This is a genomic window from Providencia sp. PROV197, assembly GCF_028479625.1.
Taxonomy (GTDB): Bacteria; Pseudomonadota; Gammaproteobacteria; order Enterobacterales; family Enterobacteriaceae; genus Providencia; species Providencia vermicola.
Genome location: NZ_JAMPNZ010000017.1, coordinates 1 through 47,372, shown reverse-complemented (window position 1 = coordinate 47,372; position 47,372 = coordinate 1). Strand labels below are relative to the sequence as shown.

The 47,372-nt window shown below is 42.0% G+C and carries 39 protein-coding genes and 6 tRNA genes; 11 read left to right on the top strand and 34 right to left on the bottom strand.

Features of this window, described 5'->3' with window-relative positions:
- Positions 1-9 precede the first annotated feature (9 nt).
- The 4 genes from PR808_RS09865 to PR808_RS09850 form a co-directional block, all read right to left on the bottom strand.
- Positions 10-85 (bottom strand) — tRNA-Lys (locus PR808_RS09865).
- 42 nt (positions 86-127) lie between these two features.
- Positions 128-203: transfer RNA gene (locus PR808_RS09860), tRNA-Val, on the bottom strand.
- Between the two features lie 31 nt (positions 204-234).
- Positions 235-310: transfer RNA gene (locus PR808_RS09855), tRNA-Val, on the bottom strand.
- A 26-nt stretch (positions 311-336) separates the two neighbouring features.
- A tRNA-Val gene (locus PR808_RS09850) sits at positions 337-412 on the bottom strand.
- 437 nt (positions 413-849) lie between these two features.
- Between PR808_RS09850 and gltX the strand changes: the two genes are divergently transcribed.
- The 3 genes from gltX to PR808_RS09835 all read left to right on the top strand — a co-directional run bounded on the left by gltX (position 850) and on the right by PR808_RS09835 (position 2,641).
- On the top strand, positions 850-2,271 hold the full coding sequence (gene gltX, locus PR808_RS09845) for a glutamate--tRNA ligase (RefSeq protein ID WP_272539205.1): 1,422 nt from the start codon (positions 850-852) through the stop codon (positions 2,269-2,271).
- 172 nt (positions 2,272-2,443) lie between these two features.
- Positions 2,444-2,519 (top strand) — tRNA-Ala (locus tag PR808_RS09840).
- Between the two features lie 46 nt (positions 2,520-2,565).
- Positions 2,566-2,641 (top strand) — tRNA-Ala (locus tag PR808_RS09835).
- A 138-nt stretch (positions 2,642-2,779) separates the two neighbouring features.
- On the opposite strand, the gene PR808_RS09830 is transcribed toward PR808_RS09835, so the two are convergent.
- On the bottom strand, positions 2,780-3,532 hold the full coding sequence (locus tag PR808_RS09830; protein WP_206082426.1) for an SDR family NAD(P)-dependent oxidoreductase: 753 nt from the start codon (positions 3,530-3,532) through the stop codon (positions 2,780-2,782).
- A gap of 121 nt (positions 3,533-3,653) precedes the next feature.
- On the opposite strand from PR808_RS09830, the gene PR808_RS09825 reads away from it, so the two are divergent.
- Positions 3,654-4,070 (top strand): MarR family transcriptional regulator, encoded by a 417-nt coding sequence (locus tag PR808_RS09825; RefSeq protein ID WP_272539204.1) that lies wholly within the window; start codon positions 3,654-3,656, stop codon positions 4,068-4,070.
- A 5-nt stretch (positions 4,071-4,075) separates the two neighbouring features.
- Here the strand turns inward: PR808_RS09825 and PR808_RS09820 are convergent, their stop codons facing one another.
- The 4 genes from PR808_RS09820 to zipA all read right to left on the bottom strand — a co-directional run bounded on the left by PR808_RS09820 (position 4,076) and on the right by zipA (position 8,883).
- Positions 4,076-4,294, bottom strand: a complete 219-nt coding sequence (locus PR808_RS09820) for a DUF3820 family protein (RefSeq protein WP_206082428.1) — start codon at positions 4,292-4,294, stop codon at positions 4,076-4,078.
- A 65-nt stretch (positions 4,295-4,359) separates the two neighbouring features.
- Positions 4,360-5,544 (bottom strand): NupC/NupG family nucleoside CNT transporter, encoded by a 1,185-nt coding sequence (locus PR808_RS09815; RefSeq protein WP_206082429.1) that lies wholly within the window; start codon positions 5,542-5,544, stop codon positions 4,360-4,362.
- Between the two features lie 271 nt (positions 5,545-5,815).
- Positions 5,816-7,834 carry an NAD-dependent DNA ligase LigA gene (gene ligA / locus PR808_RS09810; protein WP_206082430.1) on the bottom strand — a complete coding sequence of 673 codons (2,019 nt, stop codon included), beginning with the start codon at positions 7,832-7,834 and terminating at the stop codon, positions 5,816-5,818.
- A gap of 56 nt (positions 7,835-7,890) precedes the next feature.
- Positions 7,891-8,883, bottom strand: coding sequence for a cell division protein ZipA (zipA, locus tag PR808_RS09805; protein WP_272539203.1), 993 nt, complete (start codon positions 8,881-8,883; stop codon positions 7,891-7,893).
- Positions 8,884-9,101: 218 nt separating this feature from the next.
- On the opposite strand from zipA, the gene cysZ reads away from it, so the two are divergent.
- The 5 genes from cysZ to crr all read left to right on the top strand — a co-directional run bounded on the left by cysZ (position 9,102) and on the right by crr (position 14,090).
- Positions 9,102-9,866, top strand: coding sequence for a sulfate transporter CysZ (gene cysZ, locus PR808_RS09800; protein WP_206082432.1), 765 nt, complete (start codon positions 9,102-9,104; stop codon positions 9,864-9,866).
- Positions 9,867-10,095: 229 nt separating this feature from the next.
- The gene (gene cysK, locus PR808_RS09795) at positions 10,096-11,049 is read left to right on the top strand and encodes a cysteine synthase A (protein ID WP_206082433.1); all 954 of its coding nucleotides are present in this window, start codon (positions 10,096-10,098) and stop codon (positions 11,047-11,049) included.
- A gap of 353 nt (positions 11,050-11,402) precedes the next feature.
- Positions 11,403-11,660 carry a phosphocarrier protein Hpr gene (gene ptsH / locus PR808_RS09790; protein WP_047756382.1) on the top strand — a complete coding sequence of 86 codons (258 nt, stop codon included), beginning with the start codon at positions 11,403-11,405 and terminating at the stop codon, positions 11,658-11,660.
- A 144-nt stretch (positions 11,661-11,804) separates the two neighbouring features.
- Complete coding sequence (gene ptsI, locus PR808_RS09785; RefSeq protein WP_206082434.1) at positions 11,805-13,532, top strand: phosphoenolpyruvate-protein phosphotransferase PtsI; 1,728 nt, start codon at positions 11,805-11,807, stop codon at positions 13,530-13,532.
- A 48-nt stretch (positions 13,533-13,580) separates the two neighbouring features.
- The gene (crr, locus tag PR808_RS09780) at positions 13,581-14,090 is read left to right on the top strand and encodes a PTS glucose transporter subunit IIA (RefSeq protein ID WP_206082435.1); all 510 of its coding nucleotides are present in this window, start codon (positions 13,581-13,583) and stop codon (positions 14,088-14,090) included.
- Between the two features lie 104 nt (positions 14,091-14,194).
- Here the strand turns inward: crr and cysM are convergent, their stop codons facing one another.
- The 8 genes from cysM to PR808_RS09740 all read right to left on the bottom strand — a co-directional run bounded on the left by cysM (position 14,195) and on the right by PR808_RS09740 (position 21,772).
- Positions 14,195-15,079 carry a cysteine synthase CysM gene (gene cysM / locus PR808_RS09775; RefSeq protein ID WP_272539202.1) on the bottom strand — a complete coding sequence of 295 codons (885 nt, stop codon included), beginning with the start codon at positions 15,077-15,079 and terminating at the stop codon, positions 14,195-14,197.
- A 375-nt stretch (positions 15,080-15,454) separates the two neighbouring features.
- Entirely contained in the window at positions 15,455-16,543 is a 1,089-nt protein-coding gene (gene cysA, locus PR808_RS09770; protein WP_272539201.1) for a sulfate/thiosulfate ABC transporter ATP-binding protein CysA, read from the bottom strand.
- 2 nt (positions 16,544-16,545) lie between these two features.
- A complete protein-coding gene (gene cysW / locus PR808_RS09765; RefSeq protein WP_206082438.1) occupies positions 16,546-17,406 on the bottom strand; it encodes a sulfate/thiosulfate ABC transporter permease CysW in 861 nt (286 codons plus the stop codon).
- Entirely contained in the window at positions 17,406-18,236 is an 831-nt protein-coding gene (gene cysT / locus PR808_RS09760; RefSeq protein ID WP_206082439.1) for a sulfate/thiosulfate ABC transporter permease CysT, read from the bottom strand. The genes cysW and cysT overlap by 1 nt, the downstream gene beginning before the upstream one ends.
- Complete coding sequence (locus PR808_RS09755; RefSeq protein WP_206082440.1) at positions 18,236-19,258, bottom strand: sulfate ABC transporter substrate-binding protein; 1,023 nt, start codon at positions 19,256-19,258, stop codon at positions 18,236-18,238. Before PR808_RS09755 ends, cysT begins: the two co-directional genes overlap by 1 nt.
- 238 nt (positions 19,259-19,496) lie before the next feature.
- Positions 19,497-20,396, bottom strand: coding sequence for a Dyp-type peroxidase (locus PR808_RS09750; protein ID WP_206082441.1), 900 nt, complete (start codon positions 20,394-20,396; stop codon positions 19,497-19,499).
- 248 nt (positions 20,397-20,644) lie between these two features.
- Positions 20,645-21,250, bottom strand: coding sequence for an RpoE-regulated lipoprotein (locus tag PR808_RS09745; RefSeq protein WP_272539200.1), 606 nt, complete (start codon positions 21,248-21,250; stop codon positions 20,645-20,647).
- A 90-nt stretch (positions 21,251-21,340) separates the two neighbouring features.
- On the bottom strand, positions 21,341-21,772 hold the full coding sequence (locus PR808_RS09740) for a GNAT family acetyltransferase (protein ID WP_206082443.1): 432 nt from the start codon (positions 21,770-21,772) through the stop codon (positions 21,341-21,343).
- Positions 21,773-21,908: 136 nt separating this feature from the next.
- Here PR808_RS09740 and hemF point away from each other — a divergent pair, with 136 nt between their 5' ends.
- The gene (gene hemF, locus PR808_RS09735; protein WP_206082444.1) at positions 21,909-22,826 is read left to right on the top strand and encodes an oxygen-dependent coproporphyrinogen oxidase; all 918 of its coding nucleotides are present in this window, start codon (positions 21,909-21,911) and stop codon (positions 22,824-22,826) included.
- Positions 22,827-22,984: 158 nt separating this feature from the next.
- The gene (locus tag PR808_RS09730; RefSeq protein ID WP_206082445.1) at positions 22,985-24,139 is read left to right on the top strand and encodes a M4 family metallopeptidase; all 1,155 of its coding nucleotides are present in this window, start codon (positions 22,985-22,987) and stop codon (positions 24,137-24,139) included.
- Between the two features lie 126 nt (positions 24,140-24,265).
- On the opposite strand, the gene rluF is transcribed toward PR808_RS09730, so the two are convergent.
- The 17 genes from rluF to PR808_RS20645 form a co-directional block, all read right to left on the bottom strand.
- Entirely contained in the window at positions 24,266-25,141 is an 876-nt protein-coding gene (gene rluF, locus PR808_RS09725; RefSeq protein WP_206082446.1) for a 23S rRNA pseudouridine(2604) synthase RluF, read from the bottom strand.
- Between the two features lie 171 nt (positions 25,142-25,312).
- Positions 25,313-26,791: a ribosome biogenesis GTPase Der gene (gene der, locus PR808_RS09720; RefSeq protein ID WP_047756428.1), complete on the bottom strand. Its 1,479-nt coding sequence runs from the start codon at positions 26,789-26,791 to the stop codon at positions 25,313-25,315.
- Positions 26,792-26,920: 129 nt separating this feature from the next.
- On the bottom strand, positions 26,921-28,093 hold the full coding sequence (gene bamB / locus PR808_RS09715) for an outer membrane protein assembly factor BamB (RefSeq protein ID WP_206082447.1): 1,173 nt from the start codon (positions 28,091-28,093) through the stop codon (positions 26,921-26,923).
- Positions 28,094-28,113: 20 nt separating this feature from the next.
- A complete protein-coding gene (locus tag PR808_RS09710; protein ID WP_225819008.1) occupies positions 28,114-28,737 on the bottom strand; it encodes a YfgM family protein in 624 nt (207 codons plus the stop codon).
- 10 nt (positions 28,738-28,747) lie between these two features.
- Positions 28,748-30,025 (bottom strand): histidine--tRNA ligase, encoded by a 1,278-nt coding sequence (gene hisS / locus PR808_RS09705; protein ID WP_206082449.1) that lies wholly within the window; start codon positions 30,023-30,025, stop codon positions 28,748-28,750.
- A 223-nt stretch (positions 30,026-30,248) separates the two neighbouring features.
- Positions 30,249-31,367, bottom strand: coding sequence for a flavodoxin-dependent (E)-4-hydroxy-3-methylbut-2-enyl-diphosphate synthase (ispG, locus tag PR808_RS09700; RefSeq protein ID WP_206082450.1), 1,119 nt, complete (start codon positions 31,365-31,367; stop codon positions 30,249-30,251).
- A 155-nt stretch (positions 31,368-31,522) separates the two neighbouring features.
- The gene (gene rodZ / locus PR808_RS09695; RefSeq protein ID WP_206082451.1) at positions 31,523-32,470 is read right to left on the bottom strand and encodes a cytoskeleton protein RodZ; all 948 of its coding nucleotides are present in this window, start codon (positions 32,468-32,470) and stop codon (positions 31,523-31,525) included.
- A 199-nt stretch (positions 32,471-32,669) separates the two neighbouring features.
- Positions 32,670-33,851, bottom strand: coding sequence for a bifunctional tRNA (adenosine(37)-C2)-methyltransferase TrmG/ribosomal RNA large subunit methyltransferase RlmN (locus PR808_RS09690; RefSeq protein WP_206082452.1), 1,182 nt, complete (start codon positions 33,849-33,851; stop codon positions 32,670-32,672).
- A gap of 148 nt (positions 33,852-33,999) precedes the next feature.
- The gene (gene ndk, locus PR808_RS09685) at positions 34,000-34,425 is read right to left on the bottom strand and encodes a nucleoside-diphosphate kinase (RefSeq protein WP_206082453.1); all 426 of its coding nucleotides are present in this window, start codon (positions 34,423-34,425) and stop codon (positions 34,000-34,002) included.
- A gap of 279 nt (positions 34,426-34,704) precedes the next feature.
- The gene (pbpC, locus tag PR808_RS09680; RefSeq protein ID WP_272539199.1) at positions 34,705-37,026 is read right to left on the bottom strand and encodes a peptidoglycan glycosyltransferase PbpC; all 2,322 of its coding nucleotides are present in this window, start codon (positions 37,024-37,026) and stop codon (positions 34,705-34,707) included.
- Between the two features lie 70 nt (positions 37,027-37,096).
- On the bottom strand, positions 37,097-42,136 hold the full coding sequence (locus tag PR808_RS09675) for an alpha-2-macroglobulin family protein (protein ID WP_272539198.1): 5,040 nt from the start codon (positions 42,134-42,136) through the stop codon (positions 37,097-37,099).
- 316 nt (positions 42,137-42,452) lie between these two features.
- The gene (locus PR808_RS09670) at positions 42,453-42,905 is read right to left on the bottom strand and encodes an enhanced serine sensitivity protein SseB C-terminal domain-containing protein (protein WP_225819013.1); all 453 of its coding nucleotides are present in this window, start codon (positions 42,903-42,905) and stop codon (positions 42,453-42,455) included.
- A gap of 126 nt (positions 42,906-43,031) precedes the next feature.
- Positions 43,032-44,327 carry an aminopeptidase PepB gene (pepB, locus tag PR808_RS09665; RefSeq protein WP_206082457.1) on the bottom strand — a complete coding sequence of 432 codons (1,296 nt, stop codon included), beginning with the start codon at positions 44,325-44,327 and terminating at the stop codon, positions 43,032-43,034.
- A gap of 172 nt (positions 44,328-44,499) precedes the next feature.
- Entirely contained in the window at positions 44,500-44,700 is a 201-nt protein-coding gene (gene iscX / locus PR808_RS09660) for a Fe-S cluster assembly protein IscX (RefSeq protein ID WP_004912658.1), read from the bottom strand.
- A 67-nt stretch (positions 44,701-44,767) separates the two neighbouring features.
- On the bottom strand, positions 44,768-45,571 hold the full coding sequence (locus tag PR808_RS09655) for a helix-turn-helix transcriptional regulator (RefSeq protein WP_206082458.1): 804 nt from the start codon (positions 45,569-45,571) through the stop codon (positions 44,768-44,770).
- A gap of 40 nt (positions 45,572-45,611) precedes the next feature.
- Positions 45,612-45,986 carry a hypothetical protein gene (locus tag PR808_RS20650; protein ID WP_336298569.1) on the bottom strand — a complete coding sequence of 125 codons (375 nt, stop codon included), beginning with the start codon at positions 45,984-45,986 and terminating at the stop codon, positions 45,612-45,614.
- Between the two features lie 48 nt (positions 45,987-46,034).
- Positions 46,035-46,778: an MFS transporter gene (locus PR808_RS20645; protein ID WP_336298568.1), complete on the bottom strand. Its 744-nt coding sequence runs from the start codon at positions 46,776-46,778 to the stop codon at positions 46,035-46,037.
- Positions 46,779-47,372 lie beyond the last annotated feature (594 nt).

Sequence of the window (47,372 nt, the reverse complement as noted above, 5' to 3'; positions counted from 1 at the left end):
GACTTAAGATGGTGGGTCGTGCAGGATTCGAACCTGCGACCAATTGATTAAAAGTCAACTGCTCTACCGACTGAGCTAACGACCCATCTAGATTTGATTTGTGTTTTAATGTGAGTAGTTAATGAAGTGGTGGGCGATAGCGGGCTCGAACCACTGACCCCCTCCTTGTAAGGGAGGTGCTCTACCAACTGAGCTAATCGCCCACTTCATAACTTGTACCACATTATAAATGATTGGTGGGCGATAGCGGGCTCGAACCACTGACCCCCTCCTTGTAAGGGAGGTGCTCTACCAACTGAGCTAATCGCCCAATCATTTATTTTTCATCGTCAACGGTGGTGGGCGATAGCGGGCTCGAACCACTGACCCCCTCCTTGTAAGGGAGGTGCTCTACCAACTGAGCTAATCGCCCCGTCGTCGATGGAGGTGCATTATAGGGATACGGAGTTCAGAGTCAACGCTTTTTCGATAGATTTTTTTCGTTCGTTGCAAAATTAATCAAGATGTTTCAATATTCGCCAGAAAAGCTGCCTTTTTAATCAATTACCTATATAATTTAGCGTTTATATTCTTTCATAAACAGAAAATAAATTTTCACTTCAGCTTCAATTTCATTTTTTGCCTCACTTTTCCATTTTCTTTTCTTGTATCTTCATAACTTGATTGAGGAATCACCACAGGATGATAGAATAGAGGCACATTTTAGCAATGCTGACAGACTTCACGCGTTTAAAGCTTCATACGGCACTATTATCTATTGTAATGTGTTGCATACATTAGCCTTCTATTTATTCAGCCGTGAACTCTTAAGCACTTCAAAAACAATGTTTTGCAATTAAGGCAATCTCGATGAGTAAAATCAAAACCCGTTTTGCACCAAGCCCAACTGGCTATTTACACGTTGGTGGTGCGCGTACCGCTCTTTATTCCTGGTTATTTAGTCGCCACAACCAGGGCGAATTTGTCCTGCGCATTGAAGATACCGACTTAGAACGTTCAACTCAGGAAGCTATCGATGCCATTATGGACGGTATGAACTGGTTGAATTTAAATTGGGATGAAGGCCCTTATTATCAGACCAAGCGTTTTGATCGTTATAACGCAGTGATTGACCAAATGTTAGAAGCTGGCACCGCTTATCGTTGTTTCTGCTCAAAAGAACGTTTGGAAGCTCTGCGTGAAGAGCAAATGGCGAACAATGAAAAACCTCGCTATGACGGTTGCTGCCGCGACCATGCGCATAACCACACCGCTGATGAACCGCATGTTGTTCGTTTCCGTAACCCGCAAGACGGTTCTGTGATTTTTGACGATAAAATCCGCGGCCCAATTGAATTTAGTAACCAAGAGTTAGACGATTTAATTATTCGTCGCACTGATGGCTCACCAACTTATAACTTCTGTGTTGTTATTGATGACTGGGATATGGAAATTACTCACGTTATCCGCGGTGAAGACCATATCAACAATACACCTCGTCAAATCAACATTCTAAAAGCACTAGGCGCACCAGTACCTGTGTATGCACACGTTTCCATGATTTTAGGTGATGACGGTAAAAAACTGTCTAAACGCCATGGTGCTGTAAGTGTCATGCAATACCGTGATGATGGTTATTTGCCACAAGCGCTACTGAACTATTTAGTCCGTCTAGGTTGGTCTCACGGTGACCAAGAAATTTTCACCGTTGACGAAATGAAAGAATTTTTCAGCCTTGATGCAATCAGCAAATCAGCAAGTGCATTTAACACTGAAAAACTGCAATGGCTAAATCACCATTATATCAATGCATTGCCTGCTGAAGAAGTGGCTGTGTACCTTGCATGGCATATTGAGCAACAACATATTGATACCCGCAATGGCCCTCAATTAGTTGAGCTAATTAAGTTACTTGGCGAACGTTGTAAGACACTGAAAGAAATGGCTGAATCTTGTCATTATTTCTATCAAGACTTTGAAGAGTTCGATGCAGACGCAGCGAAAAAACACCTGCGCCCTGTTGCTCGCCAACCATTAGAAGTGGTTAAAGAAAAATTAACCGCAATCACCGATTGGACCGCAGAAAATGTCCACCAAGCAATTGAAGCCACTGCCGCTGAATTAGACGTGGGAATGGGTAAAGTGGGTATGCCGTTACGTGTTGCTGTGACGGGTGCTGGCCAGTCCCCAGGCCTCGATGTGACCGTCCACGCCATTGGTCAAGCACGTTCTATTGCACGCATTGAAAAAGCCTTAGCATTTATTGCTGAACGCGAAGCTTCTGCACAATAATTTATGCCATTTCTGCCCTCATTTCTTGGGGGCAGTTTTTTCTCTCTTATTTCTATCCTTGCGTTGATTGCAAAATGCTCTATATTTCAGCAATTAAACGGAAAAGCCGATTATTTTATTGACACTCCTACCGAGCTTGAATATGATGCCTCCCGTCCAAAAGATTTTGATTGGGGCTATAGCTCAGCTGGGAGAGCGCTTGCATGGCATGCAAGAGGTCAGCGGTTCGATCCCGCTTAGCTCCACCATCTAATTCCCTGTTAGATGGCTCTAAATAACAAAGTCTATCGATTTGGGGCTATAGCTCAGCTGGGAGAGCGCTTGCATGGCATGCAAGAGGTCAGCGGTTCGATCCCGCTTAGCTCCACCATAATTTCCTTCTGCTTTATCTTTCATAAATCTAATAATTTCGAGCCTCAAAATACCCCTATTGTACTCAGCAGTATTCGGCGTATCCAACCTCAAACACTTCATAAGGAAAGCCTGTAAGCTCACGTTTTATCATCTATTACTGTGCTGTATAGCCACCATCAATAGGAATAAACGCCCCCGTTATAAAACTGCTGTCTGTTGATAATAAAAAAGCCACCACATTGGCGATTTCCTCTGTTTTTGCCATCCTCCCCATCGGGTGCGTTGATGCCATCCAATTTTGAGTATCCTGCGGTAACATCGCAATATTCGGTGTTTCAACATAGCCTGGCCCTACAGCATTAATCCGTATGCCTTTTTGGGCATTCTCTAATGCCGCTGAACGAGTGAGGCCTAACACCGCGTGTTTCGCTGCGGTATAAGGGGCTATCCCTGCTATCCCTGTTACACCATTGCAAGCGGATAAGTTTACTATTGCCCCACCGCCACTGCGATGAATTGCAGGTATGGCATATTTCAAGCCATGAAATGCCCCTGTAATATCCGTTTCAATCACGTCATGCCATGCTTCTAATGGATAATCTTCGATATTCACACCATGTGGACCTGTCACCCCCGCGTTGTTGACTAAGAAATGCAGTGCACCATATTTCATTTCTACCTGCTCAATCGTTGATTGAAAATCCTTTGCGCTTGCCACATCCATTTTTATTACACTAATACGCTCCCCTGTTGGTGTAATTTCCTGGGCTGCCTGCGTTAGTGCATCTTCATGACGTCCTGTCATTACGACTGTCGCACCCAATGAGTGTAGTTTTTGTGCAATTCCAAAACCGACACCTGTAGATGCCCCTGTTACCAATGCGATTTGATTTGTGAATTGTTGCATAGCCGCCTCAATTATAATTAACTTTAGTTAACTATAATTGATTAACTTTGGTTAATCAATGCCTCGTTTTCTGCCTAGCGCCAAGGTATACTTCAACTGTTGAATAATAAGGAAGAATTTTATGCCTAGTACCCTTGAAGACGCATTATCATTATTGCAATGCACACTTGTTGCTCGCCGTGTCAGTTTCACACCTGAGCAAATTACATGGGGACAATACGATGTACTGGAGATATTGAGGCTTAAAGGTGACTTAACACCAAGCCAGCTAAGTCAATCACTGGGAATTTCACGGCAAAATTTATCGAAGTTTTTGCGGGTATTAAAATCTTTTGAGTTTGTCGAACAATATCAGTCTGAAGAAGATAAGCGGGAATTGATCACCCACTTAACAGAAAAAGGGGCTCATTTTTTACAGCGTGCAGCAACAGGGCGAGCAGAAAATGCATTAAAAGTTAAAGCCGTATTAACGCAGCAAGAACAAGATATCTTTATTCAATTGAGCAAAAAAATTACTGCCGCTTTAGGGCATGAGTGATCTGATCACTTAGCCCGTTTTAATGGCTTTACAAGCCCTTCTAGCCCTTCAATTTTTAACCCAAGGGCCATTTCCATTAATTGGCCAAGACGCCCTGGTGGGAACTCTCCTTTCTTATAAAACCAAAGAAGGTATTCCTCAGGCAAATCAATCAAGATACAGCCTTTATATTTACCAAATGGCATATAGGTATTTGCCATATCGATAAGATCTTGCTTTTCCATTCTTGCTCCCATAAAAAAACGGCGTCCTAATGAACGCCGCTCTTAATTTAACACTTTTTTGCGAATTACAATACTAATCCGACAACCGCAGCGGATAAGAAGCTGACTAAAGTTGAACCGTACAGTAATTTCAGGCCGAAACGTGCTACTGTGTTACCTTGTTTTTCATCTAACCCTTTGATAGCACCAGCGATGATACCAATTGAAGAGAAGTTAGCAAATGACACTAAGAACACAGATAAGATACCGACAGAACGCTCAGATAAACCACTTGCAATAGCTTGTAAGCCATCCATTGCAACGAATTCATTCGTTACCATTTTAACTGCCATGATCCCACCCACTTGTAGGGCTTCATCCGCTGGGATACCTAAGATCCAAGCAAATGGATAAAATACATAGCCCAACATAGTTTGGAAATCGATACCGAAAATCGCAGAGAAAATACCGTTAATCATGGCAATCAGAGCGATAAAACCAATCAGCATGGCAGAAACAATAATCGCAACTTTAAACCCTGCAAGAATATATTCACCTAACATTTCAAAGAAGCTTTGGCCTTCATGCAGGTTGCTCATTTGAATGTCTTCTTCACCTTCTGGTGGGTACGGGTTGATTAAAGACAGCACCACGAAAGTACCAAACATATTCAGAACTAATGCTGCAACCACAAAACGCGGTTCCAACATCGTCATATATGCTCCCACGATTGACATGGAAACAGTCGACATAGCTGTCGCTGCCATGGTGTACATTCTGCGATCAGACATGCGGTTAAGCTGGTCTTTATAAGCGATAAAGTTTTCAGACTGACCTAGCAGCAATGAACTTACTGCGTTGAATGATTCCAGTTTACCCATTCCGTTAACTTTAGATAACACCGTACCGATGATACGAATAACGATCGGTAGAATTTTAACGTGCTGTAAAATACCAATTAACGCAGAAATAAAGATGATTGGGCACAGAACTTGTAAGAAGAAGAACGCTAAATTCCCTTCAATCATGCCACCAAAGATAAATTTTGTCCCTTCTGCTGCGTAACCGAGTAAGTGAGTAAACACCCCCGCCACACCGAGAACAAAAGATTCACCGATATTCGATTTTAAGAACAGATATGCTAATGCAATTTGGATAACAAGTAGTTGAACAACATAACGAGGACGGATCCCCTTACGGTTACTACTTGCTAAAATAGCAAGAGCGGCGATTACTACTAAAGATAAAACGAAATGCAGGATCGAGGTCATATGCGACTCCAACAAATTTAAGAATCAGTCTATGTGCATATTCTATGTAATAGACAACATTTAAATGAGACGGGCATCACATTAATATGAAAACAGAGTGGGTGTATTTTGCAGAAAGAAGAAGAGGATCACGTTTTAAATAGCAGAAAAGAGACAGATGACCTTTTCTGCATAGAAATTAAATTCAAAATTTAATTTAGGTCTAACAACCTATCAGTGACTTAGTCACCTCACCTAAGTGAAATAACTAAGCCAAATAGAATATAGTTCACTATTTAGTATTCAGCAAACGAATCAACTCATCCTCATCAATAACTGGAATACCTAACTCATTCGCTTTTGCTAATTTCGAACCCGCAGCTTCACCCGCAATCACCATATCGGTTTTCTTCGAAACACTACCTGCGACTTTTGCCCCCAGAGCCACCAGCTTATCTTTCGCCTCATCACGGGTTAAAATACTCATCGAACCTGTTAAAACCACAGTTTTACCTGCAAATGGGCTATCAATTTCTGCACTATTAATCACTTTGACTTCTGGCCAATGAATATTCGCTTTCGTGATTAAATCGTTAATAACTGCCTGGTTATGCGCTTCGTGGAAAAAATTCACCACATGTTTCGCAACCACATGGCCGATATCTTGCACCGTTTTTAAAGACTCTTCATCCGCAGCCATGACCGCATCTAGCGTTGCATAATGTGCCGCTAAATTAGCCGCGGTCGCCTCCCCAACTTCACGGATCCCTAATGCATAAATAAAGCGCGCTAACGTAGTTTGTTTAGACTTTTCGAGCGCATCAATCAGCTTTTGCGCAGATTTTGGCCCCATTCTATCCAAACCCGTCAATTTACCTGCGCTTAATTGATAAAGATCGGCTGGCGTTTTCACATATTCTTTTTCGACAAGTTGATCGATAATTTTATCGCCCATGCCATCAACATCCATTGCACGGCGAGACACAAAGTGTTTGAGTGCTTCTTTACGCTGCGCCCCACAAATTAACCCACCAGTACAACGGGCAACGGCTTCACCTTCAATACGTTCAATGTCTGAACCACAAACAGGGCACTGGGTTGGAAAGACAATTTCACGACTATCCGCAGGACGTTTATCCGCCACCACACTGACAATCTGCGGGATGACATCCCCAGCACGACGAATAATCACTGTATCGCCAATATGCACGCCAAGACGCTCGATTTCATCTGCATTATGCAATGTCGCATTACTGACCATAACCCCCGCCACTTGGACAGGCTCAAGACGTGCTACGGGGGTAATCGCCCCTGTTCGCCCAACTTGGAACTCAACGTCTTTCAATAAAGTAATTTGCTCTTGTGCTGGGAATTTGAAGGCTGTAGCCCAGCGCGGTGCGCGGGAAACGAAACCTAATTCCTCTTGAATCGCAATTGAATTCACCTTGATCACCACCCCATCGATATCAAACCCTAATTCTGGACGAATTTGTTCGATTTGGTGATAAAAATCCAGTACAGCTTGGTGGCCTTGGCGCAGTTGTACATAGTCACTGACAGGGAGTCCCCACGCTTTAAACAGCTGTAAACGTTCATAATGTGTATCTGGCAATGTACCGCCTTCAACTAGCCCAACGCCATAACAATAGAATGTCAGTGGCCTTTTAGCGGTAATACGCGGGTCAAGCTGTCGCAAAGAGCCCGCAGCAGCGTTACGTGGGTTAGCAAAAACTTTACCGTCGGTTCTACGCGCTTCTTCATTTAGTGCTTCAAACCCTTTTTGTGGCATAAACACTTCGCCACGAATTTCCACACGAGCAGGAATATTATCCCCCATTAAACGCAGTGGAATTGCACGAATAGTACGTACATTTGCGGTAATATTTTCCCCCACCGTTCCATCACCACGAGTAGCAGCTTGCACAAATTCACCATTCTCATACAACAAACTAACCGCCAAACCATCAAGCTTCAATTCACAGCAAAATGTGAGTTCATTATGGTTTTTTAAGCGATCTCTAACCCGCTTATCAAAAGCCAAGTAACTTTCTTCATCAAAAACGTTATCCAAAGACAGCATCGGAATTTCATGGCGCACCGTTTCAAATGCTGACAAAGGTGCAGCACCGACACGCTGAGTGGGGGAATCGCTGGTGATAAGCTCTGGGTTCATTTCTTCCAGTGCCTTCAAGCGTTGCATTAATTTGTCATATTCCGCATCAGGAATTTCTGGGGCGTCCAATACATGGTATTGATATTCGTGATGACGCAGCTGTTTTTTTAATTGGTCGATTTCGTTTTTGGTAGTCATGATCCACTCGTAAAGATAAAAAACCCCCAATCAAGGGGGCTTTGTAAAACGCTTGTTTAATTTAGTGTGTTTCTGATCCGCGCATGATACACCTCTATTTTTTGCGGTGTCAGCATCTTACGCTCATCATCTAGCACCACCCCGCCTGCATCGGATGCAATGCGCTGCGCCGCTTGTAACATCAGTTTAAAGTTTTGGCTCGCATCACCGTAGGATGGCACCATCATAAACATGGAAATACCTGGTGTAGAGAAATCAGCCATGGTTTCAGGGTCAAAAGAACCTGGTTTTACCATATTCGCTAAACTAAACAGCACAGGCCCAGTACCTGACGGGTTCACGTGACGGTGGAATATTTTCATTTCACCGAATTGGAATCCCGCTTGAAGAATACTTTGTAGCAAGAGCTCACCTTGTAATTCTTGCCCCTGATGCGCCGCTACATGAAGTACCAGGACTGTCTCCTTGCTATTTGTTGTAGCAGAATTTTTCTGTGGCTCAGTTTTCGTCTCAGTGTGCGGCGGTGTCTGTTCATGATGTATCGGTTGTGTCTCTTCTTGTAGATTGTGGGTGTCAATATGGGGCTCCGATGCATTATGGTGCACGGGTTGAGTATGTATTTCAGGCTCAGCCACAATATCATCATTCATGTTGATGGTGAGCTGCTCTGGCACATGCGGCTCTTGAATACGCAGAACAACAGGCTCATCATGAACAGGCTGCTCTGACGTAGCACTCATTTTAATTTCAGGTTCAACCGACGGTAATGGCTGTATATTAGGTTCAACTTGAGACTCATTTTTTACCGGATATACAGGCTCAGTCGCAGCGGGTTGAACAGGTACCTGCTGAGTTGATTGATTTTCAGTAAATAATGCAGAATCATCATAATTCGATGAATTCTCCTGCGTATCATTTTTTCTACGTTTTACAGGTCTATCGCGAAATAACTTTGAGCGCTCTTTACGGCTGGCCCATAAACCATGCAGTAATAAAGCGACAATCGCTATCGCACCTACGACCACTAATATTAGACGCAAATCCTGCATCGCTGCTATCTCTAGTTGATGAATGAAAGTGCCATCACGGCGGAAACTACCTTAAGATTATTTCTCAATTGCTCTAAGTGCAACCCTCAGAACGATTTTCTTACAAGAAAGAGAATATTCCGCTTTCGTTTGCTGCTTTTTTAAGCAAATAATGGCTAGTCAGCCTAAATTCATATCTATATGATACAAGGTCAACCGAAAAGGAGAGAACAAGAAGTATGACCCAATCGACATTTTCGCCACAAAAAGACCACTCTGGTTTTTATTATTTTACACAAGGGTGGCGACTCGTTACACGTCCTGGCATTAAACGTTTTGTGATTTTGCCCCTATTAGCAAACATTCTTTTCTTAGGAGGCGCATTTTGGTGGTTATACAGTAAGCTTGGTGGCTGGATTGACCAAGTGATGAGCTATGTTCCTGATTGGTTACAATGGCTTAATTATCTTATTTGGCCTGTTGCTTTGATTTCTATTTTATTGGTATTCACCTATTTTTTTAGCACCATTGCCAATATCATTGCAGCACCATTTAATGGTTGGTTATCCGAAAAACTCGAGGCAGAACTTACGGGGAAACCCGCGCCAGACACTGGTATGGCTGAGTTATTAAAAGATGTTCCGCGGATGATCAAACGTGAGTTTGTGCGTATTGGTTACTATTTACCACGGGCAATTGGCTTATTAATTTTATTTTTAATACCTGGTATTGGCCAAACTGTTGCCCCCATCTTATGGTTCCTATTTGGTGCATGGATGATGTCAATCCAGTACTGCGACTACCCTTTTGATAACCACCGTGTTGGTTTTAGTGAAATGAAGCAAGCTCTTGCTAAAGATCGCATAAAAAACATTCAATTCGGAGGTGTGGTCAGCTTGCTGATGATGGTGCCGTTTATCAACTTAGTCATCATGCCTGTTGCCGTTTGTGGCGCAACATTAATGTGGGTTGACCGCTATCGTAGCCGCTACGCACGTTATTAATCTCTCTTTGCGCAGGTTTAATCGCCTGCGCAGTTACCTATTTTCTTACGCTATTCTGCCTTGTTGCCCATTCTTTAGAACTATTGGATCTAAAATAGCCTTTTGTTATAAGCTTAGACCTAAATCATATTTGCATTAATCTGTTCTTCACGTATGTTGAATCCATACCCTATTTTATAGTGAACGCCAAATACTGTTTACTGGCTAACCGATTTTAAAAGGATACCCCATGAGCAAAATTTATGAAGATAATTCGTTGACCATTGGCCACACCCCACTTGTTCGTTTAAAACATTTTGGTAATGGCAATATTTTGGCAAAAGTGGAATCTCGTAACCCAAGTTTCAGCGTTAAGTGCCGTATCGGGGCAAACATGATTTGGGATGCAGAGAAAAAAGGTATCCTGAATAAAGACAAAGAGCTAGTAGAGCCAACCAGTGGTAACACGGGGATTGCTCTCGCTTATGTTGCAGCAGCGAGAGGTTACAAATTAACCTTAACGATGCCTGAAACAATGAGTATAGAGCGCCGTAAGCTATTAAAAGCATTAGGCGCTAACCTCGTGCTAACCGAGGGCGCTAAAGGGATGAAAGGGGCGATTGCTAAAGCAGAAGAAATCGTCAATAGCAATCCCAAAAAATATCTTCTGTTACAACAATTTAATAACCCTGCCAACCCTGAGATCCATGAAAAAACCACGGGTCCAGAAATTTGGGAAGACACGGATGGCAATGTCGATGTCATCATCGCAGGCGTTGGTACAGGCGGTACGATTACAGGGATTGCGCGTTACCTGAAAAAGACCAAAGGTAAAGATGTGACCATCGTTGCCGTTGAACCTGAAACTTCTCCAGTGATTACTCAAGCATTAGCAGGTGAAGAAATCAAACCAGGTCCACACAAAATTCAAGGTATCGGCGCAGGTTTTATCCCTGGTAACTTAGACCTCACACTGCTAGATAAAGTGATTCAAATCAGCGATGATGAAGCAATTAAAACTGCACGTGAGTTAATGGAAAAAGAAGGTATTCTCGCAGGGATTTCTTCAGGTGCAGCGATTGCAGCAGCAACAAAAATTGCCGCAGACCCTGCTTACACAAACAAGAATATTGTCGTGATTTTACCGTCTTCTGGTGAGCGTTATCTCTCCACTGTCTTGTTCGCGGATATCTCTGCCGAGTAGCATACTTTCGTTACACAATCGTTAAAAAAGCACCTCAAAGGTGCTTTTTTTGTGGCACGGATCAAAGTTTAGCACGGATAGGGATGATTTCTAATCTGGGGTTTAGTATTAAACATAGTAATTATTTCGCACCTCAAAATTAATCAAATTTTAGTCAAATGAACGTGCCTATTTAGATGTTTTTCGACTAACCTAATCATCGTTATTTTGAGGATGAAAAGTAAAAAGGATTGATACCGCACAAAGTAGGAAACCTTTTTACAAGTTAATAATCTAACTTATACGCAAACCTAGTCTATTTCATCTACAATTGGCTGGGTAATTAAAAAAACTAAAGTTATTGAGGAAATACTATGTTCCAGCAAGAAGTCACTATTACAGCACCAAACGGTTTACATACTCGTCCTGCCGCGCAATTTGTGAAAGAAGCAAAAGCATTCACTTCTGATATTTCTTTGATTTCTGGCGGTAAATCTGCGAGTGCAAAAAGCCTGTTCAAATTACAAACCTTAGGTTTAACGCAAGGTACTGTTGTGACCATCTCCGCAGAAGGCGAAGATGAAAAAGAAGCGGTTGAATATTTAGTTAAACTGATGGGCGAACTGGAATAATTTCGCACGCAAGAGAACGCGTTTCATCGATCTCATTCGCTGTCCCTGAATGATTTCATTCGGGGATATTTGCATAATCAATAAAACGCGCCGCAGTCTCTACAACATCAGAACTCCCAGCACTAACAGCAGTAAGGTAATATTATGATTTCAGGAATTTTAGTATCCCCAGGTTTTGCTTTTGGTCAGGCTTTGATCCTCAAAGAAGACCCTATCGTTGTTAGCACAAAAAAAATCGCAGACGATCAGGTCGAAAAAGAAATTCAACGCTTCATTGAGGGGCGTAATAAATCCGCCGAACAACTTAGTCTCATTAAAGAAAAAGCCGAAAAAAATCTAGGAGCCGAAAAAGCTGAGATTTTTGAAGGTCATATCATGCTGCTGGAAGATGAAGAACTTGAGCAAGAAATTGTCTCTTTAATCAAAGGCGATAAAAAAACAGCGGATGCCGCAGCCTATTCTGTGATTGAAGACCAAGCTCAAGCGCTTGAATCTCTTGATGACGAATACCTTAAAGAGCGCGCGGCTGACGTACGTGACATCGGCAAACGCTTATTAAAGAATATCTTAAATATTCCTATTGTTGATTTAAGCGCTATCAACCAAGAAGTTATTTTAGTTGCCGCTGACTTAACCCCGTCAGAAACCGCGCAATTAAACTTAGATAAAGTCTTAGGCTTTATTACCGATTTAGGTGGCCGTACCTCCCATACTTCCATTATGGCTCGCTCATTGGAGTTACCTGCAATTGTAGGGACTAGCGATGCCACCAGCAAAATTAAAAATGGTGATTTTATTGTCTTAGATGGCGTGAATAATACCATTCACCTGAACCCATCTGATGCAGAAATTGATAAACTCAAAGCATTCCGTGATGACTATCTGCAAGAAAAAGAAGAACTGGCTAAATTAAAAGATTTACCTGCTGTGACTCTCGATGGTCATCAAGTTGAAGTTTGTGCCAATATCGGAACTGTGCGTGATGTCGCAGGTGCTGAACGTAATGGCGCTGAAGGGGTCGGTCTCTATCGTACCGAGTTTTTATTTATGGATAGAGATGCCTTCCCTACCGAAGAAGAGCAATTCCAAGCTTACAAAGCGGTTGCCGAAGCAATGGGCAGCCAAGCCGTTATCGTCCGTACCATGGATATCGGTGGCGATAAAGACCTGCCTTATATGAATTTACCGAAAGAAGAGAACCCATTCCTCGGTTGGCGTGCTATTCGTATTTGTCTTGATCGCAAAGAAATCTTACACTCACAATTAAGGGCTATTTTAAGAGCGTCAAATTTTGGTAAACTGCGTATTATGTTCCCAATGGTTATTTCCGTTGAAGAAGTTCGTGAACTAAAAGCAGAGCTAGAAATGCTAAAAGCTCAGTTACGTGAAGAAGGTAAAGCCTTTGACGAAACAATCGAAGTCGGTGTGATGGTAGAAACCCCAGCTGCCGCTGTGATTGCGCGCCATTTGGCGAAAGAAGTTGATTTCTTTAGTATTGGGACGAACGATCTCACTCAATACACTTTAGCGGTTGACCGTGGTAATGAACTGATTTCTCACCTTTATAACCCAATGTCACCTGCTGTTCTAAACCTTATCAAACAAGTGATCGATGCATCACATGCGGAAGGGAAATGGACAGGCATGTGTGGCGAGTTAGCGGGTGATGAACGTGCAACCTTATTGCTACTAGGCATGGGGCTGGATGAATTTAGTATGAGCGCAATCTCAATTCCGCGTATCAAAAAATTAATTCGCAATGCGAACTTTGCTGATACTCAGGCCTTGGCTGAACAAGCACTTGCTCAACCAACCGCAGATGAATTGATGAAACTTGTAGATACCTTTATCCAAGAAAAAACGTTATGCTAAGAACAGCACATTAGTTCGGTCCCATACAAAACGATTAGGAGAAGGTCCATGGGTCTGTTTGACAAACTGAAATCACTAGTTTCGGAAGACAAAAGTAGCAGTGGCAGTATTGAAATTATCGCCCCATTATCAGGCGAAATCGTCAATATTGAAGATGTTCCAGACGTTGTGTTTGCAGAGAAAATTGTCGGTGACGGTATCGCCATCAAACCTGCTGGCAATAAAATTGTTGCTCCAGTAGACGGTACAATCGGTAAAATATTTGAAACCAACCATGCGTTTTCTATTGAGTCAGACGATGGTATTGAACTGTTTGTTCACTTCGGTATTGATACCGTTGAGCTCAAAGGTGAAGGTTTCAAACGTATCGCTGAAGAAGGCCAAGCTGTCAAAAAAGGCGATTTAGTCATTGAATTTGATTTAGCTTTGTTAGAAGAAAAAGCAAAATCCGTTCTGACCCCCGTTGTGATTTCGAACATGGACGAAATCAAAGAGTTAAATAAACTAACAGGGTCAGTGACAGTGGGTGAAACTGTCATTATGCGTATCAAGAAATAATTACTACGCATAATAACTGAAAAACCATCAGGTTGATAACCTGATGGTTTAATTCATTCTATTGTTTCCTTGTGATAGCCTGACTGCCACCTAAAAACAACGTGTTAAGAACCAAAAACCCCCGTTGATAAATAACGGTCGCCTCTGTCGCAAATAATAGCAACGATCACCGCTCCTGGGTTTTCTTTCGCCACGCGTAAAGCCCCCGATACCGCACCGCCTGAGCTCACTCCACAGAAAATACCTTCAAACCTTGCTAGCGCTCTCATCGTCTCTTCTGCATCTTGCTGATTAACATCCAGTACGCTATCCACTAATTCGCCATCAAAAATCCCAGGAAGATAACCAGGTGACCAGCGGCGAATACCTGGTATTTGGCTTTTTTCGGCAGGCTGTAAGCCGACAATATGTACGTCTTTTGATTGTGATTTCAAATAGCGGCTTACACCTGTAATCGTACCCGTTGTCCCCATACTTGACACAAAATGAGTAATTTTACCGTGCGTTTGTTGCCAAATTTCAGGGCCTGTTGTTTTAAAATGAGCAAGTGGGTTATCTGGGTTATTAAATTGGTCTAATACCTTCCCTTCCCCGTTTTTTTCCATCTCTTTCGCAAGATCTCGCGCCCCTTCCATTCCAATGGTGGTGCTGACCAAAATTAACTCCGCGCCGTAAGCTTGCATCGATGCTTGGCGCTCTTTACTCATATTTTCAGGCATTAACAGCTTTAATTTGTATCCCTTTACCGCAGCAATCATTGCCAGTGCAATACCTGTATTGCCACTTGTGGCTTCAATTAATGTATCACCTGGCTTAATTTCACCACGTTTTTCAGCTTCGCTGATCATGGAAAAAGCCGCTCTGTCTTTTACGGAGCCAGCAGGGTTGTTGCCTTCGAGTTTTACCCAAATTTCAGTATCAATCCCTTGCGTCAAACGCTGAAGTTTTACTAATGGGGTGTGGCCAATAAATTGTTCCAGAGTTGACACTTTCGCATCCTTATAATTTTTATTTATCACTTAGAATTAATAGAAATAAGATATTACCCCAATAAGCCTATGAGTGAACATGAATTCTCTTCATATTATTATTAGAAAAATAGATTATCTTTATTACCCATAATGATATAGCTAATTGATATATTATATTACAATAAGTTTATAGAATTGTCAGCTATATCTCTTATTTTAATGATAAATAAAATACTTATATATCAATTAATTAAAATTAAAATACGACAGGTGAAACCCATTGCCAATAATCAAAGAATGGGCTAGTGGAGGGCGATATACATGGCAAAAATAATAGAAAATAACACCAATAATGTTTAACTTATTGGCGTTATAAATAATGGAAAGCTATATTCACGCGCTTTGTGCTAATTGTGGAAAAACTAATTCAGTATCACCTTGATATATTTTCGCTTCTTGGCTGCCAAGAAAATAGTGTTCACCACGCTTAGGAATTGTCGAATTGGATTGCCAAATCACAGATAATGGGCCATTCCCCCACCCTATCGGTTGTACCGTCAATTGCCAAAAGTGCCCTCTTGGACCTGATTCGGTCACCCTAACTGGCAAACGATGCTGTACATCCACTTCAGGTCTCAATGAAACATCCCATGGGCGTAAAAAGACATCCACCTCACCTTGATGGGCGCTAGTATGATTTAACGAAAATTCGTAACCATCAATCGCTAAGACCGAGCCTTTTATCTGTGCAGAAATCTGATTAACTTCCCCCATAAACTCCAGTACAAAGCGGGTTTCTGGGCGCTGCCAAATATCATTTGGTGTGCCGACCTGCTCAATGTGCCCTTGACTCATGACCACAATTCTATCCGCAACTTCCATAGCTTCTTCTTGGTCATGCGTTACAAACACACTGGTAAATTTAAGCTCATCATGTAATTGACGTAACCAGCGGCGCAGTTCAATACGCACCTGTGCATCTAACGCGCCAAAAGGCTCGTCTAATAGTAAAATTTGCGGGTCAACCGCTAATGCACGCGCTAACGCAACACGCTGTTTTTGCCCACCAGAAAGTTGCGCAGGATAACGCGAAGATAGATGGGCTAATTGCACCATCTCCAGTAATTGCATCACCTTTTGCTTAATCGCTTGGGATGAGGGTCTTTGCTTGCGTGGCAACACCGTTAAACCAAATGCCACATTATCGAATACGGTCATATGGCGAAATAACGCGTAGTGTTGAAAAACAAAACCAACATGTCTGTCTTTCGCATGAATTTGACTCACATCTTGCCCGTGAAAACGTAGTACGCCCCCACTTTGCTGCTCAAGCCCAGCAATAATTCGCAGTAAGGTGGTTTTTCCTGAACCTGAAGGGCCTAATAAGGCCACCATTTCACCCGATGCAATATCCAGTGAAATATCGTTGAGTACTTGGGTTTTCCCAAAGAACTTGCCGATTTTTTCAATTTCAATACTCATGTTTAATGGACTCCTGATTCAGACTGCTGACGACTTAAATGCCACTGCAATGCGCTTTTAAGAATTAGCGTAATAATGGCCATGAGCGCAAGAATAGCCGCAGCAGTAAATGCACCGACCGTGTTATAGTCCTGATGCAATAATTCAACTTGTAACGGTAACGTATAAGTTTCACCGCGAATAGCACCTGAAACGACGGATACCGCACCAAACTCACCAATCGCCCTCGCGTTGGTTAACACAACACCGTATAACAGCGCCCAGCGAATATTTGGTAATGTGACGCGCCAAAACATTTTCCAGCCTGATGCACCAAGCAATACCGCAGCTTCATCTTCTTGGCTGCCTTGGCTTAGCATCAATGGAACCAACTCTCTCACCACAAATGGACAAGTCACAAATATGGTGACTAATGCCATACCTGGCCATGAAAACATCACTTGAATATCAAAACCTTCAAGCCATCCACCAAGCCAACTGTTTGAACCATAAAACAGTAGATATAATAGCCCCGCTACCACAGGTGAAACCGCAAAAGGGATATCCACTAGTGTGAGTAATAATTGCCGCCCTGGGAATTGAAAGCGTGTCACCAACCACGCCATCATCGTGCCAAAAATCAAATTAACAGGAACCGTGATCAACGCAATTAATACAGTTAATCCAATCGCATGAAGCATATCTGGGTTAGATAAATTAAGTAGAACTTCACCAACCCCTTTTTGAAACGCCGTAATAAAAATCCAAATAATGGGGATCACCAGCAATAAGATGGCAAAGAAAACACCTGCAGCGATGAGAAACCATTTACCCCAATTAACGGGTGACCGTTGGGCGGTTTGTAGCGGAGTGATTTGCGCCATTATTTCCCCCCCAGTCGCTTACCAAAACGACTTTGTACTAAATTAACGCTGAATAACAAGAGTAGTGAAACCGCTAAAATAACCGATGCAACCGCACTTGCCGCAGGGTAATCAAATTGCTGTAATTGACTGAAAATCATTAAAGAAACCACTTCTGTTTGCCAAGCAATATTTCCTGCGATAAAGATAATTGCACCAAATTCACCTAGGCTACGTGTGAATGACAAAACGGTTCCTGCAAGCAATGCAGGGGAAAGCTCTGGCATGATCACACGACGGAAAGTTTGCCAGCGACTGGCTCCCAGTGTTTGTGCCGCCTCTTCATATTCTGGCCCCAGTTCTTCCAATACAGGCTGAACGGTACGCACAACAAAAGGGATACTGGTAAATGCCATAGCAACAGCAATCCCCAGCCAAGTATTCACGACTTTGATATCAAACTGGTGGAGATATTGGCCATACCAACCTGATGTCGCAAACAAGGTAGCCAATGTTAACCCTGCTACTGCGGTTGGCAATGCAAAGGGTAAGTCGACTAAACCGTCTAATAATGTTCTGCCTGGAAAGCGATAGCGCGTTAAAATCCATGCCAATAACAGGCCAAATACCGCATTAAATAAGCTTGCCACTAAAGCAGACAATAATGTCACTTTATAAGCTGCAACCACTTGTGGATAGCTAATCACCGACCAATATTGTTGCCATGTCATCTCCGACAGTTGGATCACTAACGCACTCATGGGTAGCAGCAAAATCAAACAGGTATAAAATAAGCTGCTACCCAACGTCAGGCCAAAGCCTGGCAAAAATCGCTTCCCAGATTGATTCATTAACGGCGCCCTTGTGCCATTAGTTCGTCAAACTCTCCTCCCGTTGAGAAATGTATATCCATGACTTTTGGCCAGCTCTCAAATTGGGATTCAACGGTAAATAATTTTGTTTCTGGGAATTTGCTTTTGTTCGCTTCCATCACCGCTTTGTCATTTACACGGTAATTAAAGTTAGTAATAATTTCCTGCGCTTGCGGGCTGTATAAATAATTTAAATAGGCTTTAGCGACATCTTCCGTACCATTTTTTTGCACATTTTTATCCACCCAAGCCACTGGAAACTCCGCCAGAATATCCACTGGTGGCACAATAACTTCATAATCGGATTCACCGTATTGTGAACGGATATTGTTAACTTCGGATTCAAAACTTATCAGTACATCCCCAAGACCACGCTCAATAAATGAGGTTGTCGCACCACGACCGCCTGTATCAAACACTTCCACATTTTTGAGGAACTGTTTCATCTGTTCGCGTGTTTTTGCTGTATCCCCTTTATTTTCTTGGTTAAATGCTCCCCAAGCGGCAAGGTAGGTATAACGGCCATTTCCAGATGTTTTAGGATTTGGAAAAATTAATTTCACATCACTGCGGACAAGGTCATCCCACGTTTTAATCCCTTTCGGATTATCTTTACGCACTAAAAAAGCCATTGTGGAATAGTAGGGTGAGCTGTTATTCGGTAAGCGAGACTGCCAATCTACAGGGATCAAATTCCCTTTATCATGCAAAATTTGTACATCAGTCACTTGGTTATAGGTCACCACATCTGCTCTTAACCCCTGCAAAATCGCCAGGGCTTGTTTTGATGAGCCAGCATGCGACTGCTTGATAGTTAATTTGTCATCGGGGTGAGCCTCATTCCATTGTTTTTCAAACGTTGGATTCAACGCTACAAACAATTCACGAGCAATATCATATGAACTGTTAAGGAGTTCAGCAGCGAATAGGTGCGGACTTCCTAACAAAGACACGGTCGCTAAGCTGGCTAAAGCTGTTTTCTTAAAAAAAGTTGTTTTCATGTCATTCCCATTCGTCACTAAACCAAAATATCTGTATGACTCCACTGTAGCGGTTTTGGTTATAACTGGATAGCTATCAATCAATTTTTTATATATCAAATTGGAATAACAAAGAAATAGAGGAAATAAGCACTAAAATATTATTAGCTATCAAAGAGTTAAACACATGAAACCTGTTCAATGATGGAAGTAAAACTAAAGAAAAGGAAATCGCCGCATCCGTGCGGCAAGGAGTCATCTATAATGCAAGCAATGTTTCAATTGAAGGTGCGTAGTAATAGCTACCAGAAACCGCTTTAGTCATACGTAGAAGATCATCGTATTTACCGTCTTTTTCACCGAACATACTTAACAGTTGCTGTTCAATATTGTGTAATTTTGCACAATAGGCGATGAAAAATAGCCCGTGCTTACCGCTTGCTGTACCATATGGCAAGCTATGGCGCATCACTTCAAGCTCTTCACCGTCTTCTTCAATCACTACACGAGAAACGTGGGAAGTGATGTTTCGTGCATCTTCATCCAGTTCGACGCTATCTTTCTTCGTGCGGCCAATCATTTTTTCTTGTTCATGTTCAGAAAAACGATCCCACTTTCTTAAATCGTGCTCATAGCGTTGAACTAAAACGTAGCTTCCGCCTTTATCATTTCCTTCATCAATAAGAGTGACTTCAGCGATCTCTTCACCTTGTGGATTTTCAGTACCATCAATAAAGCCGCTTAAATCACGATCGTCAACCCAACGGAAACCATGAATTTCTTCAACTACGTTGATAGACTTACCAAATGCTTTCAATGCCGCTTGCGCTAAAGAAAAGTTGATATCATGACGCAGGGATTGAATATGAATGAACATATCTCGTTGAGTTGCAGGTGCTAAACCTTTACCTAAAGGCCGAAATGGCTTTAATTCAGGTGCACTATCTGCACGCCCCATTTGCTTCCACGCATCAGAGCCGAATGCAATCACTGCACCAAGGCGATCATCTGGGTATTGTGCTTGTAATTTTGTTAAAGCATCGATAAAGTTTTTGCAACCCGCTTTCACTTCATCCAGCGAACCTTCTTGCATCAATGCTTCAATAAAAATACCGAAACGACTATGTTCTTTCAAAATACCACTTTGAGAATGAGACATACGGTAAACCTCGTAATATGAATATGTTATCTAACCTATCTGTTATCTAGGACGATATCGCTATCCTACCTTATCGTCATGTTCTTCACCTTGTTTTAACGCAAGGCTTTATAGGTTTCGTTCTCTATTATAAGAAAGATAATTTAACAAAGGGGAAATTTCTTTAAGAAACTTAGTAGAAAAAATACCTGAGAGATAAAAAAATACCGTAAATGATTTAGCCACTTACGGCATTTTTAGAAAAAAGATTATTTATGCCAAAGGATTTGAGATATTTCCCACTCTTTTAGGTCGTTATCTGATGGCATTAAATCCTCAGGCCCCTGCCATTTACCTGTAAAACGATACACCACTTGGCTAGATTGTGGCGAATTACATTCCACGGTAGGGACGTTGTCTATGCGCTCACCTACCCCACAGACACCAAAGGCTTTTTCATAAATATCGCTAAATGGTGTACCAATTTTTGGCCCCCATTCCGTCACCACATTCGGATCACTCACCACAATCCGTGAAACATAACCATGCTCAGGGCCAATAATTTCAACTTTGACTTTATCGTCATCAATACCTTGAAAAACCGTGACGACCTCGCCATTTTCCATTTGCATCCCATTACGGATGGAATAACGGTCATTCAGTTGTTGTTTAATGGTATCAGCCTGCATGGGTGTAAAATTAGTCACTTGTCCAAGACCAGAACTGGACACCATTAGTGGGCTACTAAACCATGTTGATGGCGAAAAAACTTTGAACCCGGCACAGCCAGATAACATTAATACCGTACCTAAAAGGGAAACTTTTAATACTGGGGCAAGCCATGTCTGGCTATTTAGATTTGCATGTTGGGACATATCATCCTCTTTAATTCGTCGCATAATGCATATTGTGACAATCTATTTGCCGAAACATTCAAACCAATGAACCAACAAATAGCAATTAACTTAGAAATCCGTTTCGTGGGTTAATTTTTTCGAGTAAATCAGGCGTTCAGGTTGTTCTTCTTCATACTGCATTTTTTCAAACATATAGATAGCAGCATCAAATTCTTCACTCACTAATAATTCTATTCTACCGCATCCACGGGCAATCAATTTCTTTTCGAGACGACTCACTAACGCATTTGCAATGCCACGACCACGGTAATCAGGGTGTACGGCAAGATAAACGGCGGTGCCACGAATACCATCATAACCGCCCATAATAGTGCCGACCACTTCCCCAGTTACTTCAGCAACTAAAAACAAGTCTGCACCACATTGTAATTTACGTTCGATGTCGAGTTCAGGATCGCCTGAAAATTCATTAAGAGAACAGCGCTCCCATAATGTCAGCACCTCTTCATAATCACCTTGGCGGAAGATCCGTATTTCCATAACATTTGCCCGTTTAAACTAATCTTCCTGCCATTATCACTGGTTTTACAACACAATCAATATTCAATATGCCTTTTTTAGCTTAAAGGAGTATACTTTAAGCATTATTTTTTCCCTTTGGTTTTATTAAAAAACAATGAATTACCCTGATATTGATCGTGTAAAAACCTATTTGCAAAACTTACAAGAGACTATTTGCAAAAAAATCACTGAGCTAGATGGTAAGGAAACCTTTCTAGAACAAACATGGGAGCGCGCTGAAGGCGGTGGTGGTCGTAGCCGTGTTTTAACAAATGGCGCCCTCTTCGAACAAGCTGGTGTAAACTTTTCGCACATAAAAGGCGAGCAACTTCCAACCTCAGCATCAGCACACCGTCCTGAACTTGCTGGTCGTAGCTACCAAGCCATGGGAGTTTCGCTTGTTATTCACCCATTAAACCCGTATATACCAACCACTCACGCCAATGTGCGCTTTTTTATGGCGGAAAAAGAGGGAGAAGCCCCTGTTTGGTGGTTTGGTGGCGGGTTTGATTTAACGCCATATTATGGTTTTACTGAGGATGTTGTTCATTGGCATACTGTTGCACGCGACTTATGTCTCCCCTTTGGTGAAGATGTTTACCCAAAATACAAGCATTGGTGCGATGAATATTTCTTTTTAAAACATAGAAATGAGCCTAGAGGTATTGGCGGTTTATTCTATGACGATCTCAATCAGGGTGGTTTCGAGCACTGTTTCAACTTTACCCAAGCTGTTGGCGATGGTTTTTTACACGCTTATGTGCCAATTGTTGAAAAACGAAGAAACTATTCATGGGCTGAACAAGAGAGGCAGTTTCAGTTATATCGTCGTGGCCGCTATGTAGAATTTAACCTTGTTTGGGATAGAGGTACATTATTTGGTTTACAAAGTGGTGGTCGAACTGAATCAATTTTAATGTCAATGCCTCCACTTGTTCGCTGGGAGTATGACTATCATCCTGAACCAAATAGTCCTGAAGAAAAGCTCTATACTGACTTTTTAATTTCAGGTAAAGAGTGGTTATCACCATAATTAATAATATTCACTTATAGAGAAAGGTAGAAAAATTATATTTTACCTTTCTAACAAAATGCAGCAGTCATTAACTTAGTTCCTTAGATATCATATAGTTACAATTAAAACATAACCGATTATGATTCCATCTCACCCAATTGAAATGGAGTTATATCATGAGTCATATCCTTGCCCGTTCATTATTATCCCCATGTTTAGTTTCTAATCTCATCACTGAAAATGATTCGGCTGAGCTGAAATCAACACTGATACATATCAATGATATGATGACCCGTGTCTATACCGATGAAGAAGTCCAACGCCAACGTAACTTGCTATCCCATTGTAAAACGAGTGCTGATAGTCACTATAAGCGTGTTATTCGCGATGCCCAACAACTTGTTGCACACAGCAGCCACACACACTCTGATCTCCCAATTTGCCAACTAGATGAACTGTCAGATGATGAGCACATGCTCTATGACGACTATAAAGTTGTAATGAGCGAAGGGGATGCCAAAGCGCCATCAAAACCTGCAGGGCATGTTTTTGATTCCATCGGGACTATTCGTACATTTTTTAAGGAGAAATTAAATATTGGTCAAATGTTTGGCTGTGCTGCTAATATCAATGCGATTATTCATTTTGGAACAAACTACTCCAATGCATTCTGGGATTCTCAAGCTATTTTCTTTGGGGATGGAGATGGAAAAACTTTTGGCCCATTCTACAATGACATTGACATAATCGCACACGAACTGGCTCATGGCTACATTAGCTCAGAAGCTAACTTTAACTATATTTTTCAATCTGGTGCACTTAATGAATCTGTCGCTGACGTTATTGGTATCATGGTCAAGCAATACGTCAACAATGAAAGTGCCACCACATCCAACTGGCTACTCGGGGAAAACCTTTTCATTAATAAAGTGAAAGCACCTGCTCTTCGTTCTATGTCTAAACCTGGCACTGCCTATTATTTTTCAAAATACAATAAAGACCCACAAGTTGCTCATATGCAAGATTACAAGGACTTACCTTATACCGTTGATAACGGAGGAGTACATATCAATTCAGGTATTCCAAATCGTGCATTCTATTTATTAGCCACTGAGTTAGGTGGGAATACTTGGGATGTTGCAGGGAAAATATGGATCGCAACCGTTTCTGATCCTGTGATTACGGCAAAGTCTAACTTCAAACAGTTTGCAACAGCCACAGTGAATAATGCACGTAAGCTATTTGGCGAAAAAGTTGCCTTACAAACACAAAAGAGCTGGGAAGATGTTGGTCTGATACTCGATAATAATGAATCGCTCACAGCACAGTAACGCATTAAAATACAGTTAGTTACCCATTAGTTTTACGTTATTTACATAAAAAGGCCGATGTTTAAGCGAATTCAATGCCCAATATTCAGCCTTATATTGCAGTCTATTTTTAACTAAGCCCACACGTTAACGTTTTTTCTTTTTACGACCTGGTTGTGTAAATTTTTTACGTGTAGGGTTTTCTGGTTTTGCCTTGGGTTTACTCCCTACGTTTTGCTTCGCCCCATTATTGCTCTTACTACTTGCTTGTGCTTTTTGTATTTTTTTTGGCTTAATATCTGATTCTGATTTCTCCATCATATCAAATAGTTCGATAAGCTCATCATCGGTTAAATCCCGCCATTCACCTACAGGTATTCCTGCTAGTCCCACATTCATAATACGAATACGTTCAAGCTTAGTCACTTCAAAACCAAAGTGCTCGCACATACGGCGAATTTGACGGTTAAGCCCTTGCACAAGGGTAATACGAAAAACAAATGGTGCTTCTTTTTTGACCTTACACTTTTTGGTCATTGTCCCTAAGATAGGAACACCTGCCCCCATGCCACGGATAAACTCATCGGTAACAGGTTTGTTGACCGTCACAAGGTACTCTTTCTCATGGGAGTTACCCGCACGCAAAATTTTATTAACCAGGTCCCCATGGTTGGTCAAAAAAATCAGCCCTTGAGAATCTTTATCTAATCGCCCAATCGGGAAAATACGCGTACTGTGATTCACATAATCAACAATATTATCTTTCTCACCACTTTCTGTGGTACTGACGATCCCCACGGGTTTATTGAGGGCAATAAGAATTAAGTCATCTTCATTACGCGGCTCAATCAATTGACCATTCACCTTGACCACATCACCTGCAAAAACTTGGTCACCAATACCTGCGCGTTTCCCATTAATAAATACATTACCTTGCTCAATATAACGGTCAGCTTCGCGCCTTGAGCAAATACCACTTTCGCTAATATATTTGTTTAGACGCGTAGAAGAACGAGTATCCATAAATTCCCTCAATCATTTATGCCCCGCCGACGCCATGATTATGCGTTATTGGCCACACGGGTTTGCGCTTTAATCGCTAAATTTGTCAAAAAGTAATATAACAAAAAGCCGTAACAGGTTGATGTGTTACGGCTTTAACGTCCATTAAGGCTAAAATGCCTTAATGACAGACTAACGTTTTTTCAAATGCTGCATCAAACGCTTACGCTTACGTAATTGTGTTGCTGTCAGCTTATTTTTCTTATCCGCATAAGGGTTTTCACCCTCTTTAAACAGAATACGGATTGGTGTTCCCATTACTTGTAATGAACGGCGGAAATAGTTCATCAAATAACGTTTATAGCTGTCTGGTAAATCAGATACTTGGTTCCCGTGGATCACTACAATTGGTGGGTTATGCCCCCCTGCGTGAGCATACTTCATTTTCACGCGACGGCCACGGATCAACGGCGGTTGATGCTCATCTTCTGCCATTTTCATGATACGGGTCAGTAGCGCGGTACCAACACGACGAGTTGCGGATTCATACGCTTCTTGAACAGATTCAAATAAATTACCCACACCACTGCCATGTAGCGCAGAAATAAAGTGAATACGCGCAAAATCAACAAAACCCAGACGCAGTTCAAGCATATCCTTTACATGTTCACGATCTTCAGGCTTCATGCCATCCCATTTGTTGACCGCAATCACCAATGAACGTCCCGCATTCAAGATAAAGCCCAGTAAAGACAAATCTTGGTCAGAAATACCTTCACGTGCATCAATGACTAATAAAACGACGTTAGCATCTTCAATGGCCTGCAAGGTTTTGATGACAGAGAATTTTTCAACCGTTTCCGTCACTTTTCCGCGCTTACGTACACCAGCCGTATCAATGAGAATATATTCGCGCTCATCGCGTTCCATTGGGATATAGATACTATCACGCGTAGTGCCAGGCATGTCGAATACAACCACACGTTCTTCACCTAAAATACGGTTTGTTAACGTTGATTTACCGACATTTGGGCGACCAACAATGGCTAATTTAATTGGTAACGTTGTTGGGTCAAAATCATCTTCTTCGTCTTCTGCGAGCTCACCTTCGGCTTCTAACGCCGCCCAATAAGCCGCATTTTCCTCTTCTTCCGTTAACTCAACGTCTTCTTCATCTTCACCAATAAACGGTTTCAATGATTGTTCGATTAATTGAGTGACACCACGTCCATGGGATGCCGCAATGGGATGGATTTCACCTAAGCCAAGAGAATAAAAATCACCAATTGCCGTGGTAACATCAATACCATCCGTTTTATTGGCAACTAAATAGGTTTTTTTCTTACGGCTACGTAAGTGTTTAGCGATGCCTTCATCCGCAGGCATTAAGCCTGAGCGAGCATCTACCATAAAGAGTACGATGTCTGCTTCTTCAATGGCTTGCAAGGACTGCGCCGCCATGTGTGTTTCCACACCTTCTTCAGTCCCATCGATACCCCCCGTGTCGATAATAATGAATTCATGCCCTTCAACTTCAGCACGCCCATATTTACGGTCACGAGTCAGACCAGGAAAGTCCGCTACTAATGCGTCACGGGTACGGGTTAAACGGTTAAATAACGTGGATTTTCCTACGTTTGGACGCCCTACCAGCGCTACGACGGGTATCATTCTTAGATGCCTCACAACTTTAATTAACTAAGGAATTCTGAGGCTTAAACTCAGAAAACAAAAAAACGAAACGGCTCCTGTTATCAGGAACCGTTTATTTTATCGGTAAAATGGCGGTTTGTCAGGAAATTAACGCGTTAACAGATAAACTGTTCCGTTTTTCGCCTGAACCATCAGCTTATCACTCGCCACAACAGGTCGAGCATGAATACCAGAGCTATTCAATTTGTTTTGTGCAACAAAGCCGCCAGTGTTCATATCTAACCAGTGTAAATAACCTTCTTTATCACCAACAACGAGGTAGCCATTATACATTTCTGGTGCAGATAACCCACGGTTTAGCAGCTCTTCTTGCGTCCACAGAGTCACGCCATCACTTTTACGCACAGATAATACACGATCATTTTGGTCTACCAGGTATAAGTTTTCACCCGATAAAACCATGTTATTCACAGAACCTAATTCGCGTTTCCACAGAATTTGGCCAGAGCGCATATCTAACGCAGCTAATGTGCCGTTATAGGCAATTGCATACACTTTACCATCATCAATGATTGGCGACATGTCCACATCATTCAAACGACCGATTTCAGTTGAGCTGGTCACTTGTGAAATACGTTGCTGCCAAATCAGCTGGCCTTGAGATAATAAGACAGCACTGACACGACCGTTATCACCACCCACAATTGCGGCGCCAAAGGCCACTGCTGGCGCTGATTCACCACGTAAAGACAGTGATGGCGTATCCATATTCACGGTCCATTTAATTTCACCGCTGTTTACATCTAGCGCCTGCAACTGGCCATTACTGGTGTGAATCATCACTAAGTCGTTACTAACGGTTGGCTTAGATAGCGCTTCACCAGCAACTTCTACATCCCAAACAACTTGGCCATCTTCTTTGTTCAACGCAATCACAGTGCCACGTTCGGTACCAATAAAGATTTTGTCACCATCGATAGTTAAACCACCAGACAGTAGCGCAGACAAATTAGCAGAAAGGAAGCCTGTACGCTTTGAGAGATCAACAGACCAAATTTCTTTGCCACTATCGAGCTCAAGTGCTTTTACTAAACCTTTACGATCAGCCGCGTAGACAGCTGAACCATCCCAAGCTGGCGCTAATTCAGAGTAAAATTGTTCAACACCATTACCAACAGATTTATCCCAAACAATTGATGGAGTGAATTGATTCTCAACCTGTGGAAGTGGCGCCATAATGATAGAATCAGTTTCGCTGGAACAACCGGCAAGTAAAGCTGAAGCGACTAGGCCTATCAAAAGAGTTTTGCGCAACTGCATGTTTGTCGTTTCCTTTCTTCTTATGAATTAGATACGTTGTTCAATTTCAGAGTCAAAATACCTCTAAGAGATTGAGAACCTTCACTTTCTAACCCCTGTGCGTAAGCAGCTTTCGCGCCTGCTTTATCGCCCTTATGGAGTAGAGCATCACCACGGACATCCTGTGCCGTTGCTTGCCATGACTTACCTTTAATGTTCGCGACAGAAGCAATTGCCGCATCAGCATTACCTTGTGCAAGCTGTACACGCGCTAAGCGCAAGTTGATAAGATCTTGCATTTCAACCGTTTTCGCTTTAGCCAGAGCATTGCTTAATGCCGTTTGAGCGTTCGCTAAATCACCTTTATCGACAGCGATTTGTGCGAGTTCCAGCCCCATCATGGCACTGTAAACATCATCCGTTTCAGCTGCAAATTTTTGTGCAGCAATCACACCTTGCTCTGAACCTGAGCGTAATTGGGTGTTGATGGTTTCATATTTCTGCGCGCTTTCTTGCAGGACATTGACTTTATGAGACTGCCAATAGTTCCAACCGAAGACCCCACCCACACCAATGACGAGACCAATGACTAATGGCGCGCCATAATTCGCGAAAAAGCGTTTAATCGCGTCAACTTGATCATTTTCGTTTGTATAGACTTCCACTTGTCTCTCCTTAACCTAATAGCTCAGTGATACGTGATGCCATTAGTTGCTGTGAAATAGTTTCTTGCGCGCCAGTCCGTAAATCTTTTAGGGTAACTTGGCTATGATTAATTTCATCTTCCCCCAAGATCAGGGCAATTTTTGCGCCTTGTTTGTCGGCTCTTGCTAACTGTTTCTTGAAGTTTCCACCACCGTGGTTAGTCATTAACCGCAGTGTAGGTAATTCGTCACGTACTTTTTCTGCAACCAGCAGCGCAGCTTGTTGGCTGTTATCGCCAAAAGAGGCCAAATAGACATCAGCAACTGAAGTGTCTGCCGTAAATTCAGGGTTCACTTCCTGAACTAATAACACCATGCGCTCCATGCCCATCGCAAAGCCAACCGCAGGTGTTCCACGACCACCCAGTTGTTCAACTAAGCCATCATAACGACCACCCGCACACACAGTACCTTGTGAGCCTAACGCTGTCGTTACCCACTCAAAAACGGTGCGATTATAGTAGTCAAGACCACGGACTAAACGCTGGTTAACGCGATATTTAACCCCCGCATTATCCAATAATTTGCATAAGCCATCAAAGTGCTCACGTGATTCGACATCAAGGTAGTCAAACAGTTCCGGTGCATCATTCAATAAAGCTTGAATATCTTGATTTTTGGAATCTAAAACGCGTAATGGATTGGTATACATACGGCGTTTACAATCTTCATCCAATTTATCTTTGTGCTGTTCTAAGAATGCAACGAGTGCTTCGCGGTAATTGGCACGCGCCTCTAAAGAACCAATAGAGTTCAGTTCTAGAGTGACATGCTCGCTAATCCCGAGTGCTTTCCACCAGCGCGCGGTCATTAAAATGACTTCAGCATCGATATCTGGCCCTGCTAAGCCAAACACTTCTGCACCTAATTGGTGAAATTGACGGTAACGGCCTTTTTGTGGGCGCTCATAGCGAAACATTGGTCCTAAATACCATAAACGCTGTTCCTGATTGTACAGCAGGCCATGCTCAATACCCGCACGGACGCAGCCAGCGGTATTTTCAGGGCGTAATGTCAGACTTTCTTCGTTACGGTCATTGAAGGTATACATTTCTTTTTCAACAACATCCGTCACTTCACCAATCGCTCTGCGAAATAGCGGGGTCTGCTCTACAATCGGGGTACGTATTTCACTAAAACCATAACCCTGTAAAATATTTTTTAATGTTGCTTCGATTTTCTGCCATACACGTGTATCAGCTGGCAAGTAATCATTCATGCCTCGAATGGCTTGGATATTTTTTCCCACTTTCTTTCTCTATTTTCAGAATGACATTAGTTTGATTATAAGAGCGAAATATCATCAGGTTCAATCAACAAACAGCAAATCCTGATACGAATCGAGATTTATCCGTGGATTTGCACAGTACTTGACCAATTTCAACTGCAAACACAGATAATAATTTGAATTGTGCACTAAAAATTTCAAGCTACAACAGATAACTGTGTAGCTTGAAATGACATGAGCAAATTTAGCTTTTTAAATTAATCTCAATTCGGTTACTTTCGTCCATCATGGCAGCTTTAGCACGAATCTTCGCTTCTAACTGGTCGATAATTTTATCATTATCAAAACGTTCTTTTTGGCGCTTGCCATCTTCATAAAAACCGCTTTTGGTTTTTGCGCCTGCTACACCTAACGTTGACACTTCAGCCTCACCTGGGCCATTAACCACACAGCCAATAATCGAGACATCCATCGGTGTAATCAGGTCTTCTAAACGCTGTTCAAGTTCATTCACCGTACCAATCACGTCAAATTCTTGGCGTGAACAGGTTGGACAAGCAATAAAGTTTATGCCACGAGAACGAATACGCAGTGATTTTAGGATATCAAACCCAACTTTAATTTCTTCGACAGGATCCGCTGCTAATGAAATACGCAAGGTGTCGCCAATTCCTTCTGACAGTAACATGCCAAGGCCAATCGCGGATTTAACTGAACCCGCACGCGCGCCCCCCGCTTCGGTGATCCCTAAATGCAGCGGCTGGTCGATTTTATTTGCCAGTAAGCGGTATGAGCCAACGGCCAAAAATACGTCGGAGGCTTTAACGCTGACTTTAAACTGATCGAAATTCAGTCTATCCAAGATATCAACATGACGCATCGCGGATTCGACTAACGCTTCAGGCGTTGGCTCACGATATTTTTCTTGAATATCTTTTTCCAATGAACCGCCATTCACACCAATACGAATAGGAATGCCATAATGGCGAGCACAATCAACAACTTGGCGAATACGTTCTTCACTACCGATGTTGCCAGGGTTAATCCGTAAGCAATCCACGCCATATTCAGCAACTTTCAACGCGATGCGATAATCAAAGTGAATATCTGCCACTAATGGCAAGTTAACTTGCTGTTTAATCAGTTTAAAGGCTTCCGCAGCGTCCATCGTCGGAACAGAAACACGCACAATATCAGCACCTACACGTTCGAGGGCTTTAATTTGGCGGACAGTGGCTTCGACATCAGTAGTGCGGGTATTCGTCATTGACTGAACAGCGATGGGGGCACCGTCGCCTATTGGCACGCTACCTACATTGATACGGGTGGATTTGCGTCTTTTTATCGGTGATTCGTTATGCATTTTTCTTTAATTCTCCGAACGTCCATGTGCTCTTTGTTACCGTGGTATAGTGTTAACTATTGCTTCTATGCGTTCCACTATACACAAGAAAGCAAACTATAACCTATCAAAAAAGATGTTTTCGGATATAGTTTGCTTCTTCTTTACAATATTTTTTAAGCTTCTGGCAGCTTGAATTTCGCAGGGCGCTTCGCTTTGATAAAACGGCTTAAATCAACAGGATTACCTTGGAATTGAACGGTGACATTAGCAGGTGCACCAATATTCAAGCGGTAAGGCGCTGTGCCATCCAATTCCAGTTTATCACCATTATTTTTAGCGCCACTGAATAAAATTTTATTATTCGCATCACGAACTTCTAACCAGCACTGCCCTGTAAAATTCAGAACTAATGCACTGCTACTAACTGGTGCAGGTTCTTCCGTTTGCGTATTTTGCGTTCGGTCTTGTGAAACAGTCGATTGAGGTGCATTCGGTAATGGAATGGTTCTCACGTTTGCTTGTTCAGAAGCACTATTTGATACAGCACCTTCTGGAGCCAATGTTTCTGACGTATTTTCCAACACCGCTGTTCCCACTGTAATTGAAGGATCATCGATTGGATTCGGTAATTCAACAGGTGTTGTGTTGTTGTCTTGTTGAGACAAAACCAAATCACTTTGATTTGCCATTGAGACTAATTCATCTTTTTGCGCGTTGTGGTCTTGCCACCACCAAATACCTACCATTGCTATCAAGATAATCACAATCAACCACGTCAGTTTCATTAACCAACCTTCGCGTTTTTTGCGTTTTTTACCCAACGAGTAGCTTTGCATTGGTGATACTTTCGCCAGAGGGATAGGCTCTTCCACTTTCATGAGTGCCTTAATATCACTTTCTGGTACACCAACCATCCGCGCATATAAACGAATATAACCACGTAAAAAAGTGGGTTCAACACCAGCAGGAGCAATGTCTTCTTCTATCTCTTTTACCGTACTGGTTTTAAGGCATAATCGTTCTGCAACAATATCTTGCGTTAGCCCCATGCGCTGACGTGCCTGCGCTAATAATTGTCCTACAGTGACTGTAGTTTGTTCGGTATTATTTTCGATAGTCATTTGCTGGCAACACTATTTCCAAGTTAAAAAATATAAAGCAAATATTTATAAGCTCTATTCGTCAGAATTTATCATAGTTCTGAAACAACAATTAAATTTATCTTATTGCTTCACTATTGTAGGTGAACAAAGGCGTTTTGCCTAACGTAAAAACGCCTTGAAACATTACCTAACTCACTTATTGGATAATATCTATAAATCAGACTGATTTTACTTGGATAGGTTCCCCTGCTAAGCGTTTTTTCAACGTTCGCTTGGTTCTATCGATCACATCGCCAGCTAATTGACCGCAAGCTGCATCGATATCATCACCACGAGTCTTACGAACTATAGTCGTAAACCCGTATTCCATCAACACTTTAGAAAAACGATCGATACGACTGTTCGAACTTCGACCATATGGTGCTCCTGGGAATGGGTTCCATGGGATCAAGTTAATTTTGCTTGGTGTGTTTTTTAAACATTCGGCCAACTGGTGCGCTTGTTCTACGCTATCATTCACGTGGTCGAGCATCACATACTCAACAGTGACACGGCCTGCATTCGCATTCGATTTTGTCAGGTAGCGATTCACACTATTGAGGAAGGTTTCGATATTGTATTTTTTATTAATTGGAACAATATCATCACGAATATCATCAGTTGGTGCATGCAGTGAAATCGCCAATGCCACATCAATCATATCACCGAGTTTATCCAGCGCAGGAACGACACCTGACGTTGAAATCGTGACTCGGCGTTTTGATAAACCAAAACCAAAATCGTCTAACATGATTTCCATCGCAGGAACAACATTGTTTAAGTTAAGTAATGGTTCACCCATTCCCATCATCACAACGTTTGTAATTGGGCGGCGTCCACTGGATTTTAGTGAACCAATAATTTTTGCGGCACGCCAAACTTGACCGATAATTTCGGAAACACGCAGATTACGGTTGAAACCTTGTTGCGCTGTCGAACAGAATTTACATTCCAGCGCACAACCCACTTGGGATGAGACACACAATGTTGCACGATCAGCCTCTGGAATGTATACCGTTTCAACCAGTTGATCGCCAACTTTAATCGCCCATTTGATGGTGCCATCCGATGAACGTTGTTCATCTGCCACTTCAGGAGCGCGAATTTCAGCCACTTCTTGTAACTTGGCACGAAGGACTTTGTTGATATCCGTCATTTGCTCGAAATCATCGTAGCAGTAGTGGTAAATCCATTTCATAACCTGATCGGCACGGAACGGTTTCTCGCCCATTTGTGCGAAAAATTCACGCATTTGCTTGCGATTTAAATCGAGTAAGTTAACTTTTTGATTCGTTTTTTCTGGTGTGACAGAAATAGCGGAAGATGTTGCACATTGTGCATCAGTCGTCATATCGGACATGTGTATTGCCTCGTTGTTACACTTTCGGCAGTGCTGAGTTCAGCACGACGTAGATTTTGAGTAGTCTTAAAAATATAAGCGCCCTGCTAAATTATAGCAGGGCGTGGCATTGTACAAACTTTACAACAATAATGCTAATGCACGTTTATTAACGTGGGCAGATTTCATCAGCAGTGAAAAAATACGCGATTTCACGTGCGGCAGACTCTTCAGAATCTGAACCGTGAGTTGCGTTCTCTGTGAAACTGTCTGCGTAGTCAGCGCGTAAAGTACCCGCTAATGCGTTGTCTGGATTAGTTGCGCCCATCAGGTCACGGTGACGTTGAATTGCATTTTCGCCTTCTAACACTTGCAGCATGATTGGGCCAGAAGTCATGAATTCAACCAGACCATCAAAGAAAGGACGGCCTTTGTGTTCAGCGTAGAAGCCTTCAGCTTGTTCACGCGTTAAATGCATCATTTTAGCAGCAATGATTTTGAAGCCCGCGCTTTCGAAACGGTTGTAGATAGCACCAATCACGTTTTTCTTCACAGCGTTTGGTTTAATAATAGAAAATGTACGTTGAACAGTCATAAATAACCTCTTAGCGATTTATTAGGCCTTTATTCTTTGCTCTTCCCTGTAAGTTAGGATGCAAGAACGTAAAATAGGGGCATGTTGTAGTTTTTTATATTATTTCTAATTCGGATATTAGGGTTTTTGCCTCTAAAAATCAGCGCACCTAGGAAAAAGAAAAATAAGGCGTTGATTATAGGGGCTCTGATTACAATTTCCTACAGTCACAACAACATTTTGTTAAAGTTTTTATAGCAAAAAACACTATTTTTTCGGGTAAGTCACGTTTTTCCTCTGTTACTTAACTCTAAAGTTTAGCGCGGTGACTTGCCCGCTTAAATCTAAAACAGATATTTGGTAATTTCCGCTTTTTTCGAGTGTGAGCAAAATAGAGCCATTTTGCTCAGTGGAGTTCACTTGTTCACCATTTAAGAACCACCATTTCTGCCCTTGCCCACCTTGTGTGACTAAGCGTAAATCCAAGCTAGTTTTCCCTGGCAAGCGCTGTAAAACTTCCCCATCACGCACACCCGAAATCAATAACGGTGGCATTTCTAATTTCAATGGCGGGCAGCTTAAATCGGCTTTTGGTAGACGATTTTCACGTTTTTCACTTGAAGGCAACCAAGACTCAACCGTAATTGGCCACAAATGCACCTCTTTTTCTTGAGCCTTTGGACAATCTGCTGCTACTTGTAAACCTTGGTCATTGACCCAAATTTTTTGCCTTAGCCCTAATAATGACTCTTGATCACGCGCCATTAATGTTGGCGGGATGGTGTTATCCAAAACCCAACTTAAACGCCGCTGACGGCAATTGTTATCGTCTTTTAATAACGCCGTCCCCCCTGGCCAACAAATCACCGCTTGGCTAACACTTGCGGGCTTAGTATCTTTTGGTAGCGTCTCATGAGAGAGGTAAATTCGGCTCAATAACATGCCATTGACTTGGTTCATAATCGGGATGGCCGTTGCAACGCCTAATTGCCCCGCGACGGGAGTGGCATCAGGTCTTCCAACCCAAACCCCGATGGTATATCGCGGATTGACACCTATCGCCCATGCATCTCGGTAACCGTAACTTGTCCCTGTTTTCCAAGCTAAGTTCAGTTGCCCTGATAAATTAGCCTCTGGAACTGGACGTGCCTCTCCTCCCATAATACGACGGACAATCCATGCAGCTCCTGGCGACATCAATGCCCTATCGCGAATTTCATCCGTCGGTTTAAAACGCAGCGGCGATACATTACCTTTGCGTGCAAACGCACTATAAGCTGACACCAAGTCTTCCATCCGCGTTGCTGTACCGCCTAAAATCAACGACAAATTTGGCTCACTGCCCACAGGGAAACGTAATTCAGTACCCACGTTACGCAGTTGTGCGGTAAAGCGTTTGCTGCCATACACATCTAATAGTTGCACTACGGGCAAGTTTAATGAGCGCACCAGCGCATCACTCACGCTCACAGGGCCGTTAAAACCGCTATCAAAGTTACCTGGTCGGTAATCATTAAAACGCCTAGGCACGTCCTGTAGCAATGATTCAGCGTGGATCAGGCCATCATCCATCGCTAGCGCATATAAAAACGGTTTTAATGTCGAGCCTGGAGAACGCCAAGCGCTGACCATATCTACATGACCAAAACGGCTATTATCTTGGAAATCTATCGAACCTATATAGGCTTTCACCGCCATATCAGTGTGATCGACCACTAAAATCCCCAAGGAAGTTTGCTTGGGAAGTTGGTTTTTCCAGTTCATTGCCATGTCTTCCAGTTGACTCTGTAAACTGGCATCAATGGTCGTTTCAATGATCGACTCTTGAGCATCTTTGGTCACTCGTCGAGCCAACAGCGGGGCAGAATGTGGGTTTTTACGTGGTGCGAGCCAAATTTGCTCTTGCTTAATATCCGCCACTTTTTCGTGGCTCCAGACTTGGTATTCTTCAAGTCTATCCAGCACTTTATCTCGCGCCGCTTGTGCCCTTTCTGGATAGCGGTCTGGTCGTAAGCGGCTTGGTGCTTGTGGTAGCACTGCAAATAATGCCGCTTCACTGGCAGTAAGCTTGGCAGGGGATTTATTCAAATACACCCAGCTTGCCGCACCAATACCTTCTATCGTGCCCCCATAAGGCGCACGGTTTAAATACATTTCGAGAATATCATCTTTCGAATAATGATATTCCAGTTGAGCCGTTCGCCACAATTGCTTTAATTTTCCCCCCAGAGTACGTTCATGGGGGTCGATAAGCCGTGCCACTTGCATGGAAATGGTACTACCACCAGATACAATTCGCCCTGAGCTAACAAACTGCCCTGCCGCACGCACTAATGAAAATGGGTTTACGCCAGGGTGACGATAAAAATGACGGTCTTCGTAAGTTAATAGCGCTTCGATAAAATCAGGGGAAACCTCATCAATTTTGACAGGAAAACGCCAAATTCCGTCTTTATCCGCAAAACGCCACAGTGGTGTGCCATCAGCGGCCACAACGGTTCGTGCCATTTCGATCTGTTTGATTGGCAAAGGCCAAATTTTATCTGCTGCTAAAAATAATAACGGCAGCAAAATGACCAAAGACAAGAACGTAATGCCTGTGCGACGTAACCATTTTTTCATTGATGGGTGTACCGAAAAAGAAGTAAAGAAAAGCCCTTATATTCCACAACATAAGGGCCTAAGGTGATAATTAGCGAACGATTTCGACTTGCCCTTCTGAGTAGCCAGTTGCACGCCAATCAGGGACATACATTGACTCAACTTGTGGGACAGGGATGCTATACACACCTGGTGTCACGGCACGCGCTAAGTAAACCAAGGTTGTTGGGCGATACTGCTGAACCTCAACGGCAGCCACAAAGCGATCGTCACGGTATTCCATATGACGAATTTGTGATTGTTGCATGTCATCAATCAGTTCTTGCAAATTCGGTGCTGATTCACTTAAATTCGCGCTGCTATTGGCTAAGTTTTGGTTTTCCAACTCTAAGCCCGCAGGCAGCAAATCTACGACTAGTGCATCTGGCACGCTTTGCGATGCTTGAACTTCCAGTTTCACCACCACCATTTCACCGCTTCTTAATCTATCCAGTGAAATACGGTTACCTTTCATATCAAAGTAACTGCGTTGAATCCCTAGTACATTCGACATTGGTTTCGGTGAACGTTGTGGATAACCCACCACATTCAGGCGCGTATACAATGTGTTTGTGCCACTGTTTTCAATGCTATAGCCGTTTTGAATTTGGCCTTTACTTAAGAACTCACTAACAGGTTTGTCCGAAATCATCGGCGGTTCTTGCCCGTTAATTAACGCTTTCCACGGCGCTTCAGACTCATTCAAGTAGAAACGCCCTGCTAAGAACAATGCATTGCTTTCTTGAGTTGAGAAATAACGTTGCGAAGTCAGGTTATTTGACAGCGTTTGCAGTTTTTGGTCACGGGATTTCGGCATCAAATTATATTCATTTAATAACGCAATGATCATCGCATCATCACGAATGGTTGAGCCGTAATCACCAATATAGTTATAACCAGTACGTTGTTTTTTCAAGCCCTCAATAATCGCACTTTCACCACGGGATTTATCCCCCATCAGATTTAATGCCACCCCTAACTGAACCAATGGTAACCCGCTGATTGCATTGTTACTTTGGCTATACAGTTGGCGCAATGCCCCTAATGGTGCTTTTTGCTGTGATGCTAACACTAAACCTGCATACGCCTGTGTCGCAAAACGTGCAGCCGGCTGGTTGTCAGTGTATGGGTAATTGATTTGATTACCATCTTGCAAGTAACTTAACAGACGCGTATTGGCGTTGCTCAGTGCATCTTGCGGAACAGTGAAGCCACGTTGATTCGCTTTGTTTAAGAAATCTGCGGCATAAGCCGTTAACCAGTATTCTTCACGGCCGTTTCTATCCCATAAAGAGAAGCCACCATCGCCGCGTTGCATGCTTAACAGGTGTGGAATACCAATTTCAATCGCTTTATGGCGATCCGCATCTGTTTGCGTTTTAATCCCTAACTTGTTCAGCTCCGCTTGTGTGGAGAACAATGACGGATACAGACCACTGATAGTTTGCTCAAGACAACCGTATGGATACGCAAATAGCTCGCGAATATAACGAGAAATATCTAACGGTGGACGGCTAGTTAACAGCACTTGCCCTTCCAGAGTTTCAGGGTTCAATGCCGCTATTTGATTCGTTGGTAATGACCACACTGTACCGGGTTCAATTGCGGTTGCAAACGCTACAGTTTCCGCAGGTTGAGCAGGACGCACGCCCACTTTCCAGCTGTTGCTGTAATCTTTGTTCGCTTCCCCGTCAATCTTCATGCCATTAATGGTCATCGACACTTCACCTTGACCAAAACCATAGTCAGCTTTGACAGGTAAATTGATTGTCGTGCGCTTACCTTTTGGAAGCGCTAATTCACGGCTCGTCACACCATCCAACTTCACCATGCCTGACGCTTTGAAATTCACGGTCAGGTTTTGCGTGTTGTCTGTCATGTTAGTCAGGTCGAGGGCGAAATAGGATTTATCACCACCCGCCATAAAACGTGGCATCGACATTTGCGTCACTAACGGTGCGGCAACAATCACTTTGCTATCTGCATGGCCGAAATCTTTTTCATTCCACGCTTGTGCCATCACACGCAGTTCACCATTAAAATCAGGGATTGCGAGGGAGACTTCCCCTTCCCCATTTTTATCCAATGTGACAGGCTTGGCTTGCTCAGCGATAATCTGCACTTCTGTCAGTGGCTTCATGCCACCCCGTTCCAGCGCAGCCTCTTCGCTATCACCACCAAAACGTAGGTTCGCAACTTTACCTTGCCCTTCAATCAGATGACCATAAACGTCATATTGGTCAACACTGTAACGCTTACGACCAAAGAATGCGTCGTATGGGTCTGGCGTTTTGAAATCGGTGATATTCAGTACACCCGTATCCACCGCAGATAACAGCACATTCACTTTTTCAGGAAGTGGCTTGCCATCTTGCGCTGTCGCTTTAATCTTCACCGTTAAGTCTTGGTTCGGGCGCATTTTATCTGGCGACGTTAACGCTAAAGCAATTTTACGGTTTTCATCCGCAATCGGCAGATGCAGCACACCTACAGCACGCTTAACGGTGGCTTCTTTCGAGTCATCACCTGGGCGAACGACAACAGCTGAAATATATAAATCATGACGTGCCCACTCTTTATTCACAGGTACTTCAACGTCTAAGCCTTTTTCAGGCACATCTATCTCTTCCCACCACAGAGGGCCATTGCTCGATTCAAGTAGAACGTAACCTTTACCTGCTTTTGGTGATTCAATGCGAACTTTCGCCTTTTCACCTGGTAAATAAGCGGGTTTGTTCAGGCTTAATTTCACTTGGTCAGGGCGCACAGAACCGCTGCCGCCAGTGTTATCTTGCCATGAATAGCCCGCCCAGAATTGCAGGCTAGAGACTAACTGGTTTTCTGGATTCAGCACTTCAATGCGAAACGCGCCCCAATCCACAGGGAACGAGACTTTGGCAGTACCGTCTTTTGCAATCGCGATATTTTCATTCGCCATCACTAAATCTTTTTGGTCGTAATTGGATGACCAACCACCACTTTCAGACCAACTCCAGTAATAATCGCGGCGCTCATACACTAAACGCACGGTTAAGTTGTCAGCAGCTAGTTTATTACCCGCCGCATCCGCCATAACTAATTCGAACTCCGCCAGTGAATTTTCGTCCACATTATGGCGTTTCACATAACGGTCGGTGCGATAATCATAGATTTCTTTTTTCGCGAATAATGGGCGAATACCCACCAGTTTTTCCGCTGGCCAAATCGCTTGTTCCGCACGGCGCGTCACAGGGCGACCACCCGCTTCTAATAAGCTGGCCTGTAAAACCGCAGAAATTGGTGAACGAGTCGAACTCCAATTGCTATTTGGGATAGAAATAACCGTTTCACCATTGCTATCGAGTGTTAGGTCAAATTCATCCAACTTACGTGGTAAGCCTTCTTCATTGACGGCACCAAATTCAAAACCTGGCAATTTTGCGACAGCTTCACGGTTCGCTTTCAGGAGTATTTGCCCTTGCAGCTCATTGCTCGCCGCTGGTGCACCATACAAATAACGACCTTGAATATCAAAATCAACAGACTGAGTGGTTAAACGCGCCACATCACTGCCAACGATTTCTAATGCCATGCGTTCTGGCATAAAATCTTCAACATTGAACTTATAGTAACGCTGAGGTGAGCCATCCCCTAAATCAAAGCGTAATGACCAGCCACCAGTTTCGGCATTTTTTGGAATTTCAAATTGGTATTGATATAACCCATTTTGGTTTTCCTCAGGTTGCCAAACAAAGCTGCGCACCACTTGCCCATCGGTTTTCAAGATGTCAACTTTAACAGGCTGAGATTTAACAGGGTTACCATCACCATCACGCAGCAAACCATTTACTAGCAATAATTCACCAGGACGATACAAATCACGAGGGCCAAAGGTAAAGAATTGTTTTGCAAAACCTTCAGGCCCTGAAATATCGAATTCAGAAAGGTCCAACGCAGGTTGTGTTAAATCGATCATACTGGTTTGCCCATCATGGGTTGCCAGTAACAACTTGCCGCCAGCCAATTTATCTAATTGCGCATGACCGTCACCATCAGTGGTACCTTTGGTCACTAATTGGCCTTTTTCATCCAAAATACGCAATTCCACGCCTTTAATTGCGGAACCTTTAGCTAATGACTGAGTGAAAATATCCACACGGTCTTGGTAGCTGTGCAGCGATACGCCAATATCACTTAAAGTGAATACTGTCGCAGGGAATTGATAGCTGTATGAACCCGCTTTTTGCATGATTGCAAGGTACACGCCATCTTGCTGAAGTTCTTTGATGTCTTTCAGTGGCAATAAAATGGTCTGGCGGGTATTTTTATCTGGATTTAAATCAAAACGCCCTGTATAGGCCAGTTCAACCTTATCAAGAAATTCTTCGGAGTACCAATACTCGTAGTTACTGCGGTATTGCCACTGAGCTAAAAATTGCGGTAACTGTTTTTCATCCACACGGAAGAAATTCACATCCACTTTATCGACATTCAGCGCAATAACAGGCAAGCCTTGTGCCACTTTACTTGGTAATAAAGAACCTTTACTTGCAAAGCCAACGGTAGGAATGATTTGCGCCGTGGTGAACTTTTTATCGAACGTTTCAGAAATAGTGCGCTCATTAACCGCTTTAATACCTGGATTAATAGTAAGGTTTAATTCTTTTGACGGCGGTAAATGGCGAAAACGCAGTTCCATTTGATTATCAGACAGTTCCCAAGCACCATCTAATTTCCCTGACTTCACATCAATCAGGTTCACAAACTGCCCGAAATCTTGATTTGCTTGTAGCGGAACAGAGAAGGTAATGACCATCGCACTTGCACCATCAAGCTGCAATTCAGACGCATCCAGTACCGTTAAATCTTTCCCTGCGTATTTTTTAACTAACTCTTCAGTGGAAAGTTTTGGTGCTGTTTTTTTTTGCTCCGCAACGGGTGCCGTTTTGGTTTGATTTTCTGTCGACGATGCAACATTGTTTTCTTTTGTGGTTGGCTCTTTCGCGGTGTCATCACAACCAGATAATGCCACGACCGATGCTAATGCGATTGCAATATAGCGTTTTTTCGTTTTTAGACCCGCCAATGAAGCCCAACTAGATTGTTGTTTCATTACCGCCCGCCCTTTAATTAGTTAGAAATATTCTTTTTTTTAAGGTATTAACAGGAAGTTAAAACCCATTATGCATTTAGAATGGCTTTAGATTATGCATAAATGAAAACGATAGATATTTGTTTCATTCATCAACATAATTTAACAGAATGTGATCAAAAGACCTATCAGACAAAACGGAAAAAACTATCAGGGGCTAAAACAGTGGGAATGCGGGATATTTTATAAAAAGGAAGTGAAATATACGTATAATTAATTATCAATAATCTGTTTATGAGTGAGAAAATACAGTTTCCCCACTCAATACGTGATTTTATCAGGTATTTTTTACAGGGATAGTGTCACGTAAAAAACTGCCTAAACGGCGCTGATAAAACGGCTGAACATGTTGAGTAATAAAATGACTAATACCTTTTTCATGTTCATTGACCACACAAAAATCAATCGATTCATCATCATTTAAATACTCACAAGCTAATGTACCTGCTTCATGAATAATTGTATCGATATTCTCTGCGCCAGTGGTAAATTCCAATGCAATCATTAAAATAGGGTTTTCGTCACCCTCTTCATCTTCAAGCGCTGACACCATAAAAGCCCGTCTGACGACCTTATGTTGCTTAAAGAACTCAGTCAGCGCATCGACAATCGCTTGTGGCTCTTCATCTAACACACTTAATTTCAACGAGGAACCTTTCGGCACCGTTAACTCTGTAAATTGGATCTCAGTTTCTTGGTTCGCATTATGATTGTTCGATTGCTGCGACATGCTCATCCCCTACCATGAAAAAATAATCGTTTATTATACGCGTACTTTTGTTGAGGTAAAAAATTGTTGAGATAAAAAATAGGCACGGAAAGTTTCCCCTTCGTGCCTGATATCAATAATCGCAATTTATTTTGCTTTACTGATTAATAAATTCGCTAATGTTCTCACACCTATACCTGTTGCGCCCTCAGCCCATAAGCTAACTGGCGATTTACGGTACGTTGCAGAGCAGTCAATATGTACCCAATTTTGACGGTAGTTTTCAACAAAGTGGGATAAAAACGCTGCTGCTGTACTTGCCCCTGCCGTGTGTGATGGCGCAGCAATGTTGTTCAAATCTGCAAAACCAGACGGTAATTGCTGGCGATGGAACTCTGCTAGTGGCAAGCGCCAAAATAGTTCAAACTCTGCATCAGAAGCACTCATTAAATCGGCAACTAATTTATCATCAAAGCTTAAAACGCTGTGGTAATCGCCACCTACGGCTGTTTTTGCTGCGCCCGTTAAGGTTGCTGCATCAATGATAAGTGTTGGTTTTTCTTTGCTTGCATCAATCAAACCGTCTGCAAGGACTAAACGACCTTCTGCATCCGTGTTCATGATTTCAACAGATTTACCATTACGGTAGCGAATAATATCGCCTAATTTAAATGCATTGCCGCTGACCATGTTGTCTGCTAGGCACAAGAACATTTTGACACGTTTTTTCAAGCCGCGTGAAATGGCTAATGCTAGTGCGCCAGCTAGTGTTGCTGCCCCGCCCATATCCGCTTTCATAGAGTTCATAGAAGAGGATGGCTTGATGCTATAACCACCTGAATCGAACGTAATTCCTTTACCCACTAATGCCGCAAATACGGGCGCATCAGGGCTTGCTCCTGGATTATAATCTAATGCTAAGAATACAGGTGGGCGGCTAGAGCCACGACCGACGGTATGAATACCTGCATAACCTTGTTCTAATAAATCATCACCTTTTACAATACGATAGCTAATGTCTTGCGCACCAACGGTACAGAGTAAATCGATAGCACGTTGAGCCAATTGTTCAGGGCCGAGTTCTTCTGCGGGCGCATTAATCACATCGCGCACCCAATCCACGGTGCGAATGCGGTTTTCTAATTCTTTACGGTCATCCTCTGGCAATACAGGCCATTCAATGGTTCTTGCCCCTTTGGGTGCACGAAAACCTTGCCAAAATGCCCAACTTTTTTCTAAATCCCAACCCTCGCCAGTCAGTGCAACATTGCGGATACCCTGGCCGTCTAATTTGCGACCCGCACTTTGCACTGCACAAAGTTTACCAGCGTGCTTCAGGTGGATTGTCATTCCTTTATCGCCAGAGCTTAACAATGCGCCCTCACCCCAACAAGGTGCTGCTGGCTCACAAGAAATCATTACTGGCATAATTTGTTTTGTCATCGTTTTTCTCACTTTGTCTATTTTTACCGACAGCAAAAGCCCAATAATCTATCGGCAGATGCCTTTACCTTAACCGATAAATAGCGTTAGCGATATCATTATAGTGCTGATATAAAATAAAAAACCGAGCACATTTTCTAATGATTGCTCGGTCTTTAATATTAATTGCTAATTATTCGAACTCATCCAGCCAAACTAACAAGATAGCTTCTAGGATTTTTTCATTCGACTTTTGCGGGTCATCATCAAACTCTTCTAAGTCGCAAATCCATTGGTGCATATCCGTAAAACGAACTGTTTTAGGGTCGACATCTGGAAACGCGTCATACAGTGCTTCGCCGATTTCACGGCTATTTGACCATTTTAAACTCATGTTTTTCTCTCATTATACGAATAATTGTTTTTCAAATTATACTCCATTGAGTCATATCAATGGCCCTTCATTTATTCTTCATTATACTATTTGTAAGAGGTAAATCGATAAGTGTCTCCAGACATGCCAACGTAATACCTTGTTCTTTTAATGCAGTAAACAAGCCGCTTGATGATACATAAGGGCAGCCCAACTTTTCTTTGATGTTTTGTATTCGCTTATTTTCACTGGCTTCAGAGCAGCCTTGAATATAACTGATTTCTTTTACCCTACAGTGCGAAAGCAGTAACCTTATGGTTATCATTTCTTTTCGCGTAAAACGAATATTACCAAAGCGCATGTGCTTATGTGTATTGATAAATTCATCAGCAAGATTTTTAGTTTTACCTAACAACCCATTATCATCATTGATATTCGCTCTCATCGGTAATGCAATTTCTGGATTTTTTTTCCATGTATAGTGGGAGTAGTCCGCAATAATAGGACGATATTTATAAATTGCTAATATTTCAGATAAACTAAATTGCTTTTTAGCATTAATAGTCGTAATTTCAAAAATGTCGTCATATCTACTGCAAATATCTATTTTAAATTGATTTTTTTCTGTTTTTTTTAGTGTTTCTGCGTAAGCATCTGAGTAATTACTCCAATATTGAATACTCGATTTTAATCGTTCAGAAATTAAAAGGTCCAGATCATCTGCCCAACAAAGTAATTGCCATTCATAGTTACTTGATGATATATAGTATTCCTTTTTTTTAATATCAACAGAGAAAAAAGTTAAATCAATGTCATTCCAATCGAAGTATTTTGAAAATTCATTACTAAAATCTGAAAAGGTTTTTTCTAACACTATGCTTTCTATATTCATTTATTTACCTATGCAAAGTTTAAAATTGACTTACCATTATTTATCTACGAAAAGCAATAAATCTAACACCACCACAGAATGTTAAAAATACACCTATATAAATTAAATTAATATCGGCTAGATAGGATGTTATCAATGGTGTAATGCCCCCAAGCATAGTTACCGCCAGATTAAATCCTATTGCAAAATTTATCACATTACCTTCAGATGCATAAAACAACATATACGTACTATTAGATAACACCATAGCTGCATATAATGTTATTATAATCTGAGCTAATATTATTAGCTCTATAACTCGACTATTTATTAAGAAGAAAAGTGGAATAGATAAAACCAACATACAAGCCACACCCAAGTTATATATTTTTTTGGGATTACTATATTTATCAGCAAACCATCCAAAAAATAGCATGCTCACCAATAACAAAGTTGAAAACATTAACCCATACGTTGTTCTATTTTATATAATATTCACTTTTTCAAGAAAAATAGGCGTTGATACATTTTGCACAAAGAAAATAATACTACCTGGAATAGTTAATAAAAAAACATAACCAATATTAGCATAACTAATAGATAGCTTATTTGTATCTTGAGCTATAGACTCTGGTAGTTTAACACGAAACCAGAAACTAATAATGATATTTAAAACACCTAAAAATAGAGGGATTCTCCATCCTATTGTCTGCATTACCTGTGCTTCCAGCACATTCTCAAGAATGAAGACGATACCTAGTGAAAGGATAATCCCTAGCGTTGAACTACAATTAATAATTGCTGATATCCGGCCTATTTCTTCTTTTTTTGCATCATTAAGTAAATAAGTAGATAACGAGGGATATTCACCACCAAAACTAAATGAGAGAGCCATCTGTAAAATTAAAATAATAATGGGAGTATAATTAGCTAATAACTCAATTGGAAGTAGTGCCATACATAATGTTGCTGTACCCGTTATTATCCCTGTCAATATCAACGCTGATTTTTTTCCTGATTTTTGTGCATAGCGACCTATTATATACCCACCAACAGGCCGAGCAATAAAGCGTAATGCAAATATTCCCCATACCATTTCTGTGGCTTGGTTATAGCCTAGTCGTTCTAATTCAGCGCTGAGATAACCCGATATTGCGGCAAATACTGCAATATCATAATATTCAAGTGTATTACCCGCTACTGCACCAAACCGATACTTCCATTTCATGTTAAAATTCCTTTTTATATTTAAAATTATTGCATTGGTATTTACATGGAAATTAAATTATTATATTTTAACTTAAAAGACACTTCCCAATATCGATATTACCTATAACACAACAAATAAAATATAAAAAGTAAAAATTTAACCAACCCTATTAACCCATTAAACTAAAAAAAGAAATAAAATTAAAAACAGTAGTTGCATATAAAATAATTTCATTATTATATTTAATGCAAATAGTAAAAATGGCTCGTCATCTAAAAATAAAATTACCATAAGAAAACATAATTTATTTTTTAAATATTTTAAAATAACCATTAGCATATATATGAATATTTATTAATGGCTATTTAATGTTAATTATTTAAATGGCTAGTGTTGTCGCTAGGCGGCAAATTGAGCTAATCCCTAGGAGCATACAAAAGTATGTGACTAGGGTTAGCGAAAGAAGTCAACAACGCTACAGCATGAAGTATGATGAGCGTTTGGATTTTTTAAATAATTCACGTTGTAGCTAGGCCGTGATTAAGAGTATCTCGGGATGCATACAAAAGCATGTGACCCGAGTTAGCGAAAGAAGCCAACAACGCTACAGCG

What these genes read in the sequence shown, in the direction of transcription:
- PR808_RS09690 (WP_206082452.1), bottom strand. Translation starts at nt 33,851, where the DNA reads ATGTCCGATATGACGACTGATGCACAATGTGCAACATCTTCCGCTATT.
- PR808_RS09820 (WP_206082428.1), bottom strand. Translation starts at nt 4,294, where the DNA reads ATGGAAAAGCAAGATCTTATCGATATGGCAAATACCTATATGCCATTT.
- ptsH (WP_047756382.1), top strand. Translation starts at nt 11,403, where the DNA reads ATGTTCCAGCAAGAAGTCACTATTACAGCACCAAACGGTTTACATACT.
- iscX (WP_004912658.1), bottom strand. Translation starts at nt 44,700, where the DNA reads ATGAGTTTAAAATGGTCAAATAGCCGTGAAATCGGCGAAGCACTGTAT.
- PR808_RS20645 (WP_336298568.1), bottom strand. Translation starts at nt 46,778, where the DNA reads ATGAAATGGAAGTATCGGTTTGGTGCAGTAGCGGGTAATACACTTGAA.
- hemF (WP_206082444.1), top strand. Translation starts at nt 21,909, where the DNA reads ATGAATTACCCTGATATTGATCGTGTAAAAACCTATTTGCAAAACTTA.
- pbpC (WP_272539199.1), bottom strand. Translation starts at nt 37,026, where the DNA reads ATGAAAAAATGGTTACGTCGCACAGGCATTACGTTCTTGTCTTTGGTC.
- cysA (WP_272539201.1), bottom strand. Translation starts at nt 16,543, where the DNA reads ATGAGTATTGAAATTGAAAAAATCGGCAAGTTCTTTGGGAAAACCCAA.
- pepB (WP_206082457.1), bottom strand. Translation starts at nt 44,327, where the DNA reads ATGACAAAACAAATTATGCCAGTAATGATTTCTTGTGAGCCAGCAGCA.
- ptsI (WP_206082434.1), top strand. Translation starts at nt 11,805, where the DNA reads ATGATTTCAGGAATTTTAGTATCCCCAGGTTTTGCTTTTGGTCAGGCT.
- ispG (WP_206082450.1), bottom strand. Translation starts at nt 31,367, where the DNA reads ATGCATAACGAATCACCGATAAAAAGACGCAAATCCACCCGTATCAAT.
- PR808_RS09830 (WP_206082426.1), bottom strand. Translation starts at nt 3,532, where the DNA reads ATGCAACAATTCACAAATCAAATCGCATTGGTAACAGGGGCATCTACA.
- bamB (WP_206082447.1), bottom strand. Translation starts at nt 28,093, where the DNA reads ATGCAGTTGCGCAAAACTCTTTTGATAGGCCTAGTCGCTTCAGCTTTA.
- PR808_RS09825 (WP_272539204.1), top strand. Translation starts at nt 3,654, where the DNA reads ATGCCTAGTACCCTTGAAGACGCATTATCATTATTGCAATGCACACTT.
- der (WP_047756428.1), bottom strand. Translation starts at nt 26,791, where the DNA reads ATGATACCCGTCGTAGCGCTGGTAGGGCGTCCAAACGTAGGAAAATCC.
- rodZ (WP_206082451.1), bottom strand. Translation starts at nt 32,470, where the DNA reads ATGACTATCGAAAATAATACCGAACAAACTACAGTCACTGTAGGACAA.
- PR808_RS09655 (WP_206082458.1), bottom strand. Translation starts at nt 45,571, where the DNA reads ATGAATATAGAAAGCATAGTGTTAGAAAAAACCTTTTCAGATTTTAGT.
- cysT (WP_206082439.1), bottom strand. Translation starts at nt 18,236, where the DNA reads ATGAATCAATCTGGGAAGCGATTTTTGCCAGGCTTTGGCCTGACGTTG.
- PR808_RS20650 (WP_336298569.1), bottom strand. Translation starts at nt 45,986, where the DNA reads ATGCTATTTTTTGGATGGTTTGCTGATAAATATAGTAATCCCAAAAAA.
- PR808_RS09675 (WP_272539198.1), bottom strand. Translation starts at nt 42,136, where the DNA reads ATGAAACAACAATCTAGTTGGGCTTCATTGGCGGGTCTAAAAACGAAA.
- PR808_RS09750 (WP_206082441.1), bottom strand. Translation starts at nt 20,396, where the DNA reads ATGTCTCATTCTCAAAGTGGTATTTTGAAAGAACATAGTCGTTTCGGT.
- rluF (WP_206082446.1), bottom strand. Translation starts at nt 25,141, where the DNA reads ATGGATACTCGTTCTTCTACGCGTCTAAACAAATATATTAGCGAAAGT.
- cysK (WP_206082433.1), top strand. Translation starts at nt 10,096, where the DNA reads ATGAGCAAAATTTATGAAGATAATTCGTTGACCATTGGCCACACCCCA.
- crr (WP_206082435.1), top strand. Translation starts at nt 13,581, where the DNA reads ATGGGTCTGTTTGACAAACTGAAATCACTAGTTTCGGAAGACAAAAGT.
- PR808_RS09745 (WP_272539200.1), bottom strand. Translation starts at nt 21,250, where the DNA reads ATGTCCCAACATGCAAATCTAAATAGCCAGACATGGCTTGCCCCAGTA.
- gltX (WP_272539205.1), top strand. Translation starts at nt 850, where the DNA reads ATGAGTAAAATCAAAACCCGTTTTGCACCAAGCCCAACTGGCTATTTA.
- ndk (WP_206082453.1), bottom strand. Translation starts at nt 34,425, where the DNA reads ATGACTGTTCAACGTACATTTTCTATTATTAAACCAAACGCTGTGAAG.
- PR808_RS09815 (WP_206082429.1), bottom strand. Translation starts at nt 5,544, where the DNA reads ATGACCTCGATCCTGCATTTCGTTTTATCTTTAGTAGTAATCGCCGCT.
- cysZ (WP_206082432.1), top strand. Translation starts at nt 9,102, where the DNA reads ATGACCCAATCGACATTTTCGCCACAAAAAGACCACTCTGGTTTTTAT.
- PR808_RS09670 (WP_225819013.1), bottom strand. Translation starts at nt 42,905, where the DNA reads ATGTCGCAGCAATCGAACAATCATAATGCGAACCAAGAAACTGAGATC.
- zipA (WP_272539203.1), bottom strand. Translation starts at nt 8,883, where the DNA reads ATGCAGGATTTGCGTCTAATATTAGTGGTCGTAGGTGCGATAGCGATT.
- cysW (WP_206082438.1), bottom strand. Translation starts at nt 17,406, where the DNA reads ATGGCGCAAATCACTCCGCTACAAACCGCCCAACGGTCACCCGTTAAT.
- PR808_RS09755 (WP_206082440.1), bottom strand. Translation starts at nt 19,258, where the DNA reads ATGAAAACAACTTTTTTTAAGAAAACAGCTTTAGCCAGCTTAGCGACC.
- PR808_RS09740 (WP_206082443.1), bottom strand. Translation starts at nt 21,772, where the DNA reads ATGGAAATACGGATCTTCCGCCAAGGTGATTATGAAGAGGTGCTGACA.
- ligA (WP_206082430.1), bottom strand. Translation starts at nt 7,834, where the DNA reads ATGACTACCAAAAACGAAATCGACCAATTAAAAAAACAGCTGCGTCAT.
- PR808_RS09730 (WP_206082445.1), top strand. Translation starts at nt 22,985, where the DNA reads ATGAGTCATATCCTTGCCCGTTCATTATTATCCCCATGTTTAGTTTCT.